The organism is Phenylobacterium sp. RIFCSPHIGHO2_01_FULL_69_31, from assembly GCF_001824475.1.
GTDB lineage: Bacteria > Pseudomonadota > Alphaproteobacteria > Caulobacterales > Caulobacteraceae > Phenylobacterium.
This window is the reverse complement of record NZ_MHXN01000009.1, coordinates 1-56225: the sequence shown is the minus strand read 5'-3', so window position 1 is coordinate 56225 and position 56225 is coordinate 1. Positions and strand designations below refer to the sequence as shown.

General features: G+C 69.6%; 50 protein-coding genes (1 of these 50 running past the window's edge). 25 read left to right on the top strand and 25 right to left on the bottom strand.

Features of this window, described 5'->3' with window-relative positions:
- From A2790_RS06215 to A2790_RS06190, 6 genes are all read right to left on the bottom strand, one after another.
- Positions 1 to 494 carry the 5' portion of a cytochrome b/b6 domain-containing protein gene (locus A2790_RS06215; RefSeq protein WP_293388834.1) on the bottom strand. The gene continues 172 nt to the left of window position 1, outside the view, so the window shows 494 of its 666 coding nt (coding positions 1-494); the start codon lies at positions 492 to 494; its stop codon lies off the left edge, out of view.
- A 414-nt stretch (positions 495 to 908) separates the two neighbouring features.
- Positions 909 to 1598, bottom strand: a complete 690-nt coding sequence (locus tag A2790_RS06210) for a ParA family protein (protein ID WP_293388831.1) — start codon at positions 1596 to 1598, stop codon at positions 909 to 911.
- Positions 1599 to 1745: 147 nt separating this feature from the next.
- A complete protein-coding gene (locus A2790_RS06205) occupies positions 1746 to 2132 on the bottom strand; it encodes a VOC family protein (protein ID WP_293388828.1) in 387 nt (128 codons plus the stop codon).
- Complete coding sequence (locus A2790_RS06200) at positions 2129 to 2722, bottom strand: TetR/AcrR family transcriptional regulator (protein ID WP_293388825.1); 594 nt, start codon at positions 2720 to 2722, stop codon at positions 2129 to 2131. Before A2790_RS06200 ends, A2790_RS06205 begins: the two co-directional genes overlap by 4 nt.
- Before the next feature lie 50 nt (positions 2723 to 2772).
- On the bottom strand, positions 2773 to 3603 hold the full coding sequence (aac(3), locus tag A2790_RS06195) for an aminoglycoside 3-N-acetyltransferase (RefSeq protein WP_293388822.1): 831 nt from the start codon (positions 3601 to 3603) through the stop codon (positions 2773 to 2775).
- The gene (locus tag A2790_RS06190) at positions 3585 to 4490 is read right to left on the bottom strand and encodes a S41 family peptidase (protein ID WP_293388819.1); all 906 of its coding nucleotides are present in this window, start codon (positions 4488 to 4490) and stop codon (positions 3585 to 3587) included. Before A2790_RS06190 ends, aac(3) begins: the two co-directional genes overlap by 19 nt.
- Positions 4491 to 4540: 50 nt before the next feature.
- On the opposite strand from A2790_RS06190, the gene A2790_RS06185 reads away from it, so the two are divergent.
- Positions 4541 to 5005, top strand: a complete 465-nt coding sequence (locus A2790_RS06185) for a MarR family transcriptional regulator (protein WP_293388816.1) — start codon at positions 4541 to 4543, stop codon at positions 5003 to 5005.
- On the opposite strand, the gene A2790_RS06180 is transcribed toward A2790_RS06185, so the two are convergent.
- Positions 5002 to 5313, bottom strand: a complete 312-nt coding sequence (locus tag A2790_RS06180) for a helix-turn-helix domain-containing protein (protein ID WP_293388814.1) — start codon at positions 5311 to 5313, stop codon at positions 5002 to 5004. The genes A2790_RS06185 and A2790_RS06180 overlap by 4 nt on opposite strands.
- An 84-nt stretch (positions 5314 to 5397) precedes the next feature.
- On the opposite strand from A2790_RS06180, the gene A2790_RS06175 reads away from it, so the two are divergent.
- Together A2790_RS06175 and A2790_RS06170 are read left to right on the top strand one after the other, a co-directional pair.
- Complete coding sequence (locus tag A2790_RS06175; protein ID WP_293388813.1) at positions 5398 to 6528, top strand: NADH:flavin oxidoreductase/NADH oxidase; 1131 nt, start codon at positions 5398 to 5400, stop codon at positions 6526 to 6528.
- Positions 6529 to 6604: 76 nt separating this feature from the next.
- Entirely contained in the window at positions 6605 to 7024 is a 420-nt protein-coding gene (locus A2790_RS06170; RefSeq protein ID WP_293388809.1) for a PaaI family thioesterase, read from the top strand.
- On the opposite strand, the gene A2790_RS06165 is transcribed toward A2790_RS06170, so the two are convergent.
- The gene (locus A2790_RS06165) at positions 7021 to 8121 is read right to left on the bottom strand and encodes an HPP family protein (protein WP_293388807.1); all 1101 of its coding nucleotides are present in this window, start codon (positions 8119 to 8121) and stop codon (positions 7021 to 7023) included. The genes A2790_RS06170 and A2790_RS06165 overlap by 4 nt on opposite strands.
- A gap of 310 nt (positions 8122 to 8431) precedes the next feature.
- Here A2790_RS06165 and rnk point away from each other — a divergent pair, with 310 nt between their 5' ends.
- Together rnk and A2790_RS06155 are read left to right on the top strand one after the other, a co-directional pair.
- The gene (rnk, locus tag A2790_RS06160) at positions 8432 to 8839 is read left to right on the top strand and encodes a nucleoside diphosphate kinase regulator (RefSeq protein WP_293388804.1); all 408 of its coding nucleotides are present in this window, start codon (positions 8432 to 8434) and stop codon (positions 8837 to 8839) included.
- A 71-nt stretch (positions 8840 to 8910) separates the two neighbouring features.
- Positions 8911 to 9120 (top strand): hypothetical protein, encoded by a 210-nt coding sequence (locus tag A2790_RS06155; RefSeq protein WP_293388801.1) that lies wholly within the window; start codon positions 8911 to 8913, stop codon positions 9118 to 9120.
- A 15-nt stretch (positions 9121 to 9135) separates the two neighbouring features.
- Here the strand turns inward: A2790_RS06155 and A2790_RS06150 are convergent, their stop codons facing one another.
- The gene (locus A2790_RS06150) at positions 9136 to 9348 is read right to left on the bottom strand and encodes a dodecin (protein ID WP_293388799.1); all 213 of its coding nucleotides are present in this window, start codon (positions 9346 to 9348) and stop codon (positions 9136 to 9138) included.
- Between the two features lie 85 nt (positions 9349 to 9433).
- Positions 9434 to 10504 carry a DUF2332 family protein gene (locus A2790_RS06145; protein ID WP_293389302.1) on the bottom strand — a complete coding sequence of 357 codons (1071 nt, stop codon included), beginning with the start codon at positions 10502 to 10504 and terminating at the stop codon, positions 9434 to 9436.
- Positions 10505 to 10857: 353 nt separating this feature from the next.
- On the opposite strand from A2790_RS06145, the gene A2790_RS06140 reads away from it, so the two are divergent.
- The 4 genes from A2790_RS06140 to A2790_RS06125 all read left to right on the top strand — a co-directional run bounded on the left by A2790_RS06140 (position 10858) and on the right by A2790_RS06125 (position 18960).
- A complete protein-coding gene (locus tag A2790_RS06140; RefSeq protein ID WP_293388796.1) occupies positions 10858 to 12699 on the top strand; it encodes a methyl-accepting chemotaxis protein in 1842 nt (613 codons plus the stop codon).
- A 278-nt stretch (positions 12700 to 12977) separates the two neighbouring features.
- Positions 12978 to 15452 (top strand): TonB-dependent receptor, encoded by a 2475-nt coding sequence (locus A2790_RS06135; RefSeq protein ID WP_293388793.1) that lies wholly within the window; start codon positions 12978 to 12980, stop codon positions 15450 to 15452.
- A gap of 225 nt (positions 15453 to 15677) precedes the next feature.
- The gene (locus A2790_RS06130) at positions 15678 to 18149 is read left to right on the top strand and encodes a TonB-dependent receptor (protein ID WP_293388790.1); all 2472 of its coding nucleotides are present in this window, start codon (positions 15678 to 15680) and stop codon (positions 18147 to 18149) included.
- 208 nt (positions 18150 to 18357) lie between these two features.
- The gene (locus A2790_RS06125; protein ID WP_293388788.1) at positions 18358 to 18960 is read left to right on the top strand and encodes a DedA family protein; all 603 of its coding nucleotides are present in this window, start codon (positions 18358 to 18360) and stop codon (positions 18958 to 18960) included.
- Here the strand turns inward: A2790_RS06125 and A2790_RS06120 are convergent.
- Positions 18957 to 19724 (bottom strand): EthD family reductase, encoded by a 768-nt coding sequence (locus A2790_RS06120; protein WP_293388785.1) that lies wholly within the window; start codon positions 19722 to 19724, stop codon positions 18957 to 18959. The two genes, A2790_RS06125 and A2790_RS06120, sit on opposite strands and share 4 nt — an antisense overlap.
- Positions 19725 to 19855: 131 nt before the next feature.
- Between A2790_RS06120 and A2790_RS06115 the strand changes: the two genes are divergently transcribed.
- Both A2790_RS06115 and A2790_RS06110 read left to right on the top strand, forming a co-directional pair.
- The gene (locus A2790_RS06115) at positions 19856 to 20389 is read left to right on the top strand and encodes a carboxymuconolactone decarboxylase family protein (protein WP_293388782.1); all 534 of its coding nucleotides are present in this window, start codon (positions 19856 to 19858) and stop codon (positions 20387 to 20389) included.
- A gap of 75 nt (positions 20390 to 20464) precedes the next feature.
- Entirely contained in the window at positions 20465 to 21172 is a 708-nt protein-coding gene (locus A2790_RS06110; protein WP_293388779.1) for a nitroreductase, read from the top strand.
- 34 nt (positions 21173 to 21206) lie between these two features.
- Here the strand turns inward: A2790_RS06110 and A2790_RS06105 are convergent, their stop codons facing one another.
- Positions 21207 to 22154, bottom strand: a complete 948-nt coding sequence (locus A2790_RS06105; RefSeq protein WP_363080555.1) for an AraC family transcriptional regulator — start codon at positions 22152 to 22154, stop codon at positions 21207 to 21209.
- A gap of 216 nt (positions 22155 to 22370) precedes the next feature.
- Here A2790_RS06105 and A2790_RS06100 point away from each other — a divergent pair, with 216 nt between their 5' ends.
- Positions 22371 to 23408: a M23 family metallopeptidase gene (locus A2790_RS06100; protein ID WP_293388773.1), complete on the top strand. Its 1038-nt coding sequence runs from the start codon at positions 22371 to 22373 to the stop codon at positions 23406 to 23408.
- A gap of 234 nt (positions 23409 to 23642) precedes the next feature.
- Positions 23643 to 24269 (top strand): glutathione S-transferase family protein, encoded by a 627-nt coding sequence (locus A2790_RS06095; protein WP_293388770.1) that lies wholly within the window; start codon positions 23643 to 23645, stop codon positions 24267 to 24269.
- Positions 24270 to 24394: 125 nt separating this feature from the next.
- Here the strand turns inward: A2790_RS06095 and A2790_RS06090 are convergent, their stop codons facing one another.
- Positions 24395 to 25135, bottom strand: coding sequence for a 3-oxoacyl-ACP reductase family protein (locus A2790_RS06090; RefSeq protein WP_293388768.1), 741 nt, complete (start codon positions 25133 to 25135; stop codon positions 24395 to 24397).
- A 190-nt stretch (positions 25136 to 25325) separates the two neighbouring features.
- Here A2790_RS06090 and A2790_RS06085 point away from each other — a divergent pair, with 190 nt between their 5' ends.
- Complete coding sequence (locus tag A2790_RS06085) at positions 25326 to 25883, top strand: TetR/AcrR family transcriptional regulator (RefSeq protein ID WP_293388765.1); 558 nt, start codon at positions 25326 to 25328, stop codon at positions 25881 to 25883.
- Positions 25884 to 25962: 79 nt separating this feature from the next.
- Here A2790_RS06085 and A2790_RS06080 read toward each other — a convergent pair whose 3' ends face one another.
- Positions 25963 to 27006 (bottom strand): ribonucleotide-diphosphate reductase subunit beta, encoded by a 1044-nt coding sequence (locus A2790_RS06080; RefSeq protein ID WP_293388763.1) that lies wholly within the window; start codon positions 27004 to 27006, stop codon positions 25963 to 25965.
- Positions 27007 to 27135: 129 nt separating this feature from the next.
- Between A2790_RS06080 and A2790_RS06075 the strand changes: the two genes are divergently transcribed.
- Positions 27136 to 27798 (top strand): glutathione S-transferase family protein, encoded by a 663-nt coding sequence (locus A2790_RS06075; RefSeq protein ID WP_293388760.1) that lies wholly within the window; start codon positions 27136 to 27138, stop codon positions 27796 to 27798.
- On the opposite strand, the gene A2790_RS06070 is transcribed toward A2790_RS06075, so the two are convergent.
- From A2790_RS06070 to putA, 4 genes are all read right to left on the bottom strand, one after another.
- Entirely contained in the window at positions 27795 to 28538 is a 744-nt protein-coding gene (locus tag A2790_RS06070) for a lipid A-modifier LpxR family protein (protein WP_293388757.1), read from the bottom strand. The genes A2790_RS06075 and A2790_RS06070 overlap by 4 nt on opposite strands.
- Positions 28539 to 28654: 116 nt before the next feature.
- Entirely contained in the window at positions 28655 to 30511 is a 1857-nt protein-coding gene (locus tag A2790_RS06065; protein WP_293388755.1) for a ribonucleoside-diphosphate reductase subunit alpha, read from the bottom strand.
- Positions 30512 to 30735: 224 nt separating this feature from the next.
- On the bottom strand, positions 30736 to 32517 hold the full coding sequence (locus tag A2790_RS06060; protein ID WP_293388753.1) for an SLC13 family permease: 1782 nt from the start codon (positions 32515 to 32517) through the stop codon (positions 30736 to 30738).
- Between the two features lie 54 nt (positions 32518 to 32571).
- Positions 32572 to 35679, bottom strand: a complete 3108-nt coding sequence (gene putA, locus A2790_RS06055) for a bifunctional proline dehydrogenase/L-glutamate gamma-semialdehyde dehydrogenase PutA (protein WP_293388750.1) — start codon at positions 35677 to 35679, stop codon at positions 32572 to 32574.
- 90 nt (positions 35680 to 35769) lie between these two features.
- Here putA and A2790_RS06050 point away from each other — a divergent pair, with 90 nt between their 5' ends.
- Positions 35770 to 36240: a winged helix-turn-helix transcriptional regulator gene (locus tag A2790_RS06050; protein WP_293388747.1), complete on the top strand. Its 471-nt coding sequence runs from the start codon at positions 35770 to 35772 to the stop codon at positions 36238 to 36240.
- Between the two features lie 52 nt (positions 36241 to 36292).
- Here the strand turns inward: A2790_RS06050 and A2790_RS06045 are convergent, their stop codons facing one another.
- The 3 genes from A2790_RS06045 to A2790_RS06035 all read right to left on the bottom strand — a co-directional run bounded on the left by A2790_RS06045 (position 36293) and on the right by A2790_RS06035 (position 40411).
- Complete coding sequence (locus tag A2790_RS06045) at positions 36293 to 36697, bottom strand: endonuclease domain-containing protein (protein WP_293388745.1); 405 nt, start codon at positions 36695 to 36697, stop codon at positions 36293 to 36295.
- Between the two features lie 205 nt (positions 36698 to 36902).
- Complete coding sequence (locus tag A2790_RS06040; protein ID WP_293388743.1) at positions 36903 to 38102, bottom strand: OmpA family protein; 1200 nt, start codon at positions 38100 to 38102, stop codon at positions 36903 to 36905.
- A gap of 527 nt (positions 38103 to 38629) precedes the next feature.
- Entirely contained in the window at positions 38630 to 40411 is a 1782-nt protein-coding gene (locus tag A2790_RS06035; RefSeq protein ID WP_293388740.1) for a cation:proton antiporter, read from the bottom strand.
- Between the two features lie 110 nt (positions 40412 to 40521).
- On the opposite strand from A2790_RS06035, the gene A2790_RS06030 reads away from it, so the two are divergent.
- From A2790_RS06030 to A2790_RS06010, 5 genes are all read left to right on the top strand, one after another.
- The gene (locus A2790_RS06030) at positions 40522 to 40884 is read left to right on the top strand and encodes a DUF2946 family protein (RefSeq protein WP_293388737.1); all 363 of its coding nucleotides are present in this window, start codon (positions 40522 to 40524) and stop codon (positions 40882 to 40884) included.
- A 59-nt stretch (positions 40885 to 40943) separates the two neighbouring features.
- Positions 40944 to 42989 (top strand): TonB-dependent receptor, encoded by a 2046-nt coding sequence (locus A2790_RS06025; protein ID WP_293388735.1) that lies wholly within the window; start codon positions 40944 to 40946, stop codon positions 42987 to 42989.
- Positions 42977 to 43462: a YcnI family protein gene (locus A2790_RS06020; RefSeq protein WP_293388732.1), complete on the top strand. Its 486-nt coding sequence runs from the start codon at positions 42977 to 42979 to the stop codon at positions 43460 to 43462. Before A2790_RS06025 ends, A2790_RS06020 begins: the two co-directional genes overlap by 13 nt.
- 9 nt (positions 43463 to 43471) lie before the next feature.
- Positions 43472 to 43915: a copper chaperone PCu(A)C gene (locus tag A2790_RS06015; protein ID WP_293388730.1), complete on the top strand. Its 444-nt coding sequence runs from the start codon at positions 43472 to 43474 to the stop codon at positions 43913 to 43915.
- An 85-nt stretch (positions 43916 to 44000) separates the two neighbouring features.
- Entirely contained in the window at positions 44001 to 46073 is a 2073-nt protein-coding gene (locus A2790_RS06010) for a M13-type metalloendopeptidase (RefSeq protein ID WP_293388727.1), read from the top strand.
- Positions 46074 to 46503: 430 nt separating this feature from the next.
- Here A2790_RS06010 and hisG read toward each other — a convergent pair whose 3' ends face one another.
- From hisG to A2790_RS05990, 4 genes are all read right to left on the bottom strand, one after another.
- The gene (gene hisG / locus A2790_RS06005; RefSeq protein WP_293388725.1) at positions 46504 to 47454 is read right to left on the bottom strand and encodes an ATP phosphoribosyltransferase; all 951 of its coding nucleotides are present in this window, start codon (positions 47452 to 47454) and stop codon (positions 46504 to 46506) included.
- A gap of 87 nt (positions 47455 to 47541) precedes the next feature.
- Entirely contained in the window at positions 47542 to 48678 is a 1137-nt protein-coding gene (locus A2790_RS06000; RefSeq protein ID WP_293388722.1) for an ATP phosphoribosyltransferase regulatory subunit, read from the bottom strand.
- The gene (hisS, locus tag A2790_RS05995; protein WP_293389300.1) at positions 48678 to 50147 is read right to left on the bottom strand and encodes a histidine--tRNA ligase; all 1470 of its coding nucleotides are present in this window, start codon (positions 50145 to 50147) and stop codon (positions 48678 to 48680) included. Before hisS ends, A2790_RS06000 begins: the two co-directional genes overlap by 1 nt.
- A 306-nt stretch (positions 50148 to 50453) precedes the next feature.
- Complete coding sequence (locus tag A2790_RS05990) at positions 50454 to 50744, bottom strand: hypothetical protein (RefSeq protein ID WP_293388720.1); 291 nt, start codon at positions 50742 to 50744, stop codon at positions 50454 to 50456.
- Between the two features lie 91 nt (positions 50745 to 50835).
- On the opposite strand from A2790_RS05990, the gene zapE reads away from it, so the two are divergent.
- From zapE to A2790_RS05970, 4 genes are all read left to right on the top strand, one after another.
- The gene (gene zapE, locus A2790_RS05985) at positions 50836 to 51951 is read left to right on the top strand and encodes a cell division protein ZapE (RefSeq protein WP_293388718.1); all 1116 of its coding nucleotides are present in this window, start codon (positions 50836 to 50838) and stop codon (positions 51949 to 51951) included.
- 95 nt (positions 51952 to 52046) lie between these two features.
- Positions 52047 to 53633 (top strand): carboxylesterase family protein, encoded by a 1587-nt coding sequence (locus A2790_RS05980; protein WP_293388715.1) that lies wholly within the window; start codon positions 52047 to 52049, stop codon positions 53631 to 53633.
- Positions 53634 to 53645: 12 nt separating this feature from the next.
- A complete protein-coding gene (locus A2790_RS05975; protein ID WP_293388711.1) occupies positions 53646 to 55259 on the top strand; it encodes a carboxylesterase family protein in 1614 nt (537 codons plus the stop codon).
- A 176-nt stretch (positions 55260 to 55435) separates the two neighbouring features.
- Positions 55436 to 56095: a hypothetical protein gene (locus tag A2790_RS05970; RefSeq protein ID WP_293388709.1), complete on the top strand. Its 660-nt coding sequence runs from the start codon at positions 55436 to 55438 to the stop codon at positions 56093 to 56095.
- Positions 56096 to 56225: the final 130 nt, after the last annotated feature.

Below are 56225 nucleotides of genomic sequence, written 5' to 3'. Positions count from 1 at the left end.
TCACCACCTTCACCGGCCTCCTCATGCTCGTCCTCGTCCGCCTCGGGCGATGATTCTGCGACCATTGAGGCCGGCTCCGACGGCAGAGTCGAGACGCTGGGCGGCCCCGACATGGCGATCCCCGAGAGCACGACGACCGCCAGCGTCCCCCACAGGGCATAGACCATCAGGGCGCCCAGCGGATTGTGCGAACGGTGCGACGTGCGCCGGCCGGCGGCGATGTCGCGCATGTGGCCCAGCGCCGCCTTCGGACTGGGCGGGAAGGCGCTGAACCGCGCTTCCTTCGGGCCGATGAACCCCCACAGCAGCCGCAGCAGCAACAGGGCGCCGGCGGCATAGCCGATCCAGATGTGGAACGCCGAGCCCTCCTCCGTGGCCAGGCCGTTGGCCACGATGGCGGCGGCGACGCCCCAGTGGGTGATCCGCACCAGGGGGTCCCAGCGGCGCGAGGGCGCGGGGGGCGTGGCGGCGTGTGCGGCGTCGGTCGTCGGCATGGCGGGTCCTTCTCGTTTCCCGCCGGATGTTCGGGCGCGCGCCGGGCGCCGCCATTGCCGTTGCGCTTATTCGCGCCTTCGTAAGCGCGCGCTTACGGGCCGGCTCCGTACGCCGGCGCAGGCTTTGCTGCCGAAACGGCAGAACTGTTCTGCAAAATCGGTCAGTGCGCCGGAGCGCGCGAACCCCCACCTTGGCTGGCGAGCAAGGAGCCTCCCATGAACATCGCCCTGTCCCTGATGACCCTCGGCTTCACCGTCGTCATGGCGATCCCCATCGTCGGCCCGATGCTGGTCGCCGCGTTCTGAGGGGCTCCGGTTCGCTTTGAGCATCGCCGAGCCGATGCGGACGTCGGCGCATCTCCTCTCCCCCACGCGAAACGAGAAGGGAAGGCCGATAGCCTCGCCGCCGGCCCTCTAGCAGGCCCGCCTCAACGCCTCAGGGGGAGCCACCAGATCCTGCACCGCGGCCACATAGGCCTGGATGTTGCGCCGGGCCGCGGCCACGCCGCCGACGCCGTGCGCTTCCAGGGCGTCCAGTCCGCCGCCCACCTCGAATAGGGCGCGGAAGGCTTCCTTCTCGATCAGGGCGGCCGGCAGGATCTCGATCTCGCGCTCGCGCAGCTGCGCCACCACCGCGCCCAGGGAGCGGGGTTTCAACGCCGCCGGCACGCGCGACAGCAGGCACCGGTGCAGGAGGTTGTTCCCCGCCCGCTTGCCGAACGAGGCCACCAGCTCCGAAGCCTTGATCGCCTCGATGGCGTCCATCTGCGATCCGGTCAGTGGCGTCACCACGAGGTCGAAGCGAAGGGCCGCGAAGACCATGGCCCCACGCACGGAGCCTTCGGTGTCGACGATGATCCAGTCGGGCTCACGCCGGCGTGCTTCCTGGGCGGCGTCGCGGATGTCCTGCACGGTCGGCGCGGCGTGCACGCTGATCGCCTGCGGCCGGCCGGGCAGCGACGCCCACCGCACCAGCGGCTTGTTCGGATCGGAATCGATCAGCGCCACGCGGGCGCCCTGGTCCGCCAGGCCCAGCGCCAGGGCTAGCGCCGCCGTGGTCTTGCCCGCGCCCCCCTTCGGGCTGATGAAGGCGATGTTCGGCACCCGAGCTCCCGTGGCTAGGGATGTCACCCGCCCGCGACCGGCGAAACGCGCCGCTCCGAGCGTCACAGGATCGCCACGGTAGAGCCGGGAGCGAGTCGACGCCAGTCCTGACCCAGCGTCAGCCCGCGGTGCGGCCGGTGACCGGCGTCAGGCGCGTCCCGCCGGCTGGAACAGCTCGACCACATTGCCTGCAGGATCCTCGGCCAGGATCTGCGATCCGCCGGGGCCCACGACGATCTCGTTGCGGAACCTCACGCCTTCGGCACGCAGCCGCTCGACCTCGGCGCCCAGGTCGTCGACGATGAGCTGAAAGCGGTTCCACCCGCCGGCCTCGGGCTGGCGTCCGTCCGGCATCGGGCGGCCGGCCGAGCTGGCGCGCCCGCTCAGCAGCAGCCGCAGCGGCCCGCGTTCCACCGACGCGAAGGCCGGCGCCGCGTTGAGCTGCACGCTGAAGCCGAACCGGCCGACGTACCAGTCGACGCACGCCTGCACGTCGCCGACCATGTAACGCACGTTCACCTGGCTCTCGCTCATGGGAACTCCTCCGGCCAGCCCGGCGCGAGGGCGCGCCGGATCAGGGTCTGCAATGCTGCCACCATGGCGTCGCGGTCGGCGCCGGCGGCCACCGCGCGCGCCGCCTCGTCCAAGCCGGCGAACAGCAGAAGGGCGGTCGGTTCGGGATCCACCGGCCCGAAGGCCTCCGCCTCCTGGCCCGCGCGGATGATGGCGGACAGGCGCGTCACGGCGTTGTCCGCCGACGCCTGCCGCTCCGCGAAATCCGAGTGGAACAGCGCCTGGCCGATGCCCTGACGGGCGCTGGCGAAGTCGATGTACGCCGCCGCCAGGCCGGCCACGACGGACGGCCAGTCCACCGGCCCGTCCACTTCGGTGGGCAATGGGTAGGCTGCGTCCAGCTCAGCGATCAGCCGCTCGCGCACCGTCGCCAGCAGGTCGTCCCACGAGGGAAAGTAGAGGAAGAAAGTGCCCTTCGCGACGCCGGCCTCGCGGACCACGTCCTCGACCCGCACCCGCTTGCCGTGCGCCTGCAGCAGCCGTTCCGCCGCCTCGACGATCTCCAGCTTCCGCGCCTCCGGGCGCAGGCGTCGCCGGACGGGCTTGCCCATGGCCAGCTCCTAATGACTGATGGTCATTAGTTACTGACCGACGGTCAGTGTCAAGTCTCCGGGGAGGAGCCGTGCCGGCTCACCAGCCAATCCACGCCGAACTGCACGATGTCGGCCGCCTCGATCAGCTGGCAAGCGGCGCCTCCGACCCGTCCTGCCGCATGCCGGCCCAGGGCCAGGTAGTCGCGGGCGATCCGCTCCACCGCGTCCGGCTCCCCCTCCACCGCATAGGCGTCGAGGATGCCGTTGGAATCGAAGTTCTCCGCGCGCCGCCACACCTTGCGGCCCCGGCCATCGCGAACCGGCATCTCGTAGGTCACCCGCCGCTTGCCGGGGATCGGCGCGATGGCCTCGGCATAGTGCAGCACGGTCACCGCGTCCGGCGGCGCGCCCAGCATCAGCACCTTGCCCCCGGACTTCACGAGCCGTTCCAGGGGCGATCCGGGCCCGAACGCCGCCGCCATCGGGTGTTCGGCGACCAGGTGGTCGGCCAGCGCCCCAATCGCCACCATCGAGGCGTCGGGCTGCCCGCTGCGGCGCGCGCCGGGCAGCTTGACCAGGTAGGCGTTCAGCGCCCCGAACCCCAGATAGACCCCGGCCGTCGCGGGATCGAACGCCGGCCAGGACGCCTTCTGCGCCGGCGACATCCGCGCCCCGTTCAGCGTCTCCTCGTAGGGCGAGCGATCCCAGGACGCGTAGGCCATCAGCGTGCCCCTCGCGCCCACCGCCTCCCGCAGCGCAAGCGCCAGCTCGGCGGGACCACCGTCTACCGGCCCCACCGCCTTCAGCGAGGCATGGACCATCACCAGGTCGCCCTCGGCCACGCCCAGCCGGCGAAGATCGGCGACCAGCTCGGCCCGCGTCAGCGCTGCGCCAGCCATTGCCGCGCCACATGCAGGGGATCGTCGCCACCCGGCATGTCGGGGCGCACGCCGCGGCCCTCCCAGTTGCCGCCGGTGGTCCGGTTGATGGGGCGCGCGTTGGGAACCATGATCGCATAGCCGCCGGCCACCGGGATCGGGTCGTCCAGCAGGTGCGCCGCGCCGCCGCTGCGGCTGCCGATCACCTTGGCCCGCCCCGCCGCCTGCAGCGAATAGGCCACGAACTCGGAAGCCGAGGCCGAGCGCCGGTCGACCAGAACCGCCACGCGCCGGTCGGCCGAGTAGCGCGGCAGGTCCAGCTTGGGCAGCGGATCGGCCTCCTTCCGCCCCCGCATGTCCACGTCCTGCACGGCCGTGACGTCCGGCCCCAGGAAGGCCCCGGCGAGCTGGCCGGCGGTCTGGTCGTCGCCCCCGCCGTTCTGCCGCAGATCCAGGATCAGGCCGTCGGTCTCCGCCAGCAGAGCGAAGGCGGCCTTCAGCTTCGGGCCAGCCAGATCCCACGGATAGAAGCTGGTCAGCCGCAGGTAGCCGACGTTCCCTTCCAGGACGCGCACCTCGCGCACGCCGGCGTTCACCTTGCGGCTCTCGGCCCGCCAGGCGGTGAGCCAGTCGTCGCCGGTGTCTTCGACTCCCGGGCGCTCGAAATGGAAGTGGCCGTCATAGACGTCGAGATCGCGGTTGAACCGCGCCATGAAGGCGTCCCGGTCCTGGCACACGTCGCTGTATCGTCCGGCCCGCGCCCACGCCCGGACGTCCGCCGCGATCTGGCCTGCGACGCGGGCATCGAGATAGGTGCGCTCGATCACGTCCGCGGCGCTGTTGAGGGCGCGGGTCTGTTCGGGACAGCCGGCGGCGATGGCGGCGGCGAGCAATACACTGGAGATCATCACGCGATCCTCGTTGGATATATAACAGCGCTAATATATTATCCCCCGACATGACAAGGGTCGACTCAAGCCTGGGCACGCTGCTGCGCACCCTGATCGACGCTCTGGATGGGGACGTGGAGCGCGCCTACGCGCAGGCCGGGCTCGATTTCCGGCCCCGGTTCACCCCGGTGGTCCGGCTGCTGGCCGCGGAGGGCGCGCTGCGGATCAAGGACCTGGCGAGTTGCATGGGCATCAGCCACTCCGCCGTCAGCCAGACGGTCGGCCAGCTTGTCGCCCAGGGCTGGGTGCGCCTGGAGCCCGGAGCCGACGGCCGCGAACGGGTAGCCCGCCTGACGCCGCAGGCTCTCGCCGCACTGCCCGAGCTGCAGCGCTGCTGGGCCGCCACCGCCCGCGCGGCGGACGCCCTCGACGCCGAACTCGGGCTCGACCTGGAAGAGGTGGTCCGCGGGGCCGTGGCCGCCCTGCAACGCCAGTCCTTCCTCGCGCGGATCGCCGAAGCCGACGCCTCTTAGCGGCCGACGCTTTCCGGACGGAGCACCGCGTCCAGCAGGCCGGGGAAGCGAGCCTCGACCTCCTCGCGCCGCAGCCGGTTCATGTGCGCCGTGCGCTCCCCCCGGGTCTCCACCAGGCCGCTGTCCCGCAGGACCCGGAAGTGATGGGACATGGTCGACTTCGGCCGGTCCCCGTCCAGGGCCGCGCAGGTCTGCTCGCCGTTCGCCGCCAGCGACCGCACCACCTCCAGGCGCACGGGATCGCTCAGCGCATGCAGCATGCGCGTGAGCTCGAACGCCTCCGGCGGCGGGTGATGGAAACGGCTCATCCCTTGCGTCCTCGCTCTGGCGTCCCATCTACGGCTTGTTCGATCATTTTCGAACAAGCAAACAACAGACGGAAGATAAGCACGATGCCGGCTCTTTTCGACCCCTTCACGCTGAAGGACGTGACCCTCAGGAACCGCATCATGGTCTCGCCCATGTGCCAGTACTCGGCCGAGGACGGGCGGATCAACGACTGGCACTTCGCCCACCTGGCCGGTCTCGCCCGGGGCGGCGCGGGCCTGGTGGTGGCCGAGGCCGCCGCCGTCTCGCCGGAAGGCCGCATCACCCCGGCCGACGCCGGCATCTGGACCGACGAGCAGGCCGGGCTGTGGGCCAAGGCTGCGGGCCTGATCGCCGCGGGCGGCGCGGTGCCGGGGATCCAGATCGCCCACGCGGGCCGCAAGGCCAACGCCAACCGCCCATGGGAAGGCGACGATCACATCCCCCTCGAAGATCCGCGCGCTTGGGAGACCCTGGCGCCCTCCGCCCTGGCCCAGGGCGGAGGCCTCTGGCGCACCCCGCGGGAGATGATCCTGGCCGACATCGCCCGGGTCCAGGCCGACTTCGTGGCCGCCGCCGCACGCGCCCGCGACGCCGGCTTCCGCTGGCTGGAACTCCACTTCGCCCACGGCTACCTCGCCCAGAGCTTCTTCTCCCGCCATGCGAACCGGCGCACCGACCAGTACGGCGGCGACTTCGAGAACCGCATCCGCTTCGCCCTGGAGACCGTGCGGGCCGTCCGCGAGGTCTGGCCGGCGAACCTGCCGCTCACCGCCCGCCTCGGCCTGATCGAGTTCGCCGCGGGCGATGACCTAGACGAGTCGCTGGAGTACGTCCGCCGCCTGAAGGCCGAGGGCCTCGACCTGGCAGACGTCAGCATCGGCTTCACCGCCCCGGACGCCGCCATCCCCTGGGGGCCCGGGTTCCTGGCGCCCCTCTCCGGCCGCGTCCGGACCGAGGCGGCCATCCCGACCGCCACCAGCTGGTACATCAGCGAGCCGCAGCAGGCCGAGGCCATCGTCGCCTCGGGCCAGGCCGATCTGGTCGCACTCGGCCGGCCCCTGCTGGAAGACCCGCACTGGCCCTATCGCGCCGCCCGGGAGCTGGGGATCGACAAGGCCGCCTGGACCACCTTGCCGGCGCCCTACGCCCACTGGCTCGACCGCTACCGTCCCGCCCGCGACCCCGTCGCCCAGCCGGCGGACGTGGCGGCCTAAGGCGGCTCGCCGCCACTCGCGATTGCGGCGCCCCGCGGTCCCGTTCTAAGCCGGACGGGCCAAACCGGAGCGCCGCATGACCGACCCCATCGCCCCTACCCTGCAGTCCAGCCTGGGCCAGATCGAAGTGGTCAGCTGCCAGGACGGGCGAGCCGTGATTGCCTACGAGGTCGGGCCCCACATGTGCCACTCCGGCGGCGTGGCCCAGGGCGGCTTCGTCTGCGGCTGGATCGACGCGGCGATGGCGCACGCCTCCCTGTCTCTCGCCCCCGACGTGACGCCCATGTCGCTCGAGCTGAAGGTCAGCTACTTCGCTCCCGCCCGCCCGGGCCGCGTCACCGCCGAGGGGTGGATCGAACGACGCGGCCGGGCCACGTGCTTCGCTGAAGGGCGGCTCCTGGATCCCGCGGGCAATGTCCTGGCCAAGGCCAGCTCGACCATCCGCCTCATCCCCACCGCCGCCGTCGAAGCCAGCGCCCGCCGCGACATGGGCTAAGCCGCAGCCCGGGCCACCACAGCCTCGACCACGTGGGCCCGGTAAAGGACGCCGATCAGGTCGGTCTGGGTGATCACGCCAACCAGCCTGCGCGCGTCGTCCACCACCATCGCCTCGTGCGCCATACCGCTGGAGAGCAGGGGCAACAGCGCGTGCACAGGTGTCCATGGCCGGACCTTGTGCACGAAGGGATCGAGCACCGCCTCTACCAGCCGCCCGCGACCGGCCTGCAGCTCGGCCCGCCGCACCATGCCCACGACGCGCCCCTCGCGATCGACCACCGGCGCCGTGCGCAGGTCGTGCTGGCGCATCCACGTCAGGGCGCTTTCGGCAGTCTGCTCCACGCCCACCGAGACGACGTCGCGAGACATGATCTCGTCGCAGCGGATGCGGGCGTGGAGCCGCCGGTGCGCCTCCAGCTCCACCTGGCGGAACAGGGCGTCCAGGTCCTCGCGGCTCACGTCCAGCAGCTCGCCGTACTGGGCCAGGGCGTGGTCCAGGTCCGCCGCCGTGTAGCCCACCCGGTCGGCCGGCTGCGGATCTGCCGTGCCGTGCGCGCTCGCCGCCTTGGCGACGCGGTGCGGGTACGATCGGCCCGTCGCGCGGCCGAACACCGCCGCCGCCAGCACCAGCAGCGCCGAACCCAGCCCCACGATCGCCAGTGGATGCTCCAGGCTGAGGGCGTGAGGCGCCGCCCCCGCCAGGGCCGCGCCCAGGGCGATGGCCCCGCCGGGCGGATGCAGGCAGCCGAACAGCGCCATCAGCACCACCGCCAGCCCGACAGCCATGGCCGCCGCCAGCGTCGCCTGAGGGATCAGCGCCGCGCAGGCGAGCCCGACCACCGCGGCCACCACGTTGCCGCCGATCACAGCCCGGGGCTGCGCCAGGGGGCTGGCCGGGATGGCGAACATCAGCACCGCCGAGGCCCCCAGGGGCGCGATCAGCAGGGGCTCGGCGGAGAGCCGCCCCTCGACTACCGCCCGCGCGACGAGGCCGCAGGCTGCGATGCCCACCCCGGCGCCCAGCCCGGCGCGCAGCGCCTCGCGGGGCTGGATGGGCGCGCGGCCGCGCAGGCTCGAATAGACGGAAAGCCACATGGGCGCCCTGGTGTCGCACCGCGCCCACGGGTTCAATCCAGCTTTCGTGAGCCCACCATCGGCAAATCTGCGGCGCTTCGGCGACATTGACTTTCCCCGCCCGACCCGGCGCAATGGCCGGAGTGTTCACGCGCCCCGCATTTCGCCGGTTCCGCTGCCACGGCGGCACGCTCCAGGCAGGCTCCTAGCCCCGGGCCGACCCGCGCGCTGCGCCAGGTCCGGGGCGCAGCAACCTCTCAATCCCCACGTCCAGACAGATCGCGGCCGAGCCTCGGCGCGCGCCCGATGGGCGTTACTCAAGGAATTTCTCATGACCACTGCCACCGCCCACGCGCCTGCGCGCCCGCCCATCACCCTGAGCGAAACCGACGCCGAGCGGCTGACCGCCCTGGCCCTACAGGCCGAGGACCGGACGCCCGAGCTCGCCGGCCTCCTGCTGGCCGAACTGGAGCGCGCCCGGATCCGGCCCGACGGCAAGACCGCGCCCGACGTGGTCGGCGTCGGCTCCACCGTGGAGTTCGTCGATGAGGCCCATGGCGAGCCTCGCACCGTCCAGCTGGTCTGGCCGGGCGAAGCCGACATCGCCGCCGGCAAGGTCTCGGTGCTCACCCACGTGGGGGCCGGGCTCCTGGGCCTGGCGGAGGGCCAGTCGATCCTCTGGCCGGACCGCGACGGCCGCAAGCGCGCCCTGCGGATCGTCAGCGTCCGCAGGGGCTGACGGCCGACTAAAGGACCCAACTCGCGGGCGCCGCGTTCTGGAGCGAACCGCAGCGAACAATGGGACCGATCATGGGCGAGCAGAACCGCAGAGCCGTCGAAGTAGAACCGCCGGCCAACGGCGCCGCGCCGCCGCGTCCGCCGCACAAGACTGCGGCCGCCCCGCCGGACGGCCCGCCGCCCGGCGCGCTGGGCCGGCAGGCCGATGAGCGTCAGACCTTGCGCCAGGCGCCGCCGACCGCCTCGCCGGGCGAGAGCGCCGAAGGCGACAGCATCGGCTGACGCCCCAGCGGCTGCCTAGTCCTCCAGCGTGTAGCCGAGCTTCAGGGTCACCTGGAAATGGGCCACCTGCCCCTCCTCCACGTGGCCGCGCACCTGGGTCACCTCGAACCAGCGGATGTGCCGACGGTTCTCGCTCGCCTTGCCGATCGCGGTGCGGATCGCCTCGTCGATGGACGTCTTCGACGAGCCGACGATCTCGCTGACGCCATAGGTGTTGTCTTCGCTCATGATGCCTCCTGGGCTCTTCGGGAAGCCCTGGAGCGCGCACCACCCCCGTCGGTTCCAGCCCGACGGCCGAGAAGGCCGCGGCGGCTCAGGCCTTGCTTTGGCCGCGGAGCGAAGCGGCGCCGCGCCAGTCGACCCAGTCCCCATAGGGGTGGCAGGTGGCCAGAACCGCGCTTTCGCCATCCGGCCAGCGGGTGAAGCGCAGCTGGACCTCGCGACGATCGGCGGTCCACTCGAGGCCGATCTCGATGAGCGGCCGCTCGGCTGTCGCGCCGGCGCCGGCCGCGGCCATCATGGCGGCGATCGCCGACCGGTCCCCGTCGCCAAGGTACTGCAGGAACATCGTGTGCACGACGGCGCGGCAAACCCCGTCGGGCTGGCGCTCGGCCAGGCGCTGGGTGAGCCAGAGTTTTGCGTCGCCCCGGTGTACCTGGGGCGGATGCGCGACGGCGATCTGAAGGGCCGCCTCCAGGCGCCGCGACCGCGACGGCTGATCGGCCCAGGTGAAGGATAGCAGGCGTTCGCGATGCGCCGGATCCTGGGCGTTGAGCGGGTTCAGATCGACGCCTTCCGCCGACAGGATCGACACCGGTGCGACCGGCGGATCGGCGCCGCGCCACTGCGGCTCGATGCGAACCGGCGACGACAGATCGCCCGCGGCGACCCCGCCCAGCCGATAGGCATACCGCGCCAGATTGAGGTTCAGGCCGCAGCTCGAGCCCAGCTCCAGGATCTGGAAGGGCATGGGCCGCTCGGCGGCGACAGTCATCAGCGTGGACATGATCGCCGCCCCCCGCGCCACCTCATTGGTCTGGGTCGGATACCGCATCCAGTCGGCGATGAACTGGTCCTGCTGCGACAGGGCCTCCGCGACGGCGCCGTCGAAGTCGTCGTGTTGGCCGCTGTAGAGCGCGGCGAGATGGGACGGATTGCCCCGCCGGGCGAGCGCGTGCAGCGCCCCGTTGACGCGCAGCGCGACGGCGGCGGCGGCCGGGTCGCCGGTCCAGCTCTGGACCATGCGGCTGCTCAAGGGAGCAAGGTGGAGCTGGCGATCGACCGCCTCGAGCACCGCAGCGACGAAGTCCGAGCCCGCTGAGCGACAGCTTTCGGCCTGACGCGCAAATGCGTGCCTTGCGCCAGTCGCCGCGAGCATCTTCATGGAAATCACAACCCAACCGAGCAAAGCGTCCCGCACAATCTGGGACAAACTGGTTTGCATCTGCGCGCGCCCGGAAGACGCGCACGTCTTGCTATTTGATAATTCTCGCCCCCGGCGACCCGCACTGAGCAACGGCGCCCGTTAAGGCCGTCTAAATCGCCGTCTTATCTTCGCGGGGACTTTATGTCGCAGGCCTAAAGCGACGGTTCGGAATCGCCGTTAATGCCCGGGCAAGCACTGTTCCCATACCTCTGCTCGCGTTTTCGAAGGAGCGGTCTGACCCTCTTTCGATGACTCTTCGCGACGAGGCGCCCGAATAGACGATCGTCGTCGATTGAATATTCAGTAGTGGAATGATGAATTTCGAAATGAACATCCCGAAAAAGCTCAGCTTGTCGTTCGTTTTGATCTGCGTCTCGGCCGCAGTCATGATGGTCGTCTTCCTGGCGACCATTCTGATGATCCGCGCGACGACGGAGAGCAATAACCGCAGCCAGTCCATTCACGCGGACGCGTTGGCGCTCGAGACCGCTATCCTGAGGCAGAACAGCCAACTGCGCGGCTACCTGGTCACAGGCGATAAGAGCTATCTCAAGTCCTACTACGAGGGCCGGGATGAATACGATGAGGTTTCGCAAAAGCTGAAGTCGACCCTCACCGATCCCGCCATGTTGAAGGCGGTGGAGGCCTCGCGGGTCGCGACGGTCGCCTGGCGGAAGGACTGGGGGGACCGGCTGATCCAGGTCGTCGGATCCGGGGGTCGCGACCAGGCCCAGCAGGAAGTCCGCGACGCCGGCAGCAAGGTCCTGGTGAGCGCCGCGGTGCTGCCGCTCCGGGACGTCCGCAATGCCGAGGCCAAGCACATCGCCCAGAACGGCTCGCGCCAGCAGATGGCCATCGTCACGGCCATGGTCGCGCTCGCCATCGGCGGCGTCGCCCTGATCGCGATCGCCATGACGCTGTCGCGCATGCTGAGCCGCACGATCGCCCGCCCGATCACTACCCTCACCGAGGCGATGACCCAGCTTGCCAAGGGCGACAATGACATCGCCGTCGACGCCGACCGCGCCGACGAACTGGGCGACATGGCCCGCGCCGTGCTCGTCTTCCGTGACGCCGCCCTGGCCAAGGCCGAGGCCGACCGCGCCAAGGCCGAAGCCGATCGGGCGAAGGAAGAGGCGGACCGGGCCAGGATCGGCGCCGAGGCGGCTCAGCGGCGGGTGGTGGAAACCCTCGACACCGCCCTGGCCGCCCTGGCCTCGGGCGACCTCACCCACGTCATCACCACCCCGTTCGAACCCGAGTACGAGCGGCTGCGCCAGTCGTTCAACAGCGCGGTGGAGGGCCTGGAACAGAGCATCTCCGGGGTCGCGAAATCGGCCCAGAGCGTGCATTCGGGCGCAGCCGAGATCTATTCGGCGTCCGAGGATCTATCGCGCCGGACAGAGCAGCAGGCCGCCAGCCTGGAAGAAACGACGGCCGCCACTCAGCAGGTGACCGTCATGGTGAGCGAGACCGCGCGACGCGCCGCTGAAGCCAGGACCGCGATCGAGGTCGCGAACGGAAACGCTGCGGAAGGCGGCGCCATCGTGACCGAGGCGATCTCGGCGATGGACGCGATCCAGACCAGCTCGGAAGAGATCAGCCAGATCATCAACCTGATCGACAGCATCACGTTCCAGACCAACCTGCTGGCCTTGAACGCGGGCGTCGAGGCGGCTCGAGCGGGCGACGCCGGCAAGGGTTTCGCCGTGGTGGCGTCCGAAGTTCGAGCGCTGGCTCAGCGGTCCGCCGACGCCGCGCGGGACATCAAGGCCCTGATCCACACGTCGTCGGAGCAGGTCGCCAGCGGTGTGGGCCGCGTGGGACATACCGGAGAGATGCTCACGCTCATCGGCGCCAAGATCGGCGACACCAACGACCTCATCAACGAGATCGCGCAGAACACCGAAACGCAGGCCGAGAATCTGAAGCAGGTGAGCAGCGCCGTGACCAGCATGGACCGGATGACCCAGCAGAACGCGGCGATGGTCAACGAGGCGACGGCCGCGGCTCGCAGCCTGGCCACTCAGGCCGACGAACTCGCCACCTTGGTCGCCCGGTTCCGGCTGCGTTCCGCGGCGGCGACGGCCGATCGACCCGAAGACGAACCGACCGCGCCGGTCGTGCGCCTGCGGGCCGCCGCCGGACGCTGACCACCTCCAGCCCGGGCGGCCGCACGCGGGGCGTTCCCGCAGGCTGCCGCCGCCCGGGCGCACGCTCACTCCGAGCTGAGACCTGAAAGCTGCGCTCGCGGATCGCCGCGCGCAGTATGTCGCAGCGACGTGCGCAAGATGTCGCAGGTAATCGTCCAATATGTCGCAGGCATTTCGGCAACCGAAGCCGCCTGCATTTACTAACTCGTTAGGCATTAGGCCGCATTGCGACGGTCGAAGACAACTGTTCTAGAATTAGAACCTGGGGACTATATCCAATGAAGCATCTCTACATGTCGGCGGCGATCGCGCCCTTCCTGCTGATCACGCCGGCGGTCGCTCAGACCGCTGACGCGGCGAAGCCCGCCAAGGGCGAAGCGGTCTTCTCGACCGGCGTCGCCAAGGGCCGCGACCGCCTCGACAGCGCCACCTCGACCAGCGCGCTGCGCGAGTCCGAGATCGAGGTGCTGGGCGCGCGCTCGCTGGGCGAGGTGCTGCGCAACATCCCCGGCATCCGCGCCGAGTACGCCGGCGGCGAAGGCAACGCCAACTACTCGATCCGCGGCCTGCCGCTGTCCGGCACCGGCTCGAAGTACGTGCAGCTCCAGGAGGACGGCCTGCCGGTCCTGGAGTTCGGCGACATGCAGCAGTTCGGCTCCGACATGTTCATGCGCGCCGACCTCAATCTGGCGCAGATCGAAACCATCCGCGGCGGCTCGGCCTCGACCTTCGCGTCGAACTCCCCCGGCGGCGTGATCAACCTGATCTCCAAGACCGGCGACACCGAAGGCGGCGCGATCCAGGCGACCTACGGCCTGAACTACGGCGAGAAGCGGGTCGGCGGCGACTACGGCTACAAGATCAGCGACACCCTGCGCATGCACATCGGCGGCTTCTACCGCCGGGGCGAAGGCCCGCGCGACGTCGGCTTCACCGCCTACAAGGGCGGCCAGATCAAGGCCAACATCACCAAGACGTTCGAGAACGGCTACGTGCGGGTCAACGCCAAGTGGCTCGACGACCGCACGCCCTCGTACCAGTTCGTTCCGATCCGGGTCACGGGCACGAACGCCGACCCGACCTTCACCGGCCCGGCCAACTTCGACCTGAAGAAGGACTCGCTGCTCTCCCCCAACAGCAGCAGCATCGTGACGCTCGACGGCGACAACAACATCACGCGGGACGACGTCCGCGGCGGGCAGCACGCCGTCGTCAAGTCGGTCGGCCTCGACGCCCAGTTCGACGTGGGCGGCTGGACCATCAGCGAGAAGTTCCGCATCGCCGACATCTCGGGCAGCAACATGAGCATCCGGCCGATCGCCGTGGCGCCGGCGGCGGCCCTCGCGTTCGTCTACGGCGGACCGGGCGGCGCGCTCAGCTTCGCCACGGGCCCTCAGGCCGGCCAGGCGATCCCCAACCCTGCGGCCCTCAACGGCAACGGCCTGCTGACCTCGTCGCTCCAGCTCTACACCAAGGTCAACAGCCTCGATAACGCCACCAACGACATCCGCGCCAGCCGCGTGTGGCGGGTCGGCGACGGCAACCTGACCACCACCGTGGGCTACTACAAGTCGTCGCAGGACTACGGCGTGGAACTGTCGTTCCTCAACGTCCTGACCGACGTGCGCGGCGACGGCGACTCGGCGCTGGTCGACATCCGGACCGCCGGCGGCGTGCCGGTGACCCAGGACGGCTACCTCGCCTACGGCATCGGCGGGGCGCTCTACCACCGCACCTACGACATGAACTACGACGTCGATGCGCCCTACGCCTCGATCAACTATCACGTGGGCAAGATCGCGGTGGGCGCCAGCGTCCGCTACGACATCGGCAACGTGAAGGGCACGCTCTACGGGGCGGAGCTCGGCGGCGGCCGGGTCGGCGTCACCACGGTGGACATGAACGGCGACGGCGTCATCACCCGGGCCGAAACCCAGGTCGCGACGCTGCCGCTCGGCCAGCCGGGCCGCGTCGACTACAACTACGACTATCTCAGCTATTCGACCGGCGTGAACTATCGCGTCGCCGAGCAGCTGGCCGTCTTCGGCCGCTACAGCCGCGGCGGCCGCGCCTCTGCCGACAAGATCCTGTTCACGCCGGCCGTCGACTACGCCACCGGCAAGCTGGTGGACTCCGACAGCGCCTACGACACCGTCAAGCAGATCGAGCTCGGCCTGAAGTACCGGGTCTCGGGCGTGACGTTCAACGTCACGGCGTTCTCGGCAAAGACGGGCGAGCGCAACACCCAGGTGAACAGCAACGCCGCCGGCGACATTCAGGTCGAGAACATCGTCCGCGGCTACAAGGCCAAGGGCGTGGAAGTCGAGGCCGCTGTCAGCCGTGGGCCGTTCAGCGTGACCGCCGGCGCCACCTATACCGACGCCAAGATCTCCAAGGACGCGGCCCATCCCGAGTTCATCGGCAACAAGCCGCGCCACCAGGCCGACCTGATCTTCTCGGTGACCCCGCAGGTCGAGCTGAAGTACGCGACGGTCGGCGCGAACTTCATCGGCACGACCAGCAGCTACGCCCAGGACACCAACCAGCTGAAGCTGCCCGGCTACACCCTGGTCAACGCCTTCGTGCAGGTTCGTCCGACCGAGCGGGTCCAGTTGATGCTCAACGTCAACAACCTGTTCAACAAGCTGGCCCTGGCCGACGTCGAACAGGCCGCCATCCCGGCCAGCGGCGTCGTCGCCGGCCGCGCCTACCTCGGCCGGACCGCCTCGGCGACCCTGCGGTACAGCTTCTAACGAGAATTATCGAAGGGGCGGAACGCGCAAGTGTTCCGCCTCCAAGGAATTCGTGGCCGGAACGCGCGATCGTTCCGGCCACATTGCTTTCTGCTAAAGTAACAACGGACAATATGTCGCGGACTGCCGCAACACTGCACCTGAGATAATTTACCGAATATCGACGCTATCCCTCCATTCTCGATCCACGTTCGAAGAACGCTATGGGGAGACCGGAGTTATTCCATGAAACATCTTTATCTGTCCGCGGCCGTTGCGCCACTGCTGCTCGTTACGCCGGCGCACGCTCAGGCCAAGGACGCAGGCGCCAAGTCGAATGGCGAAGCGGTCTTCTCGACCGGCGTCGCCAAGGGCCGCGACCGCCTCGACAGCGCCACCTCGACCAGCGCCCTGCGCGAGTCCGAGATTGAGGTGCTCGGCGCACGCTCCCTGGGCGAGGTCCTCCGCAACATCCCCGGCATCCGCGCCGAATACGCGGTCGGCGAAGGCAACGACAACTACTCGATCCGCGGCCTGCCGCTGTCCGGCACCGGCTCCAAGTACGTGCAGTTCCAGGAAGACGGCCTGCCGGTCCTGGAATTCGGCGACATGTACCAGCTGGGCGTGGACATGTTCATGCGCGGCGACCTGACCCTCTCGGCGATCGAGACGATCCGCGGCGGCTCGGCCTCGACCTTCGCGTCGAACTCGCCCGGCGGCGTGATCAACCTGATCTCCAAGACCGGCACCACGGAAGGCGGCGCCGTTCAGGCGACGTACGGCCTCAACTACGGCGAGAAGCGGGTCGAGGGCGACTACGGCTACAAGATCAGCGACACCCTGCGCATGCACATCGGCGGCTTCTACCGCCAGGGCGAAGGTCCGCGCGACGTCGGCTTCACCGCCTACAAGGGCGGCCAGATCAAGGCCAACATCACCAAGACGTTCGAGAACGGCCACGTGCGTCTCTACGCCAAGTATCTGGACGACCGCACGCCTGTGTACCAGTTCGTTCCGATCCGGGTGACGGGCACGAACGCCGACCCGACCTTCACCGGCCCCGCCAACCTCGACCCGAAGACCGACTCGCTGCTGTCGCCCTACGTCAGCAACGTCGTCACGCTCGATCGCGACAACAACATCGCGAACGACGACCTGCGGGGCGGCCAGCATGCCGTGGTCAAGTCGGTCGGCCTCGACGCCCAGTTCGACGTGGGCGGCTGGACCATTACCGAGAAATTCCGCGTCGCCGACATCGGCGGCAGCAACCTGACGATCCGCCCGATCGCCGTGGCCCCGGCGGCCACGCTCGCCGTCACCTACGGCGGCGTCGGCGGCCAGCTCAGCTACGCCACCGGTCCGCTGGCCGGCCAGGTCATCGCCAGCCCCGCAGCCCTCAACGGCAACGGCCTTCTGACGAACGCGCTGCAGCTCGACACCAAGATCAAGAGCCTCGACAACGCCACCAACGACATCCGCGCCAGCCGCGTTTGGGAAGTCGGCGGCGGCAACCTGACGACCACGGTCGGCTTCTACAAGGCGTCGCAGGACTACTCGACGTACCTGTCGTTCCTGAACGTCCTGTCCAGCGTCGCCGGCGACGGCGAGACCACGCTGATCAACGTCACCAACGCGGCGGGCGTCCCGTTCACGCAGGACGGCTACCTGGCCTACGGGCTCGGCAACACCTTCCACCGCAGCTACGACATGAACTACGACGTCAACGCGCCTTACGCCTCCATCAACTACCACATCGGCAAGATCGCCGTGGGCGGCAGCCTGCGCTACGACATGGGCAAGGTGAGGGGCACGCTCTTCGGAGCCGAGCTTGGCGGCGGCCGAGTGGGGCAGACCTCGTTCGACATCAATCGCAACGGGACGATCTCCACCGCCGAGACCAAGGTGGCCGTCCTGCCGCTCGGCCAGCCCGGCCGCGTCGACTACGACTACAACTACCTCAGCTATTCGGCGGGCGTGAACTACCGCGTCGCCGAACAGCTCGCCGTCTTCGGCCGCTACAGCCGCGGCGGTCGTGCGTCCGCCGACAAGATCCTCTTCACGCCGGCGGTCGACTACAACACCGGCAAACTGGTCGACAACGACAGCGCCTACGACACCGTCAAGCAGGCCGAACTCGGCCTGAAGTACCGGGCAGGCGGCGTCACCTTCAACGTCACGGGCTTCTCCGCCCGGACGGGCGAACGCAACGCTCAGATCGTCAGCGGCGCCGACGGCACCGCCTCGGTCCTGAACATCGTGCGCGGCTACAAGGCCAAGGGCGTCGAGCTCGAGGCCGGCGTCCGCCACGGGCCGTTCAGCGTCACGGCCGGAGCCACCTACACCGACGCGAAGATCTCCAGCGACGCCACAAACGCCGCCATCGTCGGCAATACCCCGCGTCACCAGGCCGACTTCATCTACGCCGTGACGCCGCAGGTCGAGCTGAAGTACGCCACGCTCGGCGTCAATGTGATCGGCACCACCAGCAGCTACGCGCAGGACAGCAACCTGCTGAAGCTGCCGGCCTACACGCTGGTGAACGCCTTCGTGCAGGTGCGCCCGACCGAACGGGTGCAGTTGATGCTCAACGTCAACAACCTGTTCGACAAGCTCGCCCTCTCGGACGTCGAGCAGGGGTCCATCCCCGCGAGCGGCGTGGTTCTGGGCCGCGCCTATCTCGGCCGGTCCGCGTCGGCGACGCTCCGGTACACGTTCTGATCGCGCGCGAGCGGTCGCCCCCACCCCACGGGAGCGGCCGCTCGCGGCGTGTTGCAAGCCCCCCGGCGCAACGAGCGCCCCGTCGGTCGAGAGCCCGGCGGGGCGTTTGCCGTTCCGCGCGGGCCTGTCGGTCGGAAAATGCACGAAGCGCCTTGCGAGGCTCCGCCATCGACCCACTTAAGGCGGCTCCGGGTCAGCAAGGTTTGCGATGTTCGAGTGGGTTGTAGCGGTGGTCGCGGCGGGCGGGCTCCTGGCGGTCGCGGCCCTGATGTTCGCCGAGAACATCGTCCCGCCCATTCCCTCGGAGGTGATCATGCCCCTCGCCGGCTTTGCGGCGGCGCAGGGCCACCTGAGCTTCACCGGTGTTGTCGCAGCCGGCACGGTCGGCGCGATCGCCGGGGCAAGTGCGTGGAAGGTCGTCGGGCGGAAGGTGCGGCGGGACAGGCTGCGCGGCTGGATCGGACGGCAAGGCCATCTTCTGACGCTTGAGCCCAAGGACTTCGACCGGGCCATGGCGCTATTTGAGCGCCACGGGGCCGTCGCCGTCTTCGTCGGCCGGCTCATCCCGACCGTCCGCACCTTCATCTCGGTCCCCGCCGGCATCGTCCGGATGCCGTGGCCGAGCTTCCTGTTCTGGACCTTTCTCGGAACGACGCTCTGGACCTTCGGCCTGGCCGCGGCGGGCTATCTGCTCGCCGCCGAGTATCACCGCGTGGAGGCGTGGATGGATCCGGCGACTCAGGTCGTCTTCGGCGCCGTCCTGATCCTCTACCTCTACCGGGTGTTCCGGCTGCGGCGGAACCGCGGCTAGGCCGTGTGGTCGAAGATCACGCGCTCGCGGGTCATGAACAGGCGCGACCGGTCCATCTGCACGAAGCGCCGCTCGTCCTCCACCAAGGCCGCCGCCGCCGCCCGCGCCTCGTCCGCGTTCGCCGTCCCGGGAGCCTCCGGATCCACCCAGACTTCGGTCAGCCCGTCCAGCGGCGCCTCGTAGTTGCGTCCGGCCTGGAGGGCGGCGTTGATCTTGGGCGCGATGGCATGGCTCTGGACGTACTTCGCCATCCGTAGCGGCCCGGCGAAGCTCGCCACCAGGGGCCCGTGATCACGCAGCCAAGTCTCGTGGCATTCACCTTGGGTGAGACCATCGCGCCGGGTCAGCAGGTACGTCGCCTTCGGGGCGCCCGGCGCCGGGCCACGCCCGGCTGTGTGGTCAAAGATCAGATGTTCGTGCGTGAGAAAGACCGCCGACCGTTCGAAGTCGATGAACTTGGCCTCGTCCTGCGCCAGCACCTGCCCCGCCGCCTGGCCCTCCGGCGTGGCGTAGGCGGCCTGGAAGTCCTCCAGCGAGTCCCACCACACTTCGGTCAGCCCGTCCGCCGGGCCGCGCATGCCCCGCACCGCCCGCATGGCCTCGCTGCCCTCCGGGTCGATCGGATGGCTCTGGACGTACTTTCTCAGCCGCAAGGCCTTGGCCTTGGACGCCACGAGTGGCCCGTGCGTGTTCAGCCAATAGTCGCCGAAGGCTTCGGACGAGAGGCCCTCGCGCCGCACAATGACATAGACCAGCTTGATCACCGGGCATTCTCCGTGAGCTGCAAATGCGCCCGCCCCGGCCGCGTCCCGTCAACAGAAACACGCACATTCCTGACCCAGCGGCGCCCGCGGAAGCGGGCAATATGCCAGTCATATCAACCTGGAGCGCCGCCATGTCCCGGATGCCGCTGGTCGAGCCGCAAGCCCTGCCGCCCTATCTGAAGGCGATCTACGACGCCACGCCGGAGGACAACTGGATCGGCCGTCACTTCGCCCAGGCCTTCGCCCCGAACCCCGACCTGGTCCAGGCCTACCAGGCTTTCTACACCCCCTGGCACACCGGCGGGGCGGGCGTGCTGGAGCCGCGGCTGAAGGAACTGGTGCGCCTGCGCATCGCCACCCTGAACGGCTGCGTCCTCTGCAAGACGGTCCGCATGGCCCCCGACGTGGTCGCCGAGGACGAGGCCGCCTCGGGCGTCGACGACGCCGACAACGCCAGCTTCACCCCCCGCGAGCGCGCCGCCATCCACTTCGCCGAGAAGATGGCCCTCGACCACCACAACATCGGCGACGACGACGTGGCGGCCATGCGCCGGCATTTCACCGACGCCGAGTTCCTCGAACTGGCGATGATGACCGGCCAGTACATCGGGTTCGGCCGGGTCCTCGCCATGCTCCAGCTCGAGGTGGCGGCCTGTCCGATCTAGGCACGGGCGCCCCCGCGACCGCTTGAATGACGCTACGGCGCCCGTCTCGATAGGGCCGACACACGCGGATGGCGCATGCCCCGCGAGATCCCAGAGGGCTCCATGGAATTCGACGACGTCATCCTCGGTCGCCGCAGCATCCGCGGCTACAAGCCCGACCCGGTTCCAAGGGAGCTGATCGAGGAGATCATCACCCTGGCCATGCGGGCGCCGTCGTCGATGAACGTCCAGCCCTGGAATTTCTACGTCATCACAGGCGAGCCGCTGGACCGCATCCGGGCCGGCAACACCGAGCGCAACCTGGCTGGCGTGCCGCACTCGCGCGAGTTCCGCGTCGGGACCCGCGGCTTCGAGGGCAAGCATCGCGACCGGCAGGTGGGCGTGGCCAAGCAGTTGTTCGGCGCCATGGGCATCGCGCGCGACGACAAGGAGGGGCGCCAGGATTGGGTGCTGCGCGGCTTCCGCCAGTTCGACGCTCCGGTCTGTATCATCGTCACCTTCGACAAGGAGCTGGAGGGCATGGACGATGCGCCCTTCGACTGCGGCGCCGTGGCCACCGCCCTGGTCAACGCCGCCTGGTCGCGTGGCCTGGGCGCGGTGATCAACAGCCAGGGCATCATGCAGTCGCCCGTGGTCCGCGAGCATGCGGGCGTCGCGGACGACCAGGTGATCATGAAAAGCATCGCCTTGGGCTGGCCGGACGAGACCTTCCCCGCCAACGCCGTTGTCTCCGAGCGTAAATCGGTCAAGGAAGCCGCCGTCTTCGTCGGCTTCGACGACTAGGCGCCCGGCGGCGCCCGAATGCGGGGGCCGCCGCCTAGGGCCGGGCGTCGGAGGGGCGGAAGCCGTAGCGCGCCTTGAACTGCCGATAGAAGGTCGAAGGCTCGACCCACCCCGCATTGAAGGCGATCTCGGCGATGGGTCTCAGGGCCAGGCGGGGGTCCTTGATGTCCCTGAGCACGCGCTCCAGCCGGCGTTCCACGACGTAGTCCGAAAAGCTGCGGCTCTCGGACTCGAACAGCCGCCGGACCTGACGCGCACTGAAGCCAAGGGCCCGGGCGGCCGTCTCTGCAGACAGGCGCGGATTGGCAAGGTTCTCCGCGACGTGCTGCTTCAGCGCCCGCATCTGCGCCGCCCGCCCCCCGCGCTGCCCGACTGTCTGCCGGGCCTCCCCGCTCGCGCCGAGGCAAAGGGCGACCAGATCCGACAGGTGCTGCGACACCAGGGGCGCCAAGGCAGGTCCCAGCTCCGCGCCACTGACCGCGGCGGCGTAGTCCAGAAGCAGCCGGCCTTCGGCGCTCTGCGGATTGATCGCGTCGGGCGCGAGGTCCCCGAGGTCGTCGATGAGCGGGGTGAGTTGGGCGCGGCGCAGTTGCAGGCAAACCGTCCAGTCCCCGTCCCCGGTCTGCGCCCGCCACGCCTGGTCCAGGGGCATGAGGCACGCCGCGCCCGGCCGCGTCTCGATGCTCTCGCGCCCCTGCCGGTCGAAGCGATAGCCGCCGGACATCCAGGAGATCACGAGATCGTCGTTGGCGTCGGCCATCAGGGCCGATGTCCGCTCCCACGACATGGGCGCGACGCGCCCGCGGGTCACGCTGGCGTTCGGAAGCACCGTGGTCGCCGCCTCCAGGCGTAGCGTCCGGTCCTCGGCGGGCGCAAGGTCCAGCCGCATGCAGATGCGACCGTAGAAGTCTCGGACGAGGCCATCGCGGTCGCGATCCTCGATGGCGTCCGTCGAGAGGACAATCCGGCTGTCCAGCGACAACTGCTCCACGGCCCAGGCGCCCTCTCGCAGCGAAAAACAACCCTAGGGTTGTGAGCCTACAACCGATCGCCAGGCCCTGCCACCCGACTTCCGGGCAGGCCGGGCTGTCCGGTGTCGCCATACCGTCGGTCCGTGAGCGCCACACGCCCTCGGGAGGTTGCGGCCATAACCGACGTCATGAACGCGGCGCTCAGCCGCCCCAAATGACGAAGAGGCATGATGCAAGTTCAGTTCATTCGCGTCGCCGCGGGCCTTGCGCTTGCGGCTTGCGCCTCGGCCGCCTCGGCGGCCGCGGTGCTTCCCCTGCGCGGCAACGACCTGTCCTCGGACGAGCGCTACAGCACCAAGGTCCATAAAAGCGGCATCCAGGCCGAGGGCAAGGACATCGGCGCCGTCCGCAACGTCTCCGGCAAGAAATGGTCGGGCCTGAAGGCCGGGGCCACGGACAAGTCCGTCGTGACCAACTGGGTGGTCTACGGCAAGCCGGTCTACGCCATGGCCGCGGGCAAGATCTACAGCTGTTGGCGCAACGCGCCGGACAACGTGCCGGGGAGCAAGCTGCCTGAATACGATCAGAAGAAGATCAGCGGCGGCGGCAACCATCTCTGGATCCTGCAGGATGACGGCGTCCGGACGCTCTACGCCCATATGCAGCCCGGAAGCGTGCCCGCGGACCTCTGCCCGCACAACAAGCCCCTCATGAGCGGGACCGACCCGAACGAGGACGCGGTCGCCGATGGCGCTCGGGTCAAGGCCGGCCAGATGATCGGGCGGGTCGGCAACACAGGCTCGTCGGACGGGCCGCACCTGCACGTCCATATGCAGAAGGACGGAAAGCCCCTGCCGATGACCTTCGCCAGGGGCATGACGACCCCGCGGACGGCGGACGGCGAGGCCGACCCCAACGGGCCGTGGACGCGCATCGCTGGGAAGGAGCTGCCCAAGGCGTCCATCCTGCTCTGGCCGCCGCACACCATCGGGTCGTACGGCTTCGATGGGGTGAAGGCGGCAAACTACCAGCGGCTGTTCGACCACATGGCCGATTCCGGGATGATGCCGAAGCTGATCAGCTGCGCGTCCAATGGCGCCACCTACGACTCCACCTGGATCCCGGCGGAAGGTGAGTGGCGATCCCATCACGGGATGAGCGCGGCGGACGCGGCCGCCAAACAGGCGCTCTACACGGGCCAGGGTTTCACGCGCACCTCCAACTTCACCTGCGGAAGCGCCACGGTCTCGGTGTGGCGCAAGTGATCGGGGAGCGAACGCCCGGACGGTGAGCCCCTGCGTCTCACGTCCAGCCCAATGGCGCCGACGGGCAATCCGTCGGCGCCCCTCTTGGGCCCGGCGCCGTTCCGCTGATGGAGATCGTCCCCTTCGGCTTGGCCCCGAGGGAGAGGCGGCAACGGACGTTGCCACCCGGCCCCACGTCGGGCGTTCCCGAACCCCGCGCCCCGTGAAATCATGGTCGGACGGAGGACCAGAGCGATGATCACGGTATGGGGTGGAGAGGACTCGCGGTCGCTGCGGGTTGTGTGGCTCGCCGAGGAGATGGGCCTGCCCTACCGCGTGCGGCCGGTGGACATGCTCGCCGAGGAAAAGGATCCGGCGTGGCTGGCCGTCAATCCCGGCGACTTCCTGCCCGCGATCCAGGACGGCGACGTGACGATGGTCGAGTCCGTCGCGATCATGGAATATCTGATGGGCCGCTACGGCCCCACGCCGCTGCAGCCGCAGCCCGGCGATCCGGCCTTCCCGGCCTACCAGCAGTTCCTCCACCTGGGCGAAGCGGGCCTGGCGACCTTGATGATGGTCCCGCTGGTCAGCGGCTTCATCGCGCCCCCGGCCGAACGCGACAACTGGGGCGCCCGCTGGGCCCGCGAATGCGTCGAGCGGCGGCTGCTGCTCGTGCGCCGGAAGCTTGCAAGCGCCCCCTACATGGCCGGCGACCGGTTCACGGCCGCCGACATCTCGGTGACCTACGCCCTCAACCTCGGCGCCAACCACGCCGGCTTCGCCCCCAACGACGCCGAACAGGCCTACCTCGCCCGCACCACCACCCGCGACGCCTACAAGCGCGCGGTCGAGCGCTCGCATGAGGGGGTGGCAGCGTAGCCGCCCGTGCGGGCTGACGCTGGCCAGGTCCGCACCCAGCAGGAGGCATTGACTCTGGACAGGGGTCAGCCTGCGCGGCCAGGGAGGTTCGCCGAGGGCGTGGAAACGCCCTCTGCGTCCTGGGTTCAGGTCAGCGCGCCGCCATCGACGTTGAGGATTGTCCCGGTGATCTGGCGGGCGGCCGGAGACGCCAGGAACGCCACGGCCGCCGCCACATCCTCGGGCTTGCCGTAGCGGCCAAGCGGGATGAGCGAGCGCTGGAAGTCGGCGGACTCGCCATCGGACGGGTTCATGTCGGTGTCGGTCGAGCCCGGCTGCACCAGGTTCACGGTGATGTCGCGCGGCCCGAGTTCACGGGCGAGGCCCCGGTTGAACGACTGCAGCGCCGACTTGGTCATGTAGTACGCGGCGCCGGGATCGCCCACGATGCGGTCGGCGCCCGCCGAGCCGATGGTGATGACGCGGCCACCGGCCTTCAGGTGCGGAATAGCGGCCTGGGCCGCGAAGATCGGCGAGCGCACGTTCACCGCCAGCAGGGCGTCCACGTCCTCCTGGCTGATCTCGGCGAACGGAGCGTAGCGGGCGATGGCGGCGTTGTTGACCAGGATGTCGAGACCGCCCAGCGCGGCGGCCGCCTCGTCCACTGACCGCTTCACCGCCGCGACATCCGCGCTGTCGGCCTGGATGGCGACGGCTTTGCGGCCCTTGGCCTCGATGGCCTTCACGACGTCGGCAGCCTTGTCGGCGGCGCGTTCGTAGGTGATGGCGACGTCCGCGCCCTGTTCGGCCAGTTCCAGGGCGATTGCGGCGCCGATGCCGCGGGAAGCGCCCGTCACCAGGGCGCGCTTGCCAGCCAGGTTCGTCATGTCGGTTCAGAGTCCATTTATAGAGTGATCGATACACAAATAGCTGGGGGCGTTGCCGGGCCCGTTCAAGGGACTTATCTAACGATCGATGCAGAATTCAGGACGACGTCCGGAATGCGCTGAAGCGACCGCGGGTCGCGGACGCGGTCGCCCGCGCGCGTTTGACCGCGACGCAGCGTTGGCCCAGGCGATGCGGCTGTTCTGGGAGAAGGGTTACGAGGCCACGTCCATCTCCGATCTCACCGCGGCGATGGGGATCGGTGCGCCGAGCCTTTACGCCGCGTTCGGCTCGAAGGAGGCGCTGTATGGCGCTGCGCTCGAGCACTATCGCGAGACCTACGATGAGATGGGCTGGGGTGGATTTCGGGCCGGGGCGACGGCCCGCGAGGCAGTGGCGGCGCTGCTGCGGGACTCGGCCGCATCGTTGACCGGTTCGCTGGGCGACATGCCGCGGGGCTGCATGGTGACCTTGTCCATGGTCGGCGATGAAGGCCATCCTGAGCTCGGCGAGGCGGTCCGTGCGGCGCGCCTTGGCGGGCTGGAGCGGCTGAAGGCGCGACTAGCCCAGGGTGTGGCAGACGGCGAGCTTCCGGCCGGAACCGACGTCCATGCCCTCGCCCGCTTTGTTCAGACGATCCAGAGCGGCATGTCGATCCTGGCGCGGGATGGCGCGACGCGAGAGGAACTGGAGGCCGTGGCGCAGGTCGCGATGCGGAGTTTCGCGGCGTGCGAAGACCCAGGCTCTTAGTCCACGCGCTGACGTTTGTGTCGTGAGCAGTAAAGTGTGAGCGCGCCGGAGACGCCCGCCTCCGGAAGCGCTCTCCCCCCTACTCCCCCGCGACCAGCCCCTCGGTGCGCTTGGCCTGCATCTTGTCGAACTCGGCCCAGACGCCGGCGTCGCCGTGCCATTGGCCGCGGGTGGCGGCCTTGGAATATTCGGTGCTGCGGGCCTCGAAGAAGTTGGCGTGTTCCACGCCGCTCAGCATGCTCTGCAGCCAGGGCAGCGGGTTCTCCTTCGCGCCGTAGACCTCCGGAAGCTGGAGCTGGCGCAGGCGCCAGTCGGCGATGAAGCGGATGTATTTCTTGATGTCGTCGGGCGTCATGCCCTGCACTTCGCCGGCTTCGAACGCCAGATCGATGAACTTGTCCTCCAGACCGACGACGGTCTTGCAACAATCGACGATATCGTCCGCCACGCTCTTGGTGACGGCGCCCGTCTCCTTGTTGAAAGCGTGGTACAGCTTGACGATGCCTTCGCAGTGCAGGCTCTCGTCGCGCACCGACCAGCTGACGATCTGGCCCATGCCCTTCATCTTGTTGTGGCGCGGGAAGTTCATCAGCATGGCGAAGCTGGCGAACAGCTGCAGGCCCTCGGTGAACCCGCCGAACATGGCCAGCGTCCGGGCGATATCCGCGTTCGTTTCGACGCCGAACTGCTGCATGTAGTCGTGCTTGTCCCGCATGGCCTGGTAGTCCAGGAACGCGGTGAACTCGGCGTCCGGCATCCCGATCGTCTCGAGCAGCAGGGCGTAGGCGGCGATGTGGATCGTCTCCATGTTGGAGAACGCCGCCAGCATCATCTTCACCTCGGTGGGTTTGAAGACGCGGCTGTACCGCTCCATGTAGTTGTCGTTCACCTCGACGTCCGACTGGGTGAAGAAGCGGAAGATCTGGGTGAGGAGGTTGCGCTCCTTGTCGTTCAGCTTGGAGGCCCAGTCCTTGAGGTCCTCGCCCAGCGGGATCTCCTCCGGCATCCAGTGGACCTGCTGCTGCTTCTTCCAGAAGTCGTAGGCCCACGGATAGCGGAACGGCTTGTAGGCGTAGGAGGGCGTGAGGAGCCCCGGCAGGTTGCGGACGTTGGACGTGGTCATGAACTTGGCCCTGCGACGAATCAGGAGCACGCGCTTCCCGTTATGGAAAGGTAAGCCTGAACCGCGCCGGGCGGCAGGGGTAAGTTGCGCACAGGCGGGGATATTTTCCCCATGGATTGTGGATAGACGATGGCCGACCACTACATCTTGTATTCCGCCGAGGGATCCGGCGGGGTGGCCGTGGAGGCGGCCCTGGCGCTGATCGGCGCGCCCCACGAGGTGATCGAGGCGCCGACCTACGATCCGGCCCAGCGGGCCGACGGCGACCGGGTGCTGGCCGCCAATCCGATGCGCCAGGTGCCGGCCCTCCTCACCCCGGGCAGGGAGGTGCTGACCGAGAGCGCCGCGATCCTGATCTGGCTGGCGGAGCAGCACCCCGAGGCGGCCCTTGCGCCGGCGGCCGGCGATCCGGCGCGGGGCGCCTTCCTGCGCTGGATGGTCTTCGTCTCCTCCGCGATCTACGCCCACTACTGGCTGAAGGACGATCCCTCGCGCCTGGTGGCCGATCCCGCCCTGCACGCCGACGTGGACCGGCGGATCCAGGACCGCATCTCGGACTGCTGGGCGGTGATGGAGGCGGGGCTGGCGCCCGGCCGCTACCTGCTGGGCGACCAGCTGACGGTGCTGGACCTCTACGTCGCCGTGGTCAGCCGGTTCCGGCCGCGGCGAGAGAGGTTCTATGCGGCGGCCCCGCGGATGGGCGAGGTGGTGCGCCGGCTCGACGCCGACCCGCGGCTCGCGGACCTGTGGGCCCGGCGCTATCCGTTCGCCGAGGGCTGGGACCGCCTCTAGCGGCCCGTGGGCTTCAGCGAGAAGGTGAAGGCGGCCACCGTGTCGTCGCGGGTCTGCTGGCCGAACACCATGTGGCGGCCCTTCACCTCGCGGTGGATGACGCCGAACGAGGACTGCACGTCACCCTTGCGCCAGCCGACCCCGACCTGGGCGTCGCCGACCAGGGCGCCGGAGGCGTCCGTACTCCAGCCCGCCCGATCCCAGCCGTGCTCGCCGCGCAGCATGTTTAGACCCACCGCCCGGCCGCTGGCCGCGGCGAACAGGTACCAGCGGCCGCGGTCGCCGAAGCTGGCCCCGTCCTTGACGCCTAAGTCGCGCAGCTGCTCCAGCGCCCGCTCGCCGCGCGATTTGGAGATGGTCAGGGTGGCGCCGCCCTCGGCCTGGGTCCCTGCGCTGGAGACGCCGAAGCCCGCGTGGGGGGCGAGGTCGAACGCCAGGCCGTCGGAATCGAAGCTGACCGCGCCCGGCCACTTGCGGACCAGGGTCACGTCGTACCGGTCCCTACCGGGCGCCAGGCCCGGCAGCCGTATGCTGCTCGCGACGTTGATGCGCAGGGAGTCGACCGGCCCGTCATCCCGGCCCGGCAGCCGGACCTCGCTGGAGGTCCAGGTCACCGCGGCCGCCGTGGTCTCGGCGAACGCGGCCTCGGTCAGGGCGGCATGATCCGGAGTCTGCGCGAGGGCGCCGCCGGCGGAGGCCGCCAGTCCCGACGCGATCGCAAAATGCGCCAGCAAACGCATCCGCTACTCCCACACACGTCCGTGCAACGTGGTCCCCGCAGGCATAGTTGGTCGGGCGGAGCGGACCGGCAAGCGCAAAAGCGCCGCAGCCGAACTAAGGCAGCCTTAATGCCCACTCACTGGCAGGCGAGGCATTCCTCATAGTCCGTCTTGCCTTCGGCCTGAACGACCGCCGCCAGTTCCTCGCCCCCGGCGTGGCTGGCCCGCTGCACCGACTTGGAACGCAGATAATACAAGGACTTGCACCCCCGCTCCCAGGCCTGCCAGTGGAGCATGTGCAGGTCCCACTTATCCACGTCGCCGGGCAGGAACAGGTTCACCGACTGCGACTGGCAGATGTCGGGCGTGCGATCCGCCGCCAGTTCCACCACCCAGCGCTGGTCGATCTCGAAGGCCGTCTTGTAGACGTCCTTCTCGTCCTGGCTGAGGAAGTCGAGGTGCTGAACCGAGCCTTCGTTCTGCAGGATCGTGTCCCAGGTCTCGACGTTGTTCTGTCCCTTCTCGTCGAGCAGCCGCTCAAGGTAGGGGTTCCGCACCGCGAAGGTCCCCGACAGGGTCTTGTGGGTGTAGATGTTGGCCGGGATCGGCTCGATGCCGGCGCTGGTGCCGCCGCAGATGATCGAGATCGAGGCGGTCGGCGCGATGGCCAGCTTGTGGCTGAACCGCTCCATCACATTGCGTTCGGCCGCGTCCGGGCACGGGCCGCGCTCTGCGGCCAGCTTGCGCGAGGCCGCGTCGCACTGCCGGCGCAGGGTCTTGAAGAGCCGCATGTTCCAGCTCTTGGCCATGGCGCTCTCGAACGGGACGTTCTGGGCCTGCAGGAACGAGTGGAAGCCCATGAGGCCCAGGCCGACGGACCGCTCCCGGCGCGCGGCATAGACCGCATGCTTCATCTCGGGCGGCGCCCGGTTGATGAAGTCCTCCAGCACGTTGTCGAGGAAGCGCATGACGTCCTCGATGAACGTCGGATGGTCGCGCCACTCCAGGAACGTCTCGGCGTTGACCGAGCTCAGGCAGCAGACGGCCGTGCGCTCCAGCCCCTGATGGTCCTTGCCGGTGTGCAGCATGATCTCGGAGCACAGGTTCGACTGCCGCACCGACAGGCCCAGCTCGCGCTGGTGCTGCGGCATGGCGCGGTTCACCGTGTCGGAGAAGATCAGGTAGGGCTCGCCGGTCTGCAGGCGGATCTCGAGGATTTTCTGCCAGAGCGAGCGGGCGTCGACCTCGCGGATCACCTCGTCGGTCTTCGGCGAGCGCAGGCCGAACATGGCGCCGTCGCGGACGGCTTCCATGAACTCGTCGCTGATCGAGATGCCGTGGTGCAGGTTCAGGGACTTGCGGTTGAAGTCGCCCGACGGCTTCCGGATCTCCAGGAACTCTTCGATTTCGGGGTGATGGACGTCGAGATAGACCGCCGCCGACCCGCGGCGCAGCGATCCCTGGCTGATCGCCAGCGTCAGGGAGTCCATCACGCGGATGAAGGGGATGATGCCGCTGGTCTGGCCAGCGCCCTTCACCTTCTCGCCGATGGAGCGGACGCCGCCCCAGTAGGTGCCGATGCCGCCGCCGTTGGAGGCCAGGGCCACGTTCTCGTTCCAGACGCCCTGAATGCCTTCCAGGTTGTCCGGCACGGCGTTGAGGAAGCAGGAGATCGGCAGGCCACGGTTCGCGCCGCCGTTCGACAGCACGGGCGTGGCGGGCATGAACCACAGGCGCGAGATGTAGTCGTAGATCCGCTGGGCATGGTCGGCGTCGTCGGCATAGGCCGTGGCCACCCGGGCGAACATGTCCTGGTAGCTTTCCCCCGGGAGGAGGTAGCGGTCCTCCAGCGTGGTCTTGCCGAAATCGGTCAACAGCGCGTCGCGCGACCGATCCACCTCGACCTTGCGGACAAGCTGCAGCTGCGGGCGCGCCGCAGCGGACGCAACCCGTTCAGAAGTCTCGGCAATCCCAACTTTCGCCGCTTCGCTCATGTGCCTGCCTAAGCCCCTCGAAGGAAGACGCACCCGCCTTCCGCCCTACATCTTGTGGTCCAACCCCCGAACCAGCCCACATATAGCGACATAGGCCGGCCAGACTCGTCAATGAGGCGGGTTAGCCGCACACAGACTTTTTCGCTAACGAGGCCTTAACGACGTTCGGCCGGCTCTCGGACGGGCCCGTTAACCCTCTCGCCGATTCACGACACTGTGAACACCTACCGGGTAAGTGGCCAAACGAGGGCGATCAGGGCCGTTCCAACCACAAGGACGATGAGCGTCAGCGGAGCTCCCAACCTGGGGTAGTCGATGAACCGGTAGCCGCCCGGCGCCATGACCAACGTATTGCACTGGTGGCCGATGGGCGTGAGGAAGTCGCAGGCGGCGCCCAGGGCGACGGCCATCAGAAACGGGTCCGGTTGCAGCCCCAGCAGCCTGGCCAGACTGGCCCCGATCGGCGCGACGATCAGCACGGTCGCGGCGTTGTTGAGGAAGGGTGTGGCCGCCATGGCCACCGCCATCACCGCCGCCAGCGCCAGGATCGGCGCCTGCCCTCGGAAGACGTCCGCCAGCGTGTGGGCGATAAGGTCCGCGCCCCCGGTGGTGCGGATCGCGTCGCTGACCGGGATCAGGCAGGCGATCAGCACCAGCAGCGGGCCGTCCAACGCCGTGTAGGCCTCGCGCATCCGGATTGCGCCGATGGCCACCATGAGGGCGGCGGCGCCGAAGAAGGCGATGGCCACCGGGGCGATCTTGAGCGCCACCAGCACCATGGCCACCCCCAGGATCAGCGCGGGCGCGACAGCGTGGCGGATACCGCCCAGACGCACCTCTCGCTCGGCCAGCGGCAGCAGGCCTAGGGTCTTCAGAACACCCGGCAGGGCGCGCTCGGCGCCCTGCAGCACCACCACGTCGCCGGCCCGCAGGCGCAGCGTCCGCAGGGCGCTGGTCACCCGATAGCCGGCGCGGCTGACCGCCAGCAGGTTCACCCCGTGGGTGGTGTGGAGGTCCTCCTGCCGGGCCGAGCGGCCCACCATCATGGAGTCCGGCCCGACGATGGCCTCGACGATGCGGACCTCCTCGGTGGGCTCCTCCATGGCGATGGGGCGGTCGGCGCGGGTCAGGCGCAGCTTCAGCCGGGCGATCAGGTCGTCCAGCGCCTGGTGGTCGCCTTCCAGCAGGAGGATGTCGCCCGGCCGGATGCGGGTGTTCGGGTGCGGCGAAGCCTGGCGCTTGCCGTCGCGCAGCAGGGCCATCACCTGGACGTCCCCGTTGGCCAGGCGGCCCAGCTTGCCCACGCTGGTGCGGGCGGTGTCCCAATGGCCGGGAACCTCGACTTCGGTGACATAGGGGTTGGCCGCCAGGGCGGCTTCCATCGCCTCGGGCACGGGCCGCGACCAGGGCAGCAGGCGATAGCCGAAGGCGAGGAAGACGAGCCCGACCGCCGTGACGCCGAGGCCCACGGGGGCGTAATCGTACATCTCGAACGGCCGGCCCAGGATGTCGTCGCGCACCTGGGAGACGATGATGTTGGGGGACGTGCCCACCAGGGTGACGGTGCCGCCGAGCAGGGCGCCGAAGGACATCGGCATCAGCAGCCGAGAGGGTGACGTACCTGTCCGTTTCGCCACGGATAGGGCGATGGGCATCATGATGGCCAGGGCGCCGACGTTCTTGGTCACCATCGACAGGATCGTCACCGCCCCGGCGAACAGCATCACCTGCGACGTGGCGCTCTTCAGATGCGGCAGCAGGGGCCGCAGAACCAGCTCGACCACCCCGGACTTGGCGAACGCCGCGCTGACGATCAGGGCGCAGGCGATGATGACGGTGATGTCGTTCTTGAACCCGTCGAAGGCCGAGCTGGCCGGGACGATATTCAGCGTCACGCCGACCAGCAGCGCCAGGACCGCGATCACGTCATAGCGCCACCGCCCCCAGATGAAGGCGACGATGGTCGCGCCCATCAGCCCGAAGGCCAGGGCTTGTTGCAGCGTCATGAAGTCCCTCGACGAACGTCCTTGGGACCTACAACGCGAGCGGAGCCATAAGGATCAGGCGTCCAGGTTGAGAAGCGCCGGATCGCCGCCCTGGGCGGTGATGTTGACGCTGACGGCCCGCTCCACCGCATAGCGCAGCAGGGCGTGGGGCCCGCCCGCCTTGGGCCCGGTGCCCGACAGCCCCTCGCCGCCGAAGGGCTGGACGCCCACCACGGCGCCGATCATCGAGCGGTTGACGTAGGCGTTGCCGGCCGGGACCGCCCGCTGCACCTCTTCGGCGAAGGCCTCGATCCGGCTGTGAACGCCCAGGGTCAGGCCATAGCGCGCCTGCACCAGAGGGGCGGCGGCTTGCTCCAGGCGCGTCGGATCGTACCGCACCACGTGCAGGATCGGTCCGAACACCTCCTTCTGCAGGAAGGAGGCATCGGGGATCTCGGCCAGGGTCGGAGCGAAGAAATGGCCGCCCGCCGGAACGTCCAGGCGGCCCAGCACCTTGGCCTCGCGCCCGAGCTTCTCGGCATGGGCCTCCAGCGCGGCCAGGGCCTCGGCGTCGATCACCGGCCCGATGTCGGTGCGCGGATCGGAGGGATCGCCCACCACCAGCGTCTGCATGGCGCCCTTGAGGCCGTCGATGATCAGGTCGGCGGTGTCGTGCGGCACGAACAGCAGCCGCAGCGCGGAGCAGCGCTGGCCGGCTGAGCCGAAGCCGGACAGCAGCACGTCGTCCAGCACCTGTTCGCGCAGGGCCGTCGTGTCGACGAACATGGCGTTCAGCCCGCCCGTCTCGGCGATGAACGGCACGATCGGCCCCTGGCGCGCCGCCAGGGTGCGGTTGATCGCCCAGGCCGTGTCCGTGCCGCCGGTGAAGGCCACGCCGTCGCAGCCGGGGTGCGCCGTCAGCGCCGCCCCGACCGTGGCCCCGTCGCCAGGCAGCAGGTGCAAGAGGTCCGCGGGCACGCCGGCGGCATGGAACAGCTTCACCGCTTCGGTCGCGACGATGGGCGTCTGTTCGGCAGGCTTGGCCAGCACCCCGTTGCCGGCCGCCAGGGCCGCAGCGATCTGGCCGGTGAAGATGGCCAGCGGGAAGTTCCACGGGCTGATGCAGACGAAGACGCCGCGGCCGTGCAGGCTGAGCTGGTTGGTCTCGCCCACCGGCCCGCGCATCGTCTCGGGCTGGGCGAACTGCCGCTCGGCCAGGTAGGCGTAGTAGCGGCAGAAGTCGGCGGCCTCGCGCACCTCGGCGATGGCGTCGGCCAGCGTTTTGCCGGCTTCGCGGACGCAGATGGCGATCAGGCGGTCGCGCTCGGCTTCCAGGGCCTCGCCCATGGCCCGCAGCACCCTGGCCCGCCCCTCGCCGCCCAGGCGGTCCCAGGGCCTCTGGGCGAGCCTGGCGGCGGCGAAGGCCCGGTCGACGTCTGCCGTGGACGCTGACCAGGATTGGCCGATTTTGAGGGAAAGGACGCTGGGCGAGACGACCGGCTGTCCGGCCCCCTCCTTCACCCTCAGGCCCGAGACGATCGGCGCCGCCTCCAGCATTTCCTCGTCCAGCCGGGCGATGGCGGCGGTCAGGCCATCGCGCACCGCCTGGATCGACAGGTCGAGGCCGCCGGAGTTGCGACGGCCCGGGCCGTAGAGGTCGCGCGGCAGGGGAATGCGTGGATGCGGGCCCGCGCCCGCCGCCTCGACCGCGGTGATCGGATCGACCACCACCTTGGACACCGGAGTCTTCTCGTCGAGCAGGGCGTGGACGAAGGAGGTGTTGGCGCCGTTCTCCAGCAGGCGGCGCACCAGGTAGGGCAGCAGGTCCTCGTGGCTGCCGACGGGCGCATAGACCCGCAGCGGAAAGTCACCGTAGCGATCCTTGGCGGCCCCGTAGAGCGCCTCGCCCATCCCGTGCAGGCGCTGGAATTCCGGCGACAGGCCCATCTGGCTGGCCATCAGGCGGACGGCGGCCAGGGTGTGGGCGTTGTGGGTGGCGAACTGGCCGTAGAGGTGCGGGGCCGCGCCCAGCAGCGCCCGGGCGCAGACCAGGTACGAGACGTCGGTGGCGGCCTTGGTGGTGTAGACCGGATAGCCTTCGAGGCCGGCCACCTGGGCGCGTTTGATCTCCGAATCCCAATAGGCGCCCTTCACCAGCCGCACCATCAGGCGGCGGCCGCTGGCCCGTGCGATGCCGGCCACGGCCTCGATCGAGCGAGGCCCGCGCTTCTGGTAGGCCTGCACGGCGAGGCCCAGGCCACGCCAGTCGCCGAGCGACGGCTCGCGCGCCAGCCGGTCCAGAAGGTCCAGCGAAATGGCCAGCCGGTCGGCTTCTTCCGCGTCGAGGGTGAAATTGATGTCCGCCTCCGCCGCGATCTGCGCAAGGCGGAGGATGCGCGGGTAGAGGTCGGCGAACACCCGCTCGGCCTGGCGCGCCTCGTAGCGCGGCGACAGGGCCGAGAGCTTCACCGAGACGCCGTGGCCGCGTTCCGGACCCTGACCCTTGGCGTGTCTCGCCACCGAGCGGATGGCGTCGGCATAGGCCTTTTCGTACCGGTCGGCGTCAGCATCGGTGCGCGCCCCCTCGCCCAGCATGTCGAAGGAGCAGACGAAGCCGTCCGCCCCCGCCCGCCGGATCGCCTTCTCGATGGTCGCGCCCAGGACGAACTGCTCGCCCATGATGCGCACGGCCGCGCCCACCGCCTTGCGGATCACCGGCTCGCCCAGCCGCCCGGCCAGGCGCTTGATGAAGCCGGAGAGGTCGTTGCGGGCCTCCTCGTCGGGGTCGATGATCTTGCCCGTGAGCATCAGGCTCCAGGTGGAGGCGTTCACCAGCAGGCTGTCGGACTGGCCGGCGTGGCTGGCCCAGTCGGCCGAGGCGATCTTCTCGGCGATGAGGCGGTCGCGGGTCTCCTCGTCCGGCGTCCGCAGCAGGGCCTCGGCCAGGCACATGAGGGCCAGGCCCTCGCGCGTCGACAGGCTGAACTCCTGCAGGAAGCTCTCGACGACGCCCTGCCGGTTGGCGGTCTTGCGCGCGGCCCGCACCAGCGCCTCGGCCTCCACACGCACCGCCTCGCGGTCCGGCTGGCTCAGCGGCTTGGCGGCCAGGATGGCGGCGAGCGTCGTGCGCTCGTCGGCGAATTTGTCCTGGTCCAGGTGATCGAACGCCATCCGCAGCTCCATATCCAAGGATGAACGGCATAATCGACGCGAGAGCGAATGTGCTACGATAGATCGGGCCGTTCGCCGAAGAACCTGGCCCAGGAGCGAGATATGTCGAATAGTCTACGCCTGGATGACACGGATCGCCGCCTCCTCCGGACGTTGCAGGCGGACGGGCGGATCAGCAATGCCGAACTGGCCGAGCGCTGCAACCTCTCGGCCTCGGCCTGCTCGGACCGGGTCCGCCGGCTCCGAGACACCGGCTACATCACCGGCTTCGCCGCCCTGGTGGATCCGGAGAAGGTGGAGCGGGGCGTGCTGATCTTCGTGGAGGTGGTCCTGGACCGCACCACGCCCGAGGTGTTCGACACCTTCGCAGCCGCAGCCCGCCGCGCGCCCGATGTCCTGGAGTGCCACATGGTGGCCGGCGGCTTCGACTATCTGATCAAGTCCCGCGTCCGCGACCTGGCCGCCTGGCGCAAGTTCCTCGAGGACGTCCTGGTCCGCATCCCCGGCGTCCGCGAGACCCGCACCTATGCGGTGCTGGAAGAGGTCAAGTCCACGACCCAGCTGCCGATCTAGGCGCACAGCGCCGTTTCCCTCCCTTGATGGGGAGGGACAGACCGCGAAGCGGTCAGGGTGAGGGGGTAAGGATCGGGCTCAGCGCCTCGATGCGACCCTCCCCCTTCACCCGCGGCATCTCTTCAAGCGCGCAAACAACCCGATCTATCACGCCGCCGAGGTTCCGCCGCACCTCACCGGCCGTGAAACGCAGCACCCGAAAGCCGTGCCGTTCGAGGATCCGATCCCGCACCGCGTCGTGTTCGGCCTGACGTTCCTCGTTGTGCTGCCCGCCATCGACCTCAATCACTAGCCGGTAGGACAGGCAGGCGAAGTCAAGAAAGTACCCGCGAAAGGGGAACTGTCGACGGAAGGCGAAGCCCTGCTCGCGTAGGCGTTTGAGGCGACTCCAGAGGATGACCTCCGGCTCGCTCATGTTCCGTCGCAGCTCGCGGGCGCGCAGGATTTCGGGTCTCATCGGCGCAAGTTTTGTTCATGATTTGTTCGGTCGTCAAGCGAGGGACAGATGATCGCGAGCCCCGCCCTACTCCGGCCCGCTCTCCCTCACCCTGGCCGCTTTGCGGCCTGTCCCTCCCCATCAAGGGAGGGGCAGTAGCGCTCCAAAAGAAAAGGGCCCGGCGTTGCCGCCGGGCCCTCAGCTTTAGTCGCTGTCTTGGATCGACTTAGAAGTTGATGTCGATCGTCGAGCGGCGGTTCAGCGGTTCCTTGACGCCGTCGCCGGTGGCGACCGCGGGCATGGTCTCGCCCTTCCAGTCGACGGACAGCGCCGTCTGGTTCACCCCGGCGCCGACCAGCGCGTCGGCCACGGCCTTCGCACGGCGTTCCGACAGGCGGACGTTGTAGGTCGCCGAACCCGAGGTGTCGGCGTGGCCCACGACGACCAGACGCGTGGCGTTGCCGCCCTTGGCGTAGTTGGCCGCGTCGGTGATCACCGCCTGGGCTTCCGGCGTGATCACGTACTGATCGAACGGGAAGTAGACGATGAACTGCTTGGCCTCATAGGCCGGCGCCGGCGGAGGCGGCGGGGGCGGAGGAGGCGGCGGCGGGGGCGGAGGCGGCGGGGGCGGCGGGGGCGGCGGCGGGGGCGGCGGGGCCGCGAACAGGTACCGCAGGCCCAGCGTCACCGACTGGTCCTTGTACTCGCCAGAGAACACGCCCGGCTGCAGGCCGCTGGCCAGGCTGCCGGTGGACGTGAAGTCCAGATCCGAGCCGCCCAGGTAGCGATAGGTGAGGTCGACGCTGAGCTGGTCGGTGGCCTTCCAGGCCAGGCCGGCGATCAGCTGGTAGGCGAACGCCGTGTCGGAGTCGTCGATCGTCAGGTTCTGGATGGCGTTGGCCGCCGTCACCGTGCCCGGGACGTTCGAGAATTGGCCGAGCACGTCCATCTTGACGTGGTTCACGCCGATGCCGGCGCCGACGAACGGGTTCAGGGCCGAGCCGGGCAGGATGTCGTAGATGACATTGCCCATCACGGTCCACGCCGAGACGTCGCCGTCCGGCGAGCCGCAGGCGGGCGCCGCGGGGGTGCGCGTCACGCCGGGGGTGCAGAGGCCGACGACGGCCTGGTTCGACCCGCCGCGGACCGACTCGATGTCGCCCGAGCGGTAGCCGACTTCCAGTTCGACCCGCCAGTTGTCGTTCAGCTGATAGCCGAGGCGGGCGAAGCCGGCCCAGTCATCTTCCTGATTGAAATCCCACTGATAGGGAGCGCCGTTCGCGGCATTGTTGGAGGACGTCGCTTCGAGCGAGTCCGGCCAGTGGTAGCCGAGATCAACGGCGCCGTACCAGCCTTCTTGCGCGGCGGCGCCGGATGCGGCGAAAACCGCAGCCATCGCGGCCCCAGCCAGGAGTTTCAACTTCATAATCAGAGCCCTCTCGTTGCCCTCAGGTGGTGCGGCCGTTTGACCCAGCCGCCGTTATAACAAGGCTTAGTCGTTGCGAAAGTGTCGCCAGAGCCACACTCGAACCGCAATTTCGCCAGCCTTTCCCAAGCTCTACCAGGACGTCGGGCGTCCGGTCCCCTGCAAATGCGTGCATTCGCAAGGGCTACCTAGCACAATCGCCCCGCCGGTTCGCCCAGCTTCCGCCACGCGAACGCGGTTCTCATCTCCAGAACCTCCGCCAATCTGCAACGGGCGCGTGGAAGCGTCCGTCGAGTTCTGACGCAAGTCCTTGGCGTTGTTTGTAAAGGCGCGGCATTGACGCAGCGCAAGCGCGCCGGCCTTCGCCAGCCGACTCGCGCTTCGCTTCTACACGCCCTGACTGCATTCGCCCATTTATCCCCGACACGTCGTCCGTCGTCAGACCGCCCAACGGATCAAGGCCACGCTTGGTTCCGCGCGGATGAACCGCGGATGAAGATTTTTGGGCGCCGCGTTTTCGGCGCCGTTCAGGCGCCCCGCTCGCGCTGGAAGCGGCGGGCCCGGCCGCCCAGTGATTCGGGACGGTTCAGCGACTTGCGGAACTCGTCGCGGCGTTCATGGATCGAGGCGATGACCAGGCCCATCGGCACCCCGATCTCCACCAGCACGGCCTCCGACAGCTGCAGGCTGGCCTCGACCGTCTCCGGCACCGCATCGGTGGCGCCCAGGTCGTAGAGCCGCTGGGCGTGGCGGGCGTCCCGGGCCCGCGCCACGATGGTGAGGTCCGGTCGCAGCTCCCGCGCCACGGCGACGATGGCCTCGGCGCCCTCGGGATTGTCCATGGTCACCACCAGCGCCGGCGCGTCGGCCAGGCCGCAACGCATCAGGAAGTCCGCCCGGGCCGCGTCGCCGAAATAGATGGCCTCGCCTGCCCGACGGCCCTGTTCGACCAGCTTGGGATCGAGCTCGGCCCCCACCCACGCGATCTGGTGCCGGCGCAGCATGTCGCCGACCAGGCGGCCGACCCGGCCGTAGCCCACGACCAGGACCTTGGGCTCGTCGTCGGGTTCGCCCTCCGGCTCCGGCGGCAGCTCGCTGGGGACGATCTGGCGGCCGCCCAGTTTCAGGCCCAGCTGCGCGAGGAAGGGAATCGAGAACATCGAGAGGGTGGCGGCCACCAGCGCCGTCTGGCCGACCGTCCGATCGACCAGGCCCTGGTCCATGGCCTGGCCCAGGATGACGAACGCGAACTCGCCGGCTCCGGCCAGCAGCAGGGCGGCCTCGATCGCCGCGCGGGTCTTCAGCCGGAAGGCCTTGGCCAGGCCGAAGACCACCGCCGTGTTGAGCGACACCAGCGCCACGGCCGACCCGACGATGATCAGCGGCCGCTCCAGCAGCAGCGGCACGTTCAGCCCGATGCCGACCGAGATGAAGAACATGCCGAGCAGGAGGCCCTTGAAGGGCTCGACCCGCACCTCGACCTCGTGGCGGAACTCGGTCTCGGCGAGGAGCAGGCCGGCGACGAAGGCGCCCAGGGCCATGGACAGCCCCGCCAGGGCGCTGACCAGGCCGGCGCCCACCACCACCAGCAGGGAGGCGGCGAGGAACAGCTCCTCGCTCTTGGCCTTGGCCACCGAGCGCAGCATCGGCCGCAGCAGGAGACGGCCGAAAAGGAACAGCGCCGCGACGCCGGCGATCGCGGGCAGCAGCGACAGCAGCATGCTGGGCGAAAAGGGCTCGTCCGAGCGGCGGCCCATGAGGGTGAGCGTGACCAGGATGGGCGCCACCGCCAGGTCCTGGAACAGCAGCACCGAGAAGGTGGCGCGGCCGGCGACGGCGTGCTGGCGCTTCTGCTCGGCCAGGATCGGCATGACGATGGCGGTGGAGGACAGGGCCAGGGCCGCGCCGATGGCGATGGCCGCCGCCGGGGGCTGTCCCATGGCCATCGCCACCGCCGCCGTCGCCGTCAGGCACAGCCCGACCTGCAGGGCGCCCAGGCCGAAGACGTAGCGGCGCAGGGAGCGCAGGCGCTCCCACGACAGCTCCAGGCCGATCATGAACAGCAGGAACACCACCCCGAGCTCGGCCAGCTGGGCCAGCTGGGCCGGGTTGTCGATGGTGAAGGCGCTCAGCCACTCGACCTCGTGGGCCAGGCTGCCGAGGCCATACGGCCCCAGGACCACGCCGGCGCCCAGGAACCCCAGGATCGGGCTGACCCGCCAGCGGCGGAACAGCGGAACCACGACCCCGGCCGTGGCGAGGAACAGTACGACATCCTTGTACGCGCCGGGCTGAACGTGGCCTTCCATCAGGTCTCCGATTTCTCGATAGCCTCACTATGGGGCATCGAGACGGCTTGCGGAATCCCGCGGTGCGTTTACGACGCCGGTTTGTGGGACTGCCGAGCAAACAGGCCGGAATGGAGCGCGCCGAGCGCCGGGCGATGATCGCCCTGCTGGCCGTGTTCGCCTTGCTGGTCCAGGCGCTGGTCCCCGCCTTCGCCGCCGCGGCCCCGGCCACGGCGGGCGAACTCCTGATCTGCACCGACATGGGGCTGCAGGCGGCGCCGGACGGCGGCGGCGGCTCGCCGGCGGCGGACCACAGCTGCAAGCACTGCCTCTGCCCTGCCCCCGCGGCCGACCCGCCCTCGGCGGTGAGCGTCTGCCACGTGGCCTATGTCGTCGCCGAGGCGCCCCCCGCCGCCCGACCGCACCGCCTCACACCCCCCGCCCGCGCCCCGCCGCGGCCGCCGGGCCAGGGACCCCCGACTTCCGAAGCCTGATCGCTGCCGTCGGCGCGCGAGCTCTCGCGCGCCCGTCTCGTCATGTTCGGAGTCCATCCATGAAACTCGCCTTGCGCGCGGCGCTGCTCGCCGCGTCCGGCATCCCGTCGATCGCCTTTGCCGCCGACGACGCGCCACCCACCACCGTTGATTCGGTGATCGTCACCGGCGCCCGAAACCCCGAAGACCCGCCCGTGGTCGCCGACGCGCGCCAGCGCCTGTCGGAGACACCGGGGGCCGTCTCGGTGATCTCCGCCGAATCCTATGAAAAGCGCGTCGCCCTCGCCCTCGACGACGTCCTGCGCGATGCGCCGGGCGTCTACGCCCAGCGCAAGTGGGGCGGGGATATCCGCCTGTCGATCCGCGGCTCGGGGATCGGCAACGCCAACCACAACCGCGGCCTCCTGATCGCCCAGGACGGCCTGCCGCTGAACGAGGCCGACGGCTTCGGCGACAGCCAGTCCATCGACCCCCTGATCGCCCGCTACACCGAGGTCTATCGCGGCGGGAACGCGCTGCGGTTCGGCGGCGCGCTGCTGGGCGGGGCGGTCAATGTGGTGACGCCCACGGGCCGGAACGCCGGCCACGAGGCCCTCGTTCGGGTCGATGGGGGCAGCTATGGCCTGCTGCGCGAGCATGTGGCCGTCGCCCGCGTCCAGGGCGAGTGGGACGTCTATGCCGCCGCCACCAACCAGACCGGCCAGGGCTACCGGCCGCAGAGCCAGCAGAACCTTCAGTTCGGGGCGCTGAACCTGGGCCGCAGCTTCGGGGAGGACCGCGAGGTCCGGTTCATCGTGGGCGGCTGGAACATCGCCCAGGAGATCCCCGGCGCCCTGACCCGGGCCCAGTTCGACGCCGACCCGCGGCAGGCGACGGTGGGCAACTACAACAACGACCAGGGGCGGAACCAGCGCGGCCTGCGCAGTTCGGTCAGGACCACCTGGCGCCTCTCCGACAGCACCGTGCTCGAGGCGGGCGCCTACGCCGTCTGGAAGGACCTGGACCACCCGATCTTCCAGGTCATCGACCAGCAGAGCCGCAACTACGCCGCCTTCGCCCGGCTGGACTGGGCGGGCGAACTGGGCGGCCTGCGCGCCGACGCCTACGGCGGCGTCTGGCTCCGCACCGGGGACCTCGACTCCAACTTCTACGTCAACGTGCGGGGCGCGCGGGGCGCGCCGACCTCCCGCACCCTGCAGAACGCCGACGCTGCGGACGTCTTCGTCGAGGGGCGGTTGTTCGTGACGCCGCACCTGGCCGTGGTCGCCGGCGGGACGTGGGGCCAGGCCCGGCGCGACTACCGCAGCTTCGCCATCCCGGGGGTCGCAGGGACGATCGATCTCAAGGCCTCCAAGGACTACGACTGGATCGCCCCCCGCGTGGGGCTCATCTGGGAGGCGGACGACGGCGCCCAGCTGTTCGCCAACGTGACGAAGTCGGTGGAGCCGCCGAACCTCGGATCGATGTCGCCGACCAACCTCGGGTTCGCGCCGATCAAGGCGCAGGAGGCCTGGACCGCCGAGCTGGGGACGCGCGGCCGTCGCGGGCCGTTCCTGTGGGATATCACGCTCTACCGCGCCTGGCTGGACAGGGAGCTCCTGCAGTTCACCATCGGGCCGAACATCCCGGCCTCGACCTTCAACGCGGACAGAACGATCCACCAGGGGATCGAGGCGGCCGTGGACTGGCGGATCGCCGAGCGCCTGCGCCTGCGCCAGACCTATACGCTGTCCGACTTCCGGTTCGACGGCGACGGCCAGTACGGCGACAACCGCCTGCCCATCGTGCCGAAGCATTTCTACCGGGCCGAGCTGCGCTACGAGGACCCGTCGGGATGGTTCCTCGCCCCGTCGGTGGAATGGTCGGCCTCGAAGATCCAGGTCGACTACCGAAACACCACTGAGGCCCCCGCCTATGCCGTGGTGAACCTCAACGCGGGGTGGGCGCTGGACGAGCGGCTGTCGCTGTTCCTCGACATCCGGAACCTCGCGGACAAGGACTACATCTCCAACGTCCAGGCGCAGATCGCGGCCACAGCCGCGAGCGCGGCCTACTGGCCCGGCGACGGGCGATCCGTGTTCGGAGGCGTGCAATGGGCGTTCTGAGATCCCTGACCCTCATGGTCGGCCTCGCCGTGGCGACGGCGGCCTCCGCCCACGTGAGCGTCCAGCCGGCGACGGGCGCCGCCGGCGCCTATCAGGTGTTGCGCTTCGGCCTCGGCCACGGCTGCGACGGGAAAGCCACGACCGCCCTGCGGATCGAGATTCCCGCCGGGACCTCGGTCGCGCGGCCGCAGCCCAAGCCGGGCTGGCTGCTCACCGTCGAGCGCGGGGATGGCGAGGCCGTCACCGCCATCGTCTGGCGCGGCGACCTGCCCGCCGACCATTTCGACGAGTTCCTGATCCTCGCCAAGCTGCCGCCGGGCGAAGGGCCTCTCGCCTTCCCGGCCATACAGACCTGCGGCGAGGCCCAGAACCGCTGGACCGAAACCGCGCCCCCGGGCGCGGCGCGGCCGAAGTATCCTGCGCCGAACGTCATCCTCACCCCCGCGCCGGCCGCCGCCGGCCCGCATCACTAAGGACAGCCGATGAGACGTCTTCTCACCACCCTGGCGGCCCTGGCCGTCGCCACCGCCGCGCAGGCCGCCCCCAAGGTCGAGGCCGCCTGGACCCGGCCCGCCGCCCAGGGCGGGACCGGCGCCGGTTTCATGACCCTGAAGAACCCGGACGCGAAGCCCGACGCCCTGGTCGCCGTCGCCAGCCCCCTGGCCCGGACGGTCCAGATCCACCAGTCCAGCATGAGCGGCGGGATGGCCTCCATGAAGCAGGTCGCCCGCGTCCCGGTCCCGGCCGGGGGAAGCGTCACCTTCGCGCCCGGCGGCTATCATCTGATGTTCGTAGGCCTGACTAAGCCCGTGAAGACGGGTGACGCCGTGCCGGCCACCCTTACCTTCGCCAGCGGCGCCACGGTGAAGGTCTCGTTCGTCGCGGCGATGGGGCCTCCCGCCGCGGCCGCGCATCATCATCACTAGCCGTCTGACAGAAATGTAACGAGCGTAACGGCGCGGGCCCGTAGCATGGTCCGCGCCGACTTCGATCAAGCGAGACCCCATACCTATGAAGACTGCCTGGCTCGCCGCCGCCTGCGCGGCCGCCCTGCTCGCCGCCAGCCCCAGCGCCTTCGCCGCCGACGCTGCGACCACCGCTCCGGAAACCGCCGCCCGCGACCTCAGCAAGGCGCCCCGGATGGGCCCCTGGGGTTTCGACATGGCCGGCCGCGACACCGCCTCTTCGCCCGGCAAGAGCCTCTTCGCCTACGCCAACGGCGCATACATGGAGAAGCTGACGATCCCCGCAGACCGCTCGACCTATGGCGCCTTCAACGTGCTGGACGAACTGTCCAAGGACCGGATGCGGGCGGTGATCGAGAAGGCGGCGGCGGGCGGGACGGCCGGCGGCGTCGAGGCCAAGGTCGGCGCCCTCTATCGCAGCTTCATGGATGAGGCGAAGGTCGAGGCCCTGGGCGCCAGGCCCCTGGAGGCCGACCTCGCCAGGATTCGCGGCGCCCGGACCCGCGCCGAGGTCGCCCGGCTGATGGGCGCCACGGCGGGCGGCTTCGGCCAGAGCTTCTTCAACCCGCAGGTCTATGACGACGCCAAGGATCCGCTGAAGTACGCGGTCTATCTGAGCCAGGGCGGCCTCACCCTGCCCGACCGCGACTACTACCTCGACGCCAAGTTCGAGCCGCAGCGCAAGGCCTACGAGGCCTATGTAGCCAAGCTGCTGGGCCTGGCGGGCTGGCCCAACCCCGAGGCCAGCGCCAAGGCCATCGTCGCCATGGAGACCGAGGTGGCTAAGATCTCCTGGACCCGGGCCGAGCGTCGCGACGACGACAAGACCTACAACCCCGTCGAGACCGCGAAGCTGGCCGCCTTCGCGCCGGGCTTCGACTGGAGCGCCTTCCTGGACGGCGCCGGACTTGCCAAGGCGACACGGGTGATCGCGGCTGAGAACACCGCCTTCCCCAAGATCGCCGCCATCTACGGCGCGACCGACGTCGAGACCCTGAAGGCCTGGCTGGCCTTCACCACCGTCGATCAGGCGGCGAGCTACCTCTCCAAGGATTTCGACCAGGCCCGTTTCGACTTCCGCGCCAAGACCCTCTCGGGCACGCCCGCGCAGCAGCCGCGCTGGAAGCGGGGGGTGAACCTGGTGGACGCCAACCTGGGCGAGGCGGTGGGCAAGCTCTATGTCGACGCCTACTTCCCCGCCGACAGCAAGGCGCGGATGGAGGCCCTGGTCGGCGACCTGAAGACCGCCATGGGCGCCCGCATCCAGAAGCTGGACTGGATGGGCCCCGAGACCAAGCGCAAGGCGCTGGAGAAGCTCGGGAAGTTCACCGTCAAGATCGGCTACCCCGACAAGTGGCGGGACTATTCGGGCCTACAGATCGTCGACGGCGATCTCTACGGCAACGTCGAGCGGGCGGCCGCCTTCGACTGGAACTTCCGCACCGCGCGCCTGAACCAGCCGGTGGACCGCGCCGAATGGGAAATGACGCCGGCGACGATCAACGCCTACTACTCCTCGACCAAGAACGAGATCGTCTTCCCGGCCGCCATCCTCCAGCCGCCGTTCTTCGATCCCGAGGGCGACCCGGCCGTGAACTACGGCGGCATCGGCGGCGTGATCGGGCACGAGATCACCCACGGCTTCGACGACCAGGGCCGCAAGTCCGACGGCGACGGCCGCCTCTCCGAATGGTGGACCAAGGACGACGAGGCCAAGTTCGCGGTCCAGGCCGAGCGCCTCGGAAAGCAGTACTCGGCCACCGAGGTGCTCCCGGGCGCGAAGATCAACGGCGAGCTGACCATGGGCGAGAACATCGCCGACCTGGGCGGGCTGCTGCTGGCGCTCGACGCCTATCGCCTGTCGCTGAAGGGCAAGCCCGCGCCGGTGATCGATGGCCTGACCGGCGACCAGCGGGTGTTCCTGGGCTGGGCCCAGGTCTGGCGCGGCAAGTACCGCGACGACTTCATGAAGCAGATCCTGGTGTCCGACCCCCACGCGCCGCCGGTGGCCCGCGTCGACCTGCCGGTCCGCAACATCGACGCCTTCTACGAGGCCTTCGGCGTGAAGCCCGGCGATCCGATGTACGTGCCGCCGGAGCAAAGGGTTCGGATCTGGTGAGACCGAAGTTCCTCCCCCGTTGGGGGAGGTGTCGCCGACGGCGACGGAGGGGGCTTCCGCCTGGACATCTGCGCTCGAGACGCCGGCGGAACGGTTTGAGTGGAAGCCCCCTCAGTCAGCTTCGCTGACAGCTCCCCCGAGAGGGAGCAACAATTTTGACTCACGCGTCAAAACTATCGATCTCCGGAAAAAGAATCGGCCCGCAGCGGGGGATAATCGCTGCGGGCCGCCTTGAGCAGTCGCTCTGATTGAGCGGGCGTTTCCTCCCCGAAACGCCGGAGACCTCGGGACTAGCGCCTTCATGTCTCTCGCCTGATGACAGAACGGCAATTTTCTACCCGAGTCAACGGGCCAAAGACCCCGAATGGGGGCGTTACGATCAGAATTTCGCGAGCGCGAGCAAATTTTACGGCGTTTTTTGACGTAACCGTCAAATAACCCGCGATCTCAGCGTGTCGAACGCCAAGCACTTCACGTCAAAGACGAAATCCGGCTTCGAGACTGTTACCGGTCCCAGTCCGGCGGCGTTCAGCGCGAGCGAGGCGTCGGCCAGTTGGCCCGAATCGACGAGCAATCCGTTGGGCCGTCGCGACGCCCCCGCGGTCACCAGCGCATTGACCGTCGCCACCTCCACCGCATCCCCGCCCGCGGGCCAGGTCAGGGTGGAGCTGCGCAGCGCGGCGGCCCGCGCTTCGACGATCCGCAGCAGCCGCTCGGCCTGGGCCAAGGCCTCCGGGCTCCACGTCGCCCGCAGGGACGCCGCCAGTTGCGCCTGGCTCTTCAGCATCACGCCATCGGCCAGCACCTTCAGCCCGTTGGCCTGCAGGGTCGCCCCAGTCGTGGTGATGTCGACCACCAGCTCGGCCGACCCCGCCGCCGGGGCGCCTTCCGTCGCGCCGCCCGATTCGGTGATTCGATAGTCCGCGATGCCGTGACGGGCGAAGAAGCTGCGCGTCTGGGTCAGGTACTTGGTGGCCACGCGCATCCGCCGGCCGGTGCGGCGCACGTAGTCGTGGGCCACCTCCTCCAGGTCGGCCATGCTGTCGACGTCCAGCCAGCTCTTCGGCACGGCGGTGACCAGGTCTGCCCGCCCGAAGCCCAGCGCGCGCAGCAGCAAAAGCCGCGCGTCGAGATCCTCGCCGCGTTCGCGCAGCAGGTCCTCGCCGGTGACACCCAGGTGGACCTCGCCCGCATCCAGCGCATCGGCGATGTCGGCCGCGGAGAGCAGGCGCACCTGGGCGCCCGGCAGGCCCTTCAGGCTGGCGAGATAGCCCCGCGCCCCGCCGGTGACCTCCAGCTTCAGGCCGCTGTCGGCCAGCCAGCCCTCGACCTGCTCCTTCAGCCGCCCCTTGGACGGGACCGCGATGACGAGTCCGCTCATCCTGCTACGCTCCCCTGGAGCTTCGCAGGATCAGGCCTGCGGTTGTTGAAAGGAGGATGCACCCTCCGAAGCCTTGGCGAAGGAGGGTCATGCCCCGGCTCCTTCGCCACCGCGCCAGGCGCGCCAGGGCCGCACCATGCAGCCCACCGCCCGCGCATCGCCCGCCCCGCCCAGCCGGGTCAGCAGGCCATCGTACCGGCCGCCGACCGCCACCGCCCGCTCCGGCCCGAGGGCGTCGCTGCGCACCTCGAAGGTGATGCCGTCGTAGTAGTCGAACGCATGCCCCAGCGCCGGGGTGAACCGCAGCCGGTCCGCCGGGACCGTGCGGGTGAGTTCCAGGAGGCGCGCCTCCCATCCGGCCAGCGCCGCCTTCAGCGCCCCGTCCCGACCGCCGGCCAGCTCGCGCATCCGGGCGAAGGCGTAGGCGGGCGCATCGTCGATGGCCATGAAGGCGCGGATCGCCTCGGACTGCGCCTCGGTGAGCGCCGGCGCGGTCGCGGCTTCCGCCTTGCGCACCAGCCGCGCCGCGATCTCGGCCGGACCGCGGCCGCCCACGGGCTCCACCCCGGCCAGCGCCCACACCTCTTCCAGCAGGGCGGCGGCCTGGGCTTCGGACAGCCCGGCCAGCAGGCCCGCCAGCGTCCCGCCGTCCGAGGTCGCCTGGCCCGTGCGCGAGAGCTCCGCCCACAAGAGCCGCGGACGCCCGGCCACGCGCCGCAGCCGGCTGGCCAAGGTCTCCGGCAGGTCCAGGCTCTCGATGAAGGCCGCAAACAGCGCCACGTCGCCCAGCCACAGCGACAGGTCCCCCCGCCCGCCGGCCTCGGCCGCCCGCCAGGCCAGCGCGGCGATCTCGGCGTCCGCCGCCTCGACCGCTCCGCCGCCGGGCGAGAACATCTCCAGGCCAAGTTGCACGAACTCTTCCGGCCGGTCGGTCCCGGTCGAGGCCCGGAACGCCGCGCCCTGGTACCAGTAGAGCCCGGCCGCCCGGCCGCCCTCCAGGTGCTGGCGGGCGATGGCGACGGTGAAGTCCGGCCGCAGGCAGCTTTCCGCCCCGCCCTCGGCCTGCACCACGAACAGCCGCGCGCGCATCTCCTCGCCCGCCAGGTCCAGCAGAAGGTTCAGCGGCTGCAGCAGCGGCGCATCGGCGCGCTCGGCGCCTGAGGCCTCCAGGGGGCTGCGGATCGCCGAGAGCATCTCGGCGGGAACGGACGGCTCGACGCGCATCAGCCGGCGTCCAGGATGCGGCGCAGGGCCGCCGTCAGCTCGCCGCGCGGGATGGTCTGCTGGCCCGGCCGCTGCTCGCGCCATTCGGCGTTGTCGGCCACCTTCGAGGCCAGCACGCGGCCCAGGTCCAGGTCCTTCACCGTGACGGTCCCGGCGGCCAGCTCGTCCTCGCCCACGATCACCGCGGCGGGCGACAGGCGGCGGTCGGCGTACTTCATCTGGGCCTTCATTCCGGAGGAGCCCAGATAGACCTCGGCCGGAATGCCGGCGGCCCGGATCTCGCGCGCCACGGCGAAGTAATCCGCCATCCGCGTCTGGTCGAAGGCGATCACCACCACCGGCCCGCGCGCCGCCTTGGCGAGGTCCCGCCCCGCCGCCTTCAGCGCCGAGGCCAGGCGCGAGACGCCGAAGGAAAAGCCCGTCGCCGGAGTCCGCTCGCCGGTGAACCGCGCCACCAGGTCGTCGTACCGCCCACCCCCGCCGATGGAGCCGAACCGCATCGGCTGGCCCTTCTCGTCCAGGGTGGACAGCAGCAGCTCGGCCTCGAAGACCGCGCCGGTGTAGTACTCCAGCCCCCGCACCACCGAGGGGTCGAAGGTCGCCCGGTCGGCGGCCACGCCCAGGCCGGTGAGCGCCGCATCGATGGCGGCCAGTTCGGCCAGCCCCTCGTCGCCCTCGGCCGAGCCGCCCACCACGTCCGCCAGCTTCGCCAGGGTGGACGCGCGGTCACCCGCCCCTGCGGCGGTGAAGGCCAGCACCCGCTCGGCGGCCGCGGCGTTCAGCCCCGCGCCCTTGGTGAAGTCGCCGCTCTCGTCCTTGCGCCCCTCGCCCAGCAAGAGCCGCACGCCGTCCGGGCCCAGGCGATCCAGCTTGTCCACCGCCCGCAGCACGGCCAGCTTCTGCCCCTCGTCGGCCACGCCGGCGGCGCTCATCAGGCCGTTGAGGAGCTTCCTGTTGTTGATCTTGATCAGCGCCGAGCCGGCGGGCAGGCCCGCGGCTTCCAGCCCCTCCACCGCCATGGCGATGATCTCGGCGTCCGCCTCCGGCCGCGCCGAGCCCACGGTGTCGGCGTCGCATTGCACGAACTCGCGGAAACGCCCCGGCCCCGGCTTCTCGTTGCGCCACACCGGCCCGAAGGCGTAGCGGCGGAACGGCTTGGGCAGGGTCTCCCAGTTCTGCGCCGCGAACCGGGCCAGCGGCGCGGTCAGGTCGTACCGCAGGGCCATCCACTGCTCGTCGTCGTCCTGCAGGGCGAAGACGCCCTCGTTCGGCCGGTCGGCGTCGGGCAGGAACTTGCCCAGGGCGTCGGCATATTCGAACGCCCCGGTCTCCAGCGGCTCGAAGCCCCAGCGTTCGTAGACCCCGCTCACGGCCGCCAGGATGGCGCGCTCGGCGACGACGTCCCGCGCGCGGCGGTCGATGAACCCGCGGGGGGCGCGGGCTTCGGGTCTGTTGGGATCGCTGGTCATGGCCGCGCGCTTACCGGCTGCGGCGGCCTCACTCAAGGAATCGTCTCGGGAAGTGCTCATCGTCGTCTCGTTGGAAGGAGGGCGACGGACGAAGCTGAAGGTTCGAGCCCCGTCCGCTGGTGCGGGGCTCGGAAGGGGGGATCGCCTAAGCCACGAGCCCGCCAGCCGATCCCGCCAGGGTCGGATGGTGATGGCCGTGATGGTGCGCGGTCCGCGTCATGACGGCGGGCTCTTAGCGGATGTTCGTGACCGAGTCACGAACGGGGCGTCGGCCTGCGGCGAGGCCGAGGGCCCCGCCGCACCTGGCTAGTTGCGCCGGCTGACGATGTCCTTGTTGGCGGCGCGCGTCTTGGCGCCCTGGGCGCGCATGGCCTCGGTGGGCTCGCCGCGCCGGGTGTGGTTGGCGGAGAAGGTCGCGCCCTCGCCCGCCGCCTCGCCCCATTCCTGCTCGGGATTGTCGGGCTGGCCCAGCTTGTGGATGTCGACGTTCGCCGGGGTGCCGGCGCCCAAGTCGCCGGGCACGTCGCCGAGACCGGCGGCGTTGCGCTCGGGCATGCCGCCCGTGGGGATCTCGGCGCCGTCGTTGCGATCAGCCATGGGGTACTCCTCATTCCACTCAAGAAGGATCAACCCCGGGGCGGCCGGCCCGTTCCTTGCGCTCCGGCGTTCCCGCGGCTAGGCGGGGCGGATGGCCTCAGCCCTGCAAGCCGCCTACGACGCCCGGGTCCGGGCGGGCGCCATCCGGCCCGATCCCGCCCAGGCCGCGGCGCTCGCCCCCCTGGTCCGCCTGGAAGCCGACCTGGCCGCCGCCCGGCCGCCGAACGGCCTGCGCAAGCTGTTCCACAAGCCCGAGGGGCAGCGGGGCGTCTACCTGATCGGCCCGGTCGGGCGCGGCAAGTCCATGCTGATGGACCTGTTCTTCGAGACCTCGAAGGAGACCTCCAAGCGCCGCACCCACTTCCACGTCTTCATGGGCGAGGTGCACCGGCTGATCGACGCCTGGCGCAAGGGCGATGCGGCCGCGCGCAAGGCCCGGTTCGGCCAGCACAAGGGCGACGATCCCATCGTGCCCGTGGCCGACGTGGTGGCCGAGCAGTCGCGGCTGCTGTGCTTCGACGAGTTCCAGGTCACCGACATCGCCGACGCCATGATCCTGGGCCGCCTGTTCGAGGCCCTGTTCGCCCGCGGCGTGACCCTGGTGGCCACTTCGAACCGCCTGCCCGACGACCTCTACAAGAACGGCATCAACCGCCAGCTCTTCCTGCCCTTCATCGACCTCCTGAAGAGCAAGGTCGAGGTCGTCACCATCGCCGGGCCGCACGACTACCGGCTGGACCGCCTGCGGGCGACCGGCACCTGGTTCTCCCCCATCGACCCCGACAACGAACGCCAGTTCGACGCCCTGTGGCGCGAGATGCTGGGCCCGGAGGAGGAGAGCGGCGAGACGCTGGAGGTGCTGGGCCGCAAGGTGCACTTCCCGCACGCGTCCGGCGGCCTGCTGCGCGCCGGCTTCGGCAGCCTCTGCTCCGTGGCCCTCGGCCCCAACGACTACATCGCCCTGGCCGAGCGCTTCCACACCGTGTTCCTCGACGGCCTGCCCCGCCTGACCGCCAACCGGCGGGAGGAGGCGCGGCGCCTCGTCATCCTGGTGGACGCCCTCTACGAGGCCCGCACCCACCTGATCGTCCTGGCCGAGGCCGAACCCACGAAGCTCTACCCCGAAGGCGACGGCGCCTTCGAATTCGAGCGCACAGCCTCCCGCCTCCAGGAAATGCGCTCCGCCGGCTGGCTGGAGGACCGCTAGGCCCGTCTGCTTCACGCCTGCAATCGCTTTTGTTCGAAACCACGGTATGGTTGCGACGCGGCTGGGGAGGCCGTTGCTGAGGGCGGGGGCCGCAAATGCAGAGCTTGAACCTTTCGCGCCGCGGCCTGGTGGGCCTGGGCGTCGGCCTGCTGGCGTCGGGCCGGGCCTGGGCCAGCGACGGCCAGGTCGTGGAGACCACCGAGGGGCGCTACCGCGGCCGGCTGGAGAACGGCGTCCAGGTCTTCAGGGGCATGCGCTACGGGGCCGACACCGGCGGCGCCGGCCGGTTCATGCCGCCCCGCCCGGCCGAGACCTTCGCCGGCGTCCGCGAGGCCTTCGAGTTCGGCGACCAGGCGCCCCAGCCGCGCACGATCCTGACCGTTCCCGGTCCCATCAGCGAAGACTGCCTGCGCATCAACGTCTGGACGCCGCAGGCGGGCGCGGCGGGCCGGCGGCCGGTGCTCCTCTGGTTCCACGGCGGCGGCTTCGAAGCCGGAACCGGCTCCAGCGGACTCTACGACGGGGCGAACATGGCCCGGCGCGGCGACGTGGTGGTGGCCACCATCAACCACCGCCTGAACGTTTTCGGCTTCTGCGACCTGTCCGGGCCGCTGGGCGCCGACTTCGCCCAGTCCGGCAACGTCGGCTACCTGGACCTGGTCCTGGCCATGAAGTGGGTCCGCGCCAACATCGCGGCCTTCGGCGGCGATCCCGGCAACGTCATGATCTATGGCCAGTCGGGCGGGGGCCGGAAGGTCAGCGTCTGCTTCGCCGGGACCGAGGCCGCCGGCCTGTTCCACAAGGGCGTGGTGCAGTCGGGCTCGCACCTCAGGGTCCACACCAGGGACCAGGCCGCGGCGCTTACCAACGCCCTGCTCAAGAAGCTGGATCTGGCGCCGGCCGATGCGCGCAAGCTCCAGCAAGTCCCTATCGAACAGCTCGGCGCCGCCCAGCGCCAGGTGATCGCCGCGGCGGGCTACCGGTTCGAGCCGGTGATCGACGGGATTTCCTTCACCTCCGACCCGTGGCTGCCCAACGCGCCGAAACAGACCGCGAAGGTCCCGCTGATGCTGGGCACGACCCAGACCGAACTGTCCAACCAGCTTGGCCGGGACGAGGCCCTGTTCTCCATGGACGAGGGGGGCCTGAAGCAGCGGCTGACGAGCATCGTCCCGCCCGAGGCGGCGGACGAGGCGGTGCGGGTCTTCAAGGCCTCCACACCCTCCGGCTCCAACGCCGAGATGTTCTTCAAGGCCGCGTCCTGGCGCGCCTACATCACCAACGCCACCACCATGGCCGAGAAGCGGCACGAACAGAACGGCCGGGCCAATCGCACCTGGGTCTACCAGGTGACCTGGCGCTCCCCGGTGCAGGGCGGGCGGCGGTTCAGCGAGCACACCATCGACCTGCCGTTCATGTTCGACAACGTCGCCCGCGCCCCGCACCTGACCGGGCCTCCGAGCGACGAGACCAAGGCGATGACCGAGGCCATGGCGGGCGCCTGGCTGGCCTTCGCTAAGACAGGCGATCCGAACCACGCCGGCATTCCCAAATGGCCGACCTACGATGTGGCGAAGCGCCCCGTCATGCTGTTCGACGCGCCGCCGAAGCTCGTCAACGACCCGTTCCGTGAAGAGCGCCTGTTCATGGCGCAGTTCCCCGCCGTGCGCGGCGGCAGCTAGGAGCCTCAGCAGATGACCCACTTCAACGCGAGCCGCCGGGCCGTGCTGGGCGCAGCCGGCGCCTCGTTCTTCATGGCAGGCGTGGCGCGCGCCGCCACCACCGACATCTTCCCCATCGTCGAGACCGCCGAGGGGCGCCTGCGCGGCCTGGTCTCCGGCGGGGTCAAGGTCTTCAAGGGCGTGCCCTATGGCGCCGACACCTCGGGCGCGAACCGGTTCCGGCCGCCCCAGCCGGTGAAGCCGTGGGCCGGCGTCCGCGATGCGCTGGACTACGGCAATGTCTGCCCCCAGATGCCGGGCGACCGGCGCAGCGACTACGCCAACCTGATCCAGCTCGACATCCAGCCCGGTGGCATGGGCGAGGACTGCCTCAACCTCAACGTCTGGACGCCCGACCTTTCGCGCACGGCGAAGAAGCCGGTGATCGTCCGGTTCCACGGTGGCGGCTTCTACGGCGGGTCCAGCAACTCTCCGGGAATGGACGGCGAGATGCAGGCGCGGCACGGCGACTGCGTGGTGATCAGCGTGAACCATCGGCTCTCGGCGTTCGGCTTCCTGCACCTGGCCGACAGCGGCGCGCCGCAGGCCTTCGCCCAGTCCGGCATGGCCGGCCTGCTGGATCTCTCGGCGGCCCTGGCCTGGGTGAACCGCAACATCGAGGCCTTCGGCGGCGATCCCGCCCGGGTGCTGATCATCGGTCAGTCCGGCGGCGGGGCGAAGGTTTCGGCCCTGATGGCCATGCCCTCGGCCCAGGGCCTGTTCCACCGCGCCGTCCAGATGAGCGGGGCCATGCTCCGGGTCGCCCCGCGCGAGCGGGCCAAGGCGACCGCGGACACCTTCCTCAAGGCCGTGAACCTCGGCGGCGGCGACATCCGCAAGCTCCAGGCGATCCCGGCCTACGACCTTCTCTCCGCCCAGGCCGATCTGGAGGCGGGCCAGCGCCTGCGGGGCGAGGCGCCCAACGCCTTCACCCCGGTGCTGGACGGTGTGGCCATGCCGCGCCACCCGTTCGATCCCGACGCGCCGGCGATCAGCGCCGACGTTCCGATGATCGTCTCCACGACCCTGGACGAGCGGACCTATCGCCAGCGGAACTTCGACGAGACCTGGGAGGGCGTGGCCAAGTCGTTTTCGCCGCGGCTCGGTGCGCGGACCGCCGAGGTCCTGCAGATGTACCGCGACGAAGATCCGCAGGCGGCGCCCTACCTCATCCAGTCGCGGATCATCAGCGACATGGGGCGCGGCGCGAGCTTCGCCATGGCCGAACGCAAGGCGGCTCTCGGCCGCGCGCCCGCCTACGTCTACCTGTGGAAAGCGCCGAGCCCCGCGTGGGGCGGTCGCTATGGGGCGACGCACGGGGTCGACGTGGGCCCGAGCTCGCGCGAGATCCGCGGCGCCCTCCAGGGCCCCAACGCCAACAGCGCCCGCCTGTCCGACGAGCTATCCTCGGCCATCGTCGCCCTCGCCGCCACGGGCGATCCCAACACCGCCAAGCTGCCGGCCTGGGCGCCCTACGACGCGGCGCGACGCACCACCATGGTCTTCGACAACCCGGCCAGCCACGTGGAAAGCGACCCCCGCGGGGCCTTCCGCAAGCTCTGGGCCGCAGCTGCGGGCGCCGCTTGAGCGGTGAAGCGGACCTTCCGCACGTCAGGAGCGGGTGGGCGACAGTTATCCGCCCCCCTGCCGTCATCCCGGGCGCAGCGCTCGCCAGAGCGCGAAGACCCGGGACCCAGCAGACGCAACCTTGAAGCTGCTCCACGACGGATGACGCAATCTACGTCACGACCTAGCTTCCAACGATGGTCGGGCAGCACGCCTTCATCGCGGTCTACATCCTGGCGAGCCGCCGGAACGGAACGCTCTACACCCGCCCGCCAACCGACGTTTCGAACGTCAGAGACGGGTGGAAGGCGGCCCTTGCAGTCAAAGCACTCCCGGGAGAGCGTGGGCGTATGAGCCCATTGCGCATGGTTGTGGTTGTCCTCGGAGTCTTGGTGCTGGCGGGGTGTACGGTGCGGACGGGGGGCCTTTCAGTTCACAAGGCTGGGCTCTCCACAATTCGTCCGGAAGGCACCATCGGACCCAATGAGGATGATCCGCCTTGGCAGACCTACACGGTCGAGCTGCCTGCGCGACTTGCTCAAACCGTGACTGGCGCGGATTCGAGTTTCCATCTTGTGGTGACAGACTGCCGCTACAAGGACGCTGGCCGCGTTCAGGGGGGTCGGTTCGACCTCAAATGGGTCAGCGCAGAGGACGTCTACGTTGATGGCATAACCCTGAACGCGTCGAGCGGTAGACAACCGAACCTCAAGGGAAGAAAGGGTCCGATCGTGCGAGGCGTCGCCTACGTGAGCACATCGCGGATCAGGAATATTCGCGAACTCTGCTTCCAAGCGTCAGGAGGCAGCATGATCGGCTTAGGCTTCAAGACCAACACAGTCCGGGTTCGCAGCTAGGGGCCGCCCTCTGCTCCTGCCCGAATGTCCGCAATTGATGCTGTGGACGGCTCTCCACCACCCGCGGGAGCATAGCTCCTGCTGAAGAGGAGGAGAGCATGGGTCAGGTGGTTACGATTGGTCTGGATCT

Coding starts and splice junctions, on each gene's coding strand:
- A2790_RS06095 (WP_293388770.1), top strand. CDS start 23,643: ATGATCACGGTATGGGGTGGAGAGGACTCGCGGTCGCTGCGGGTTGTG.
- A2790_RS06100 (WP_293388773.1), top strand. CDS start 22,371: ATGATGCAAGTTCAGTTCATTCGCGTCGCCGCGGGCCTTGCGCTTGCG.
- A2790_RS06145 (WP_293389302.1), bottom strand. CDS start 10,504: ATGAAGATGCTCGCGGCGACTGGCGCAAGGCACGCATTTGCGCGTCAG.
- hisG (WP_293388725.1), bottom strand. CDS start 47,454: ATGAGCGGACTCGTCATCGCGGTCCCGTCCAAGGGGCGGCTGAAGGAG.
- A2790_RS06180 (WP_293388814.1), bottom strand. CDS start 5,313: ATGAGCCGTTTCCATCACCCGCCGCCGGAGGCGTTCGAGCTCACGCGC.
- A2790_RS06015 (WP_293388730.1), top strand. CDS start 43,472: ATGAGACGTCTTCTCACCACCCTGGCGGCCCTGGCCGTCGCCACCGCC.
- A2790_RS06165 (WP_293388807.1), bottom strand. CDS start 8,121: ATGTGGCTTTCCGTCTATTCGAGCCTGCGCGGCCGCGCGCCCATCCAG.
- putA (WP_293388750.1), bottom strand. CDS start 35,679: ATGGAGCTGCGGATGGCGTTCGATCACCTGGACCAGGACAAATTCGCC.
- A2790_RS06205 (WP_293388828.1), bottom strand. CDS start 2,132: ATGAGCGAGAGCCAGGTGAACGTGCGTTACATGGTCGGCGACGTGCAG.
- A2790_RS06110 (WP_293388779.1), top strand. CDS start 20,465: ATGCCCCGCGAGATCCCAGAGGGCTCCATGGAATTCGACGACGTCATC.
- A2790_RS06040 (WP_293388743.1), bottom strand. CDS start 38,102: ATGAAGTTGAAACTCCTGGCTGGGGCCGCGATGGCTGCGGTTTTCGCC.
- A2790_RS06060 (WP_293388753.1), bottom strand. CDS start 32,517: ATGACGCTGCAACAAGCCCTGGCCTTCGGGCTGATGGGCGCGACCATC.
- A2790_RS06065 (WP_293388755.1), bottom strand. CDS start 30,511: ATGAGCGAAGCGGCGAAAGTTGGGATTGCCGAGACTTCTGAACGGGTT.
- A2790_RS06010 (WP_293388727.1), top strand. CDS start 44,001: ATGAAGACTGCCTGGCTCGCCGCCGCCTGCGCGGCCGCCCTGCTCGCC.
- A2790_RS06155 (WP_293388801.1), top strand. CDS start 8,911: ATGGGCGAGCAGAACCGCAGAGCCGTCGAAGTAGAACCGCCGGCCAAC.
- A2790_RS06020 (WP_293388732.1), top strand. CDS start 42,977: ATGGGCGTTCTGAGATCCCTGACCCTCATGGTCGGCCTCGCCGTGGCG.
- A2790_RS06080 (WP_293388763.1), bottom strand. CDS start 27,006: ATGACCACGTCCAACGTCCGCAACCTGCCGGGGCTCCTCACGCCCTCC.
- rnk (WP_293388804.1), top strand. CDS start 8,432: ATGACCACTGCCACCGCCCACGCGCCTGCGCGCCCGCCCATCACCCTG.
- A2790_RS06070 (WP_293388757.1), bottom strand. CDS start 28,538: ATGCGTTTGCTGGCGCATTTTGCGATCGCGTCGGGACTGGCGGCCTCC.
- A2790_RS06200 (WP_293388825.1), bottom strand. CDS start 2,722: ATGGGCAAGCCCGTCCGGCGACGCCTGCGCCCGGAGGCGCGGAAGCTG.
- zapE (WP_293388718.1), top strand. CDS start 50,836: ATGGCCTCAGCCCTGCAAGCCGCCTACGACGCCCGGGTCCGGGCGGGC.
- A2790_RS06175 (WP_293388813.1), top strand. CDS start 5,398: ATGCCGGCTCTTTTCGACCCCTTCACGCTGAAGGACGTGACCCTCAGG.
- A2790_RS05975 (WP_293388711.1), top strand. CDS start 53,646: ATGACCCACTTCAACGCGAGCCGCCGGGCCGTGCTGGGCGCAGCCGGC.
- A2790_RS06075 (WP_293388760.1), top strand. CDS start 27,136: ATGGCCGACCACTACATCTTGTATTCCGCCGAGGGATCCGGCGGGGTG.
- A2790_RS06185 (WP_293388816.1), top strand. CDS start 4,541: ATGACAAGGGTCGACTCAAGCCTGGGCACGCTGCTGCGCACCCTGATC.
- A2790_RS06030 (WP_293388737.1), top strand. CDS start 40,522: ATGGAGCGCGCCGAGCGCCGGGCGATGATCGCCCTGCTGGCCGTGTTC.
- hisS (WP_293389300.1), bottom strand. CDS start 50,147: ATGACCAGCGATCCCAACAGACCCGAAGCCCGCGCCCCCCGCGGGTTC.
- A2790_RS06000 (WP_293388722.1), bottom strand. CDS start 48,678: ATGCGCGTCGAGCCGTCCGTTCCCGCCGAGATGCTCTCGGCGATCCGC.
- A2790_RS06025 (WP_293388735.1), top strand. CDS start 40,944: ATGAAACTCGCCTTGCGCGCGGCGCTGCTCGCCGCGTCCGGCATCCCG.
- A2790_RS06035 (WP_293388740.1), bottom strand. CDS start 40,411: ATGGAAGGCCACGTTCAGCCCGGCGCGTACAAGGATGTCGTACTGTTC.
- A2790_RS06130 (WP_293388790.1), top strand. CDS start 15,678: ATGAAACATCTTTATCTGTCCGCGGCCGTTGCGCCACTGCTGCTCGTT.
- A2790_RS06045 (WP_293388745.1), bottom strand. CDS start 36,697: ATGAGACCCGAAATCCTGCGCGCCCGCGAGCTGCGACGGAACATGAGC.
- A2790_RS06085 (WP_293388765.1), top strand. CDS start 25,326: ATGCGGCTGTTCTGGGAGAAGGGTTACGAGGCCACGTCCATCTCCGAT.
- A2790_RS06190 (WP_293388819.1), bottom strand. CDS start 4,490: ATGATCTCCAGTGTATTGCTCGCCGCCGCCATCGCCGCCGGCTGTCCC.
- A2790_RS06140 (WP_293388796.1), top strand. CDS start 10,858: ATGATGAATTTCGAAATGAACATCCCGAAAAAGCTCAGCTTGTCGTTC.
- A2790_RS06125 (WP_293388788.1), top strand. CDS start 18,358: ATGTTCGAGTGGGTTGTAGCGGTGGTCGCGGCGGGCGGGCTCCTGGCG.
- A2790_RS06170 (WP_293388809.1), top strand. CDS start 6,605: ATGACCGACCCCATCGCCCCTACCCTGCAGTCCAGCCTGGGCCAGATC.
- A2790_RS05990 (WP_293388720.1), bottom strand. CDS start 50,744: ATGGCTGATCGCAACGACGGCGCCGAGATCCCCACGGGCGGCATGCCC.
- A2790_RS05980 (WP_293388715.1), top strand. CDS start 52,047: ATGCAGAGCTTGAACCTTTCGCGCCGCGGCCTGGTGGGCCTGGGCGTC.
- A2790_RS06135 (WP_293388793.1), top strand. CDS start 12,978: ATGAAGCATCTCTACATGTCGGCGGCGATCGCGCCCTTCCTGCTGATC.
- A2790_RS06115 (WP_293388782.1), top strand. CDS start 19,856: ATGTCCCGGATGCCGCTGGTCGAGCCGCAAGCCCTGCCGCCCTATCTG.
- A2790_RS06090 (WP_293388768.1), bottom strand. CDS start 25,135: ATGACGAACCTGGCTGGCAAGCGCGCCCTGGTGACGGGCGCTTCCCGC.
- A2790_RS06150 (WP_293388799.1), bottom strand. CDS start 9,348: ATGAGCGAAGACAACACCTATGGCGTCAGCGAGATCGTCGGCTCGTCG.
- A2790_RS05970 (WP_293388709.1), top strand. CDS start 55,436: ATGGTCGGGCAGCACGCCTTCATCGCGGTCTACATCCTGGCGAGCCGC.
- A2790_RS06050 (WP_293388747.1), top strand. CDS start 35,770: ATGTCGAATAGTCTACGCCTGGATGACACGGATCGCCGCCTCCTCCGG.